This window comes from Roseixanthobacter liquoris (genome assembly GCF_043195135.2).
GTDB lineage: Bacteria > Pseudomonadota > Alphaproteobacteria > Rhizobiales > Xanthobacteraceae > NCEH01.
Genome location: NZ_JBAFWP020000002.1, coordinates 57,672 through 113,592, shown reverse-complemented (window position 1 = coordinate 113,592; position 55,921 = coordinate 57,672). Strand labels below are relative to the sequence as shown.

Genomic DNA, 55,921 nt, shown 5'->3' with positions numbered 1-55,921 from the left:
TCCCCTGATAATCTTCGTAGAGATAGCGGTAGCCGATCGCGGTCGAGATCGAAGACGTCCACATGTAGCCGATCCCAAGGTAGCCATTACTCGACAGCTTCGATCCAACACCAAAGCCGCCAATATCCACGGTGGAGTTCAAGAACCAGCGATCGTCGATCGCCCATTGCAGGACCAGCCCAACGGTGGGATCAATCCACTGCTGCGTCTGGCTGCCTGACCATGCAAGCGGCGAACCGGCGGGCGACAAGGCTACGTCGGCCGAAAGCCGCATGTAGCGCAGGCCGGCGGTGATGCCGAGATCAAAGCTGGATGCGCCGAGCGGCAGCCAGTGGCCAATCGCGCCGGTGGCGATGGTCTGCGACAGCTCCGCGTCGAGGCTGCCGCCCCCGTAGAGGCCGATCTGATCGGCGTGCGATAACCGCGCCAGCACGAGATCTGCCAGGAACAGCCACTGCCCGTTTTCCGCAAGGAACGAGCCCATCATCGCGCCGTCGAGGTTGTCCAGCACCTCGGGCACGGATGCGTTGACCGGTGTCATGGGCCGGTTGCGCACGCCGATCTCGCCGTCGATCGCGGTGAGCCAGCCGTAGAGCGTCACCTGAAAGCGCCAGTCCGATGCCGGCCGTGCCTGCGATGCTGTACCGGGCTGCTGCACGCCGCGATCCGACAGGTCGGCGGCGCGAACTGGACCCGCCGCGACGAACGCCACGAGCGCCAACGCCATGGCGCCCGTCCTGTACTCAATTGTACTCCACTTCCGGAAGCTGCTCGGCATCACTCTTCTCCGCCGGCCAATCCGATTGTCGGCGTCAGCACAGCTCGGCTCACGCACCGTTCGGATCCCAGGCACCTTGTTTCGGCGCGCGAAATTTCAGCAAACCGGCCTGCGATCTTCCGCAGGCCGGCTCTTGGGTCACTTCACCAGAGCGATTTCGCTCGGCCGCCAGCTCTTGTCGAAGAACGACGGCAACGGGCTGTAGAGGCGCAGGATCGTGAACCAGCCCTTCCCGGGGGCGGTCTGGATCCAGTTGCCGCGTGCCACGCCGTTCGGCTGGGTGGGGCCGAAATAGACCGTGGTCGTGCCATCGGCGGCGGCCTGGGCGGCGGGCGAGGGATAGTTCTGGCTGCCGGCGCGCGGATATTTCTGCGGCGTCTGCAGCATGGAGCGCGTCTGGTTGTCGTAGAGCGTGAAGGACCAGAACGCCTTGGCGGGAATGTCCCTGGGCAGCGTCACCTTGTAGGTCTTCGCGCCGTCGAAGGGGGCTCCATCAGGATCGAGGAAGCTCATGAGGTACTGCGAGCCCACGCCCGGGATGCGCATGATCATGCCGGGGGAGTCGAGCGTGTAGCCGTAATAAAAGGCGGTGCGGGAATCGAGCGTGCGCGCGCCGGTCGGTGCCAGCGGCTCGAACATGCCGTCCTTGAACATGGGCGGCGGGGTCTCGAAGAACGCGCCGCCGTCCCACAGCATGCTGCCCCACTGCGAATCCTTGTAATAGGCCCAGTCCGGGTGCTGCATCGCATAGCGCCAGTTGAGCGCCCGGCCGCTCGCCTGGCCGACCAGGGCCGCGTCCGACAGGATCTTCTTCATCCGCTCGTCGGGGGCGAACGTCTTGCCATGCACGATGCCGATCGCCGCGAGCTGCCCCGCGAGTTCGACGTCGTAGCTGGTGGCCGGCTGGCTCTGGACGTTCTCGTTGATCATCTCGAAGAAGCCGTAGCCGCTTGGCGGAATCGTGTTGAACGACCGCCCGCTGGCCTCGATGAACTTCGTCTCGGGGATCTTCGGCTCTCCCGCGATGCGCACCGTGCCCTCGAGCGCCTGAGCAAGGCTCGTTCCGAAGGAGCCCGGCTGGTAGGGATAGATCTTCAGGTTCTTCTTGACGTTCTCGACGGCCGGCCTGGGGTCGTTGTCGACGAGATAGGCGCGCGCGGCATGAAGAGCGAGGTTCGTCTTTGACTGCGCGATGAAGTAGCCGCCCTGGGGGAGCTGGCCCTTGTAGTCGGGCCCGACGATCAAATACTTGCCGCCGAGCCCGCGGTCAGGGCCGGGACCGCCAATGTCGATGATCCACGAGAACCACATGTCGTTGATCGTGCCGACGGCGTCCGATGGCTGCTCGATCACCAGCGGGCCTTTGCTCAGATCGAGCGCGGAGAGATAGTAGACCGTGTCGGCATTCGCCGTCAGGAACAGCGAGCTCGAATCCATGAGGTCGGAGAAGATGGCGACATCGCCGGGCTTGGCGCCGATGCTCTCGAAGCCCTTGACGAGCGCCAGGGCTGACGCGCCGCGGAAGCTGTTGTTGTAGACGTTGAGCGCCTGGGTGAAATCAAGTGCGTCATAGACTTTTCTGGCGGTTTCGGCGGTCGGCGCACCGTCTTGGAACTCCAGCGTGCCGATGCGCGTCTGCGCCGTGTCGGGCGCGCCAAGAGATCGAACGGTCTCTTGCGACACCTGCGCGACGGCAGCACCGGAGGGCAGCGTGAGGGCAGCGACGAGAGCAGCGCCGGCCAAACTCAGGTAGCGTCTCATGATGTTTTCATCCTTTATGTTTTCATCCTCCCAACAGGCTGGGCCATTCGGCTTTCGCAGGCTGATAGGAAAATGCCAGGATCGCGCTAGCCAACCCAGGACTAGGACCCCGGCCTCCCAACTGAGTTGCGTCATCATCTCTCCACCTGTTTTGAACGACCGACAGATGACTATCGTGGACAGACGTCCCAGAAACCCTGAGTCCGATTGGGGGTCGTATAGTACCAGCAGTACCCGGGCTTGGGCGGAGTGCCGGCAAGCGAAACGGCTGCAGCACCGGCAATAAATCCCATGGCCGCTCCGGCCGCGATCGCGCCTCCCGGGCGCCAATACCGGTGAGGATTTACAATCACGACGCCGCGCGGACGGTACGGGGCTCCATAGCCTGGCCTGACCGCGCCCGCTGCGCATCCGCGCGGGCCGCAGCCCGCTGCCGCGCAGCCTCGCGGTCCACAGGCCGCCCCGCCAGACCGATAAGCCTGAGCCGGCGTGCTTGAGAGCATTGGAACGGCGAGCATAGCTGCAAGCCCTGCCGACAGGATCGAGAGCTTGAACACCTTTAGCACTACAACCCCTCTACTACGATTGAGTTTGGCACGACCGAGTTGGACTTACTGGAAAATGTAAGAATATCTATTAGTCGAGTGCGTCATCCAGTGCGGATATGCAGCACAACCCAGGAGAGTAGACTTTAGGCATTTGCTCCGCCGCAGGGCCGCGACAAAGGCTAATGAAGCCGGCGACCCCGCCGTGCGACGATGGCATTCACACGCGCCCGAAACGCCGGTCCGGCCAGCCATTGAAACGCGAGGGCGCAGGCTGAAAGGGAGGAGGCAGCGACCGACCGGGAAGTCGCATGAGGGCCATTGGTTGGCATGGGCAACTTCCTCGCGCTCACGGCCGATAATTTCCTCGGCTATAGTCAAAGCCAAGCCGACGGCTCCAAACGGGTTTCCCCGTATGTCCGGGGACACTTATACTGCGCCACAAAGCAGCAATCGGACTTCAAGACCACTCATTTTGCGCCACCATGGCGGCATCCTCGGAGCATCCCGCGCATGGCTGAGATTCCGGTTATTTCGAACCGCATACTGCACGGCTTGCCGGCCTTCCTGCGTCATGAAATCGGGGAAAGGGCGCTTCTGCAGGCCAACCGCGCCGCGGGCTTTGATCTCGAACTAATCGAGGACCGGAATTGCTTCATTCCGCACGCGGCGGTGGTTGGGTTCGTGAATGCCGCGGCGAGAGCGGCAGGCGAGCCCAACCTCGGGCTCCTATTGGCCCCGGTGATGGACGTTGCCAACTATGGCAGTTTCGGGCGCTATGTCCTCGGAGCCGACACCCTCGGCCAATCTATCGAGCGCGCCATTGCGGCCCTCTGTTATCACAGTACAGATGACAGGATGTCGGTCGCGATCGTCGGCGACGAAGTGCGATTTAGCTACGGCTTTGCCCTGGCCGGCCGCGCCGGCTACGACATTATCGCTAGCGCTGCGGCCGGCGTCCTGCAGAGCGTCCTCAGGGCTTATTTGCCCGTTGACTGGCGGCCACTGCGCATCGAGCTTGATATCGACAAGCCGCGCCAGCCGGGACTGTTCGAAGATTTCTTCCAGTGCCCGGTCCTTTTCAACGCATCCGCTGTGACCGTCGTCATGGAACGCCCTCATCTGTCTGTTGCTCCAAGGCGCGTTTCATGGTCGATGATCACCATCGAGGATGTGGCGCGAGACCGGAGGGGCGGCGCTCCACGAGATCTGCTTGACGTCGTCGTGGAGCAGATCCGCGCCCTGGTTCTCACCGGGAGCGTGTCCATCGATAGTGCCGCGCAATCGATGGACACCAGCATCCGAACGCTGCAACGGGAGCTGAACCGAGCTGGAACCGATTTTCGCAGCTTGGCGAACGCGGCAAGAATTGAGCGAGCCACTGAACTGCTCCGGCACACGAATGGCTCGATCACTCGTGTTTCGGCGGAGATGGGATACTCCTCTCCCGCCAATTTCGCGCGCGCCTTCCGAAAGGCGACCGGCCATGGGCCGCGGGAGTTCCGCTCAAGGATAGACTAGACAGAAGGGCTGTCTGCCCACGGCTTCGGTTTAGGGGGCAGGGGAATGTCGGCGTTCCGTACCCAGGCCAACCAACGACGCCAGGATCGCGGCCTATCTGTTGCGGTCTTGGTCCTGGTTCTGGCCTTCTCCTTCTCTACCTAGTGAGCCCTCTGGCCTGGTTGATCGTCCGCATCCGCCTCTCGGACAGAATTCTCTCGCTCGCTTCGATCCGAACCGACTGCTGCAGCACGCGCAGCGAGGCGCGCATCACCTCGAACGCCTCCCGCTGCGCCGGCGGCACGCGGTTGGCTGCGTCCTTCTCGTTGCGGACAATTGCATTGCGCCCGAACCGCGCATCAAGGGCCCTGCTCACGACGGCAAATTCCTCGCGGATCTTCGGCTCGAGTTCGAGGACCATGGCATTCAGTCCGCGGACGTTTTTGTTTGCCTCGGCGGTCAGCCGCGTCAGGGCGTCCTGCGCCGGTCTTGAGAGGCCAGGAATCGCGATCGCCATCAGGCGGCGCTCTTCCGCAATCGCCTGTCCCTGAGCTTCCAGCGCGCCGGCATAAGCCGAGCCGAGGGCTCGCAGCTCCGCCGCCGCCGCGGGGAGAGCAGCAAGGGCCTCCTTGCGCTCGCGGCCGGTGGCCAGCAGGCGGTCCATCATCCTCCCCGAGCCACGCACCGCGCCGTAGGCATCGGACGCATTGGACATGGCCGCGGCGATGCGGTCCGCCGCAAAGCCCTGCACGATGACGCCCTCGATCTTCGCGACGGCGGCCGCCGGATCGCGCCAGATGCGCGACGCGATCTCCCCGAGCGCAGCCCGTTGCTGCCGATATTGGGCGGTGTCCAAGGCCCGCTGCCGTGCCTCGTCCTGCGCGGACGTGCGGAACTCCGTCACAGCGGCAAGCAAGGGCGAAACTGCGCCTTCGATTTCGCCGCCATAGGGCGCTGGCGCGACGATGCGCGAGCGATCCTGTCGCTCCGCCTGATGCTGCGCGTCAGCGAATCTGCGGACGGACTCGAACACCGCCCTCAGCTCGGTCCGCTTCTGGGCGTCCATCTCCTCCGGCAGGCGATCGGCCATATTACGCTCCGCGATGAGGTCCGCCTTCTCGGTGAAGGCGCTCCAGCCGAAGCGTGCGGTCAACGCCTCGCTGACGGCTTTGATCTCCTGCACGACCGCACGATCCTCCGCAGCCAGGACAAAGGCCGTCTCGTAGGCACCCTCCCCGCCCCGCGCGCGCACGGCCTCGATCTCACCAAGCCGCGCCGTCGCCTTCATCGAGAGCGCGGGCACCGAAAGCGCCATGTGTGCGCGCCGCCGCTCTTCGCGGATCTCGAAGGATGACGCGCTCGTCTTGAAAGCCGCGGCGTGGGCTCGAGCGAGCGGCACCAATTCCTCCGTGACGGCCTTGAGCGCATCGCCGCGTTCGCGACGAGAAGCTTGGCCATCGACGAGATGCTCGCCGCCACGCAGGGCGCCAAGCTGCCTTGGGTCCCGCTCCAGGGCTTCTCCCAGTTCCCGCGCGCCGACCTTTGACGCCGAGGCCAGATCGTGGAGCTTGGCCATCGCCGCGTCCGGATCACGATAGATCCTCTCTAGCGCCGGCCGCAGGGCCCCTTCCCGCTCCTTCACCGCGGGCGAGGAGAGCTGCGCCAGACGTGCATCCTCTTCGGCCGATCGCGGAAAGCGCGTCACCGGCGCTAGCAGGTAGCGGCTCTCGTCGGCGGGTTGCGGAGCTGCCGCTTCGACGCGCTGGTCGCTATAGGCGACACTGCGCTCGCGGGCGATCGCGAAGCCCAGCGCGACGCTCGCCCGCTCCCAGAGCTTCGCCAGCTCGTCCCGCTTTTCGACCAGCCACGCCAGCCGCTGACCCGCCCCCTCCTCCATCCCTGCCGCGACCTCCGCGAGCTGGTCGATCCCCCGTAGCCGCGCGAAGTCGCGGGCGTGCGCCTGGTACGACGGCTCGCTCTCATAATCGAGCGTGGTGGTCTTGGCCCCGGATCGCGACAACCGCTTGATCAGCTCCTTGAAGAGATCCGGGCGGTGGCTTTCCTGGTCAATACGCTCTCTGCGGTCTTCTGCCGTCTCGACCTGCTTCGCGGTCCACACGTTGCGATCGACCTGTCGTTCCTCAAGGCGCCGCTGACCCGTTTCCTCGTCCGTCACCGGGATCTTCACTGTGACCGTCTCGACGCCGTCCTTGCGTAGCGTGACAGTATCTCCAACCGCCACCCCGCCCTTTTCAATCGCGCCGGGAAGGCTGACGCCCCACAGCCGATGGGTCGACCCGTCATCTGCGCGAACATCGGCATAGGGGCTCGGCGCGACGTCCTCGCCCTCGCGGAACTTGGCCTGGCCGATCTCGACGAGCTCGCCGGTGACACCGCCGGCATGATCGATACGGGGCTTGCGCCCCCATTCGCTACGCGGCTCGAAATCCTCCTGCGCGGCATAGAGGTCTGCCCGATCCCGGTGGCGGGACATCGCCACATAGGTCAGATGCTGGTCCATCATGCCGGTGGCGAGCACGAAGGTCCGGTCCACCGTCGCGCCCTGCGCCTTGTGAATGGTGGCCGCATAGCCGTGATCGACATTGCCATAGGTGTCCTCGCCGAAGACGACCTCGCGTCCATTGTCGAGACGAACTGTGAGGAGCGTCCGGCCCCTCGTGTCGGTGGTGGACGTCACCGAGCCGAGCATGCCGTTCTTGACGTGCTGTGGTCCGAGGTGCTTCGCCCGTGGCTCCACGAACCGCGCATTCTCGAGGAAGATGATGCGGTCGCCGGCGGCGAATTCCCGCGTCCCGCGCTCGGTCACGAACGTGCGGCTCTGCGTCAGCGTCCCGTCGTCGATCAGCACCTTCCGCAGGGTATCGTTCAGGCGTTTCACATCGTCATTGGTATGGGCGAGCACGAGCATCTCGTCCCCGCGCCGCGGTCGCCACTCGCCCTCAGCCGACGTCCTGCCTGCGAGCGCGCGCCGGGTCTCGGCCCAGTCGGCGACGATCCGGCCAATGGCATCCTCGCGCGTTGCGGCCTCGACGATATGGCCATGCTGTGCATAGGCATCGAGTGCCGTCTCGACCTCGCCGCGCGCGAACAGCCGAGACGCATTGCGCGCCCATTCGTCCTGCTGGCGCCGCACACCCGCGAGTTCCGCAAAGCCGATCCGCTCGACAATCGCCCTGAAGGCCGCGCCCGCCTGGATCGGCTGGAGCTGCATGGCATCGCCAACCAGGACGACTTTCGCCCCGGCGTCCTCGACGACCTTCAGCACCCGCGCCATCTGCTGTGAGGATACCATCCCCGCCTCGTCGATGACGAGCACGTCGCCCGGTTCGAGCTGCTCACGCCCACTGGCCCAGGCCAGCTCCCAGGACGCCAACGTACGTGACGCAATGCTGGAACTGTCCTCCAAGCCCTCCGCCGCCTTGCCGGCCAGCGCCGCGCCGAGCACACGACGCCCATTGCTTTCCCAGGCGACGCGCGCCGCAGCGAGGAGGGTGGACTTGCCGGCGCCGGCAAGCCCGACAACCGCCGCGATCGCCGCATCCGACGTGACGTGACGGACCGCATCGACCTGCTCGGCATCGAGCTTGAACGGCTTTTCGGGGTTTCGTGTCTCGATGACCTCGATTGCTCCGGCGACGCGCGCTGCGGAAACACCGAAGCCATCGCGCGCCGCCAGATTGAGCGCCGAGCGCGCCATGCCGTGCTCGACTCGGAGCAACTCTCGCGTCGTGAAGATCGCCGGCTCGGCCGCCCTCCCCGTCTCGGGATCAAGTTGCTGCGGGCGCAGCGTGACCAGGTCGGGCGAGCCCATCAGCCGGGTCCGGATCGTGGCGAAGTCGTCCGGATCATCCACATAGCGATGGAGCGCGCGGGCGATGTCGCGTTCGTCGAAGGTGGATCGCTCGTTGCCGAGCTGCTGGAGGAGCAGCCCCGGATCGGCGGCAAGGCGATCGGCCATGCCCTGTCGGCGGGCGAGTTCCGCCGGCGCCAGGAACATCGAACTGCCCTTACGCGCCATCGCCGCCTTCGCCGGCCCGAGATGCCGCTGGGCGATGCCGTCACGGCCCTGTTCGGCATAGGAGCGCCCGTCGAGGCGAATGTCGAAGCCGGCGAGCGCAAGGTGCCGGTTCGCCGTCTCCGCCCAGGCGATCTTCCATGCCTTCATTGTCTCGCGATCGCCCGCCCACAGCCGATAGACGATCTTGCCGTTCGGCCGGTCGGGCGTGACGACCCGGAGCGGCTTCCCGTCCTCTCCGAGCACCGGCACCTTCTTCGGGCCGAAGCCATCTTCTGTAAGAGGCCGGAGCGTCGTCATCAAATGCACGTGCGGATTGCCATCCTTGTCGTGATAGACCCAGTCGGCGACCATCCCCTTTGAGGTGAAGTGGTCCGCCACGAACGCGCGCATCAGCGCGATGTTCTCGGAGCGGCTGAGCTCCTCCGGCAGCGCAATAATCAGCTCGCGAGCGAGCTGCGCATCCTCCCTTTTCTCGAAGGCCTCGACCGCGTTCCACAGGACCTCGCTGGCGGCGGCGACGCTCTTGCCGGCGATCATGGCCGAAAGCCAGGCCGGCGCCTCATCCGGAAGCGCCAGCTCCTCATGCACCAGCTCGGACGCCCCGCCCTCATAGCGGAACGTGGTGCCGGCCTTCTCGTCCATCATCTTGGTGCGGTGGCGATATGCGGCGGCCGAGACGACGCTGCGCCCCGCCCCCCGGCTGATCACCTGCGCCCTGACGAACATGATGGCCACTACGGTCGCCGCTCCCATCAAGCACGTCGCGCTAGCGACGTATATTGCGCCCTCAAACAGATCGGACCGCAGGGCCGATGCCGCTTTAAACGGCCAGCCCTGCAGGGGACCGGCCGCCAGTGAGCCGTTTGGCTCACCAACAATCTAGCCTATTTAACTGATTTATATAAGTCGATATAATCGACCTGTGCCGACCTAATTCCAGGTGAGGTGAGGTCTCTTAATGCGCGTAAAATCGTCACTTTCCGAGATCGATGCCCAGATTGAGAGGCTGCGGGAACGCAGGAAAACTCTGGTCGTTAAAGCGGGCGAGCGTTTCGCCCGGGCCGCCGCGAAGGCCGGCCTGGTGGAGATGGAGATCCCCGACGAGCAGCTCGATGCGATCTGCGAGGAGATCGCCGCCCGATTTCGCAAGACCGCCAAAGGCAAGGCGCCCACCGGACCGTCAGCCCCTTGAGCGGATCGATCAGGAGCTGGCCCGGCTCGAGCGACGACGCAGGGCCATCATGAGCGAGGCACGCAAGCGTGAGGCGCGGCAGAAGTTCCTGCTGGGCGGGCTGGTGGTGCGCGCCGGACTGGCTGAGGCTGACCGGGCATTCCTGCTCGGCGCGCTGATCGAGGCGAGCCGCTTCGTGGCCGGTTCCGATCATCATGAACGGCTGAAGGCGATCGGGTTGGAGGCGTTCAGGCGGCGGCCGATGGAGGACCTGGAGGTGCCGGATCAAGAAGACGGGGAACGGCCATGAAGGGACGACTGCACCCAGTGCTGCTCCTCGTTCTCGTCCCGATGGTCGTCACGGCTGCGGCCGTCTTCATCACCAGCTGGCGATGGCAAGGCCTCGCCATCGGCATGTCGGGCAAGATCGCCTATTGGTTCCTACGCGCGGCGCCGCTCCCTGCCCTGCTGTTCGGCCCCCTCGCCGGGCTCGTGACCGTCTGGGCTCTACCAATGCATCGGCGCCGCCCAATTGCCATGGTCACGCTCCTCTGCTTTCTCGGGGTGGCCGGCTTCTACGCCCTGCGCGAATATGAACGCCTCGCGCCCTTCATCGAGAGCGGGACGGTTACGTGGGACCGTGCCCTTTCGTACCTTGATGCCTTGGCCGTCGCAGGCGCCATTGTCGGATTCCTCATCGTGGCCACGGCGGCACGGATCTCCGTCGTCGTCCCCGCTCCGATCAGGCGCGCGAAGCGGGCGACCTTCGGAGACGCGGACTGGCTGCCCATGTCGGCGGCCGCGCGGCTGTTCCCTGCAGATGGCGAGATCGTGGTCGGTGAGCGCTATCGCGTGGACCGGGAGATCGTCCATGAGTTGCCGTTCGACCCCGCGGACCGCTCGACCTGGGGCCAGGGCGGCCGCGCTCCGCTCCTGACCTACAAGCAGGATTTCGATAGCACCCACATGCTGTTCTTTGCGGGATCGGGCGGCTTCAAGACCACGAGCAACGTCGTCCCAACGGCACTGCGCTATTCCGGTCCGCTGATCTGCCTCGACCCCTCGACCGAGGTCGCGCCGATGGTGCGGGAGCATCGCATGCGCGCGCTCGGTCGCGAGGTGATGGTGCTCGATCCCGCTAATCCGATCGGCGGATTCAACGTGCTCGACGGCATCGAGGCGTCGCAGAAAAAGGAGGAGGACATCGTCGGTATCGCGCACATGCTGCTGTCCGAGAGCGCACGCTTTGAATCCTCGACCGGCGCCTATTTCCAGAACCAGGCGCACAACCTCCTGACCGGGCTGCTGGCGCACGTGATGCTCTCGCCGGAATATGCCGGCCGCCGCACTCTGCGCAGCCTGCGCCAGATCGTTTCCGAACCGGAGCCGTCCGTGCTTGCCATGCTCCGGGACATCCAGGAACATTCCGGCTCGACCTTCATCCGCGAGACGCTCGGCGTCTTCACCAACATGACCGAGCAGACCTTCTCGGGCGTCTATTCCACCGCATCGAAAGACACCCAATGGCTCTCGCTCGACAATTACGCCGCCCTCGTCTGCGGCAATGCCTTTAAGTCGCGCGACATCGTCTCCGGCAAGAAGGACGTCTTCCTGAACATCCCGGCGTCGATCCTTAGGTCCTATCCCGGGATCGGCCGGGTGATCATCGGCTCGCTGATCAACGCCATGGTGCAGGCCGATGGCGCCTTCTCCTCCAGAACCCTCTTCATGCTCGATGAGGTGGACCTGCTGGGCTACATGCGCGTGCTGGAGGAGGCCCGTGACCGCGGTCGCAAGTATGGCATCACGCTGATGATGATGTACCAATCCGTCGGCCAGCTCGAGCAGCATTTCGGCAAGGCCGGCGCGACCTCATGGATCGATGGCTGCGCCTTCGCCTCCTATGCCGCGATCAAGGCGCTCGAGACCGCCCGCAACGTCTCGGCGCAGTGCGGGGAGATGACGGTCGAGGTTCAGGGCCGATCACGCAACGTGGGCTGGAGCAGCTCGAGCAATAGTAGCCGCAACTCGGAAAGCATCAGCTTCCAACGACGGCCGCTCATCATGCCCCACGAGATCACCCAGTCGATGCGCAAGGACGAGCAAATTATCATCGTGCAGGGGCGGAGCCCCATCCGCTGCGGGCGCGCAATCTATTTCCGGCGAAAGGACATGGCCGATCAGGCCAAGGCCAATCGTTTCGTCAAGGTGTGATCCATCGCCTGCGAGCTTTTCTTCTCAGGGGATGCCCCTCGTGCCGACGACGCGGGGCAAGGAAGGATCCGCCCTAGTCGCCAATCGGCCTTGAATGTATCTCAAATGAGAGACATAATGCTTCCAACATAGGAGAGTCGGAAATGGCCGCTCAAACCTCGATGCTCCATATCCGCGTAGACGACAAGCTGAAGGCCGACGCGACCGAGAAGCTGGCCAGCTTCGGCCTGACGGTTTCCGATGCCGTCCGGATTCTGCTCACACGCGTCGTAAAAGAGGGCGCGCTGCCGGCGGGCCTGACCACGGATCCGGAAGCGCATGACGCGTGGTTTCGGGCCAAGGTGCGAGAAGCCTTGGACGACACCCGGCCGTCGGTGCCGCACCAGCAGGTGATGGATGAGACACAGGCGCTGATCGATAGGAAGCGCCGTGCCAAGACTTGAATGGCGAGAGGACGCACGCGCCGATCTTCTGGCGATTATCGATTTCATTTCCGACGACAACCCCGATGCCGCCCAACGGCTGAAGGATGACATAGAGGCGAAGGCGGCAAAGTTGCCTGAGCATCCGAGGCTCTACCGCCCCGGCCGCGTCGACGGCACGCGGGAGATGGTCGTGCGATCAAACTACGTGGTCGTGTACGTGGAGAATGCCCACGCCATCTCCATTTTGCGCGTCCTGCATGCGGCCCAGCAATGGCCGCCAGTGCAGGAGGACCAGGAGATCTGATTGCCGGAGCGCATGTTCGACAAGGACGGCGGACGCCGCCAGGAAAGAACTGCCTCATGGCAACTCCTCCTCGGCGACGCGGCAGGCGAGTTCGGCGCGGGCGGTTTCCAGTTCGACCTCGATCTCGCGGTGCTCGCCGGCATCGACGGCGTTCCGCAGTTCGGCGCGCAGTTCCTCGATGTGCTGTTCCAGGGTCATCGTCATCTCCTCGATGTTTTTGTGAAAGATGACGACGGCGGTCATGGCGGGTGGGCACGGGTCAAAACCCGCGTTGGCGGCCAGCTTGCTGGCGCGCGGAGGAACCGATTTTCCTGCGCCGCGGGAAAATTGGAGGGGCCGCGCGGTTTTGAGGCGTGCCCACCCGCCATGGCAGGCTTGGACATTCTGAGCAGACAGGGTGGGTATTCCGGGTGCGCGGCAGCAGCAGGCACAGCCTGTCCTCTTCCCGCCGGCAGGCGGGCTGTTGCGCAAGGGATCGTCACGCCAAAAGGCGCGAAGACTGCCCGCAGGCTTCGTGGAGCCGGGCATCCGGCGGAATAGAGCCCGGTCCGGCCAGCCGGATGCGCCCGCCAGGCTTCTTGCTACGGCGGACACCATCGTTCTGGAACCCTATCGGGTTTGTGGTCGTCGCGAGCGCGCTTATACTGACTGCTCTGAGGCGATTAAACGAAGGTGCATCGATCGATGCGGCAGTTCAGGATTGGTGAACGGACCTTCGATGAGGGCGCGCCGGAGCTTCAATCCGCGCTCGAGCGGGCCTATGAGCGCAAGCAGCGGCCGCACTGCCTGTGCCGCGAGGCGCCCACCGCGATGTATATCGCGCGGAGCGACGGACAGTTCCTGGTCAAGCGCATGCCGCTGACGGGCCGCGATCACGACCCCTCCTGCCCGTCCTACGAACCGCCCTACGAGCTTTCGGGGCTCGGCCCCCTCATCGGCAATGCGATCCAGATCGACGAGGCGACCGGGACCGCCGTTCTCAAGCTCGATTTCTCGCTGACGAAGCGTGGCAGCCGGTCCGCACCGGCATCCCCATCGGAGACATCCGACACGGTGCGGAACGAGGCCAAGAAGCTCTCGCTGCGCGCCGTTCTGCACTATCTCTGGGATGCCGCCGAGCTGACGGAATGGACATCGCTATGGGCCGGAAAGCGCGGCTGGGGCAAGGTGCGCGCGAGCGTGATGAATGCCGCAAGAGAAATGTCGGTGCGTGGTGGTCCGCTCGGCGACATTCTGTTCGTGCCGGAGATGTTCCACGCCGACGACAAGGCTGCGATCGCGGCGCGGCGATCGCGGGCTCTATCCGGCGCTCAGGCGCCGGACAACGGCCCGCAGAAACTGATGTTGCTGGTCGGCGAGGTGAAGGAATTCCCGGAAGCTCGCAGCGGCCGAAAGGTTGTGATCAAGCACCTGCCGGATTTCCCTCTGATGCTGGAGGAGGCGGCCTGGCGCCGGTTGAACAAGCGCTACGAATCCGAGCTGGAGCTCTGGGACGCGAACGAGGAGACGCACGTCGTCGCGGTCGCGACATTCGGGATTTCAAGCGCCGGCGTTCCAGCCATCAATGAGATCGCCCTGATGGTGGTGACGGAGAACTGGATTCCCTTCGAGAGCGCCCACGAGCTGCAGTTGCTCTCGCGCCTGGCAGGCATGCGGCGCAAGAGTGTGAAGGGATTGCGCTTCAACCTCAGCCGGGATCAGCCGGTCGTGTGCGTGACGCTCCCTGAGGGGCGCCCGTCGCCTGTCGCAATGTACATCGTCCCTGCCGGCGCCGACGAAGACTATGATCGCATGCTGGCGGAGATGATCGACGCTCGGCCCGAGATGACACCCTGGGTCTGGCGCACGGCTGACGGCGACATGCCACCCATGCCTTGAGGCGGTCATCACGGGAATGAATCGGTCCCGCCGGATCGATTCATGGAAGTCGTTGGACGCGCCTTCCCTGGGACGCGAGACTCGCCCCATGGAAAGTACGGCACCAGGCCCGCTGCACCTCCGCCGCATCGATCCCGCGCGGAACATGCGGCGGTTCTACACGCTCTCGCTCCAGCCGACCCTGTTCGGCGGCACCTCGGTCGTCCGCAGCTGGGGCCGGATCGGCGCCGGCGGCCAGTCCATGATCGAGACCTTCGATGAGCCCGATGCCGCGTGCACAGCGCTGTCGCGGCTTGAGCGCTCGAAGCGGCGCAGGGGCTATCGCGAGCCAGATGTCACCGGAGGAGATTGACCGCGGCGAAGACCCCTGGCGCCGCGCTCTGCTCGCGGCCGAAGGAAGAAGGGCTCCGCCTGCCGGCGGAGCCCTGTCGGTTCGCGGTCAGTCCCGGTTCGGCCGGGACCAGATGAGCTGCAGACCTTCCTCGCCCTCCACCTCGATCAGGGTGGCGTAGATCGGGGCCGGAAACGACGGGTCATCCAGCTTGACCGAGAGGTAGTCCCGCTCCGTGTCCCGGGCCGTCTTCTGCCAGGCTGCGCCCAGCTCGACATTCGCGCCGGCGAAGATGCGGAAGTGGGGGCCCTTGTCGGACGGGTTCTCGATGCGGACCAGCTTGGCCTTGACGTTGAGGGTCAGAGTGCGGATCGAGCCGGTGAAGCCGTTGGGGGTGGAGGTGAAGGTGCCGATGGTCGCCATTGTCTTGATCCCTTGGTGTCTCGGGTCGCGCCCATCGCGACCTCGATGGCGGTCGATGGATCGGAGGCGATCGGCCCGCACCCCTTGGGGCTGGAACGCAGTGGAAGACGGCAGGCGGCGGCTTTTTTGTCTCGCGATGCAAAGCCGAAGGCGGCGGAAAAAAGCCGGCGACGGACGTTGCGGGAATAAGATCGAGAGTGAGCGAAGCGAGATCGCCCTTCGGTCAGACCAGCTCCTTCGAGGTGCGTTGGGCGCGCCCTGCTGAAGACACAGGAGATGAAGGACGAGGCCGCTGCCATGGCTCATTCTTCCGGGAGCAACGGCCCCTGTTCGCGCTCGCTTGACGTGGCCCGGCCGGGACCGAGCACGCAGGGAGCCGACACGCCGCGCGGCGCACGGACATCTTCTCCGGTCGGGGCCGAGCACAGGCCCGCGAGGGAGATCGGGACGACGGCGGCGACACTGCGTGGATGGCGCCCCTTATACACGGCCCTGTCCGATGCTCTGCGGCGAAGGAGGCTGCCACCTCGAGCCCGGCTTAGGGAGATGCGACAGTCGGAGTCAGCGCGTCCGGCCGGATGGAGGACAGCTCATCGCCATCCCCCAGGAGCCTGGAGGACCGCGTGTCAGGCAGCCTCACAGTCCGTCTGGGACCGTGGTTGCAGGCCGTGCAGATAGGCGACGGCGCGCTGTGCGTGTGCGGCCGCCTGGAAGATCGCCCTCTTGTCGTCGGCGAGGATCTTCAACCAGCTCGCCAGGTAGGCGGCGTGGTCGGGTCGCGGTTCCAGCTCGGGGACAATTCCGAGATCGGCGCAGAGGAGCGCCGAGCCAATTCGGATTGAAACTGCGAACGCCGATTCCCGCAGTTTCCACTCCATAGCTTCCTCCGGACGCCACGAGCGTCTGGAGGAGCCTTGGCTTCGACCCCTTGATACGAATTTCGTCCGTTCCGACCTCCACCCGCTGCACAAGCGCCTGGAGGTGATGGCGTCGGAAGCCACCGTCCTTCGACCTGATCTGTGCCCGCGCGTCAGCGGCGAATCGCCGGAGCAAGTCGGGCGTGATCTGATGGTCCGTTCCCTCACCACGGTTTTCGGCCCGATCCGCATCGGCGCGCGCCGAATCGCGAATCCGCTTCAATTCCGTGATTCGTCCCTTGAGGTTGGCATCGTCCAGCTCCGCGAGACCCTCCTCGATAGCGCGATACAGCCTGGTCAGCTTCGCCTCCGCGTCAGCCGCCTGCTTTCTCAACTCGACGATTCGGCCCTTCAGCTTTTCAGCGTGCGCCTCGCGACGCCTCAAGAGCCCCGCGAGCAGCTCTTCCAGATGGTCCGGGTCGAGGAGTCGCTCCTCAAGGTGTGACACAACGGCGGTATCCAGCTCGTCCATTGCCATCGTCCGCCCCTTGCAGCCCGTCTTGCCCTGACGGGCCGTCGTGCAGCAGGTGTAGTAGCGATACTGATTTCCCTTGCCCGAGGTGCGCAGCGTCATCGCGCCGCCGCAGTCCGCGCAGAAGGATACGCCACCCAAGAGCGTACCGGCCGCGACGAAACGCGGTGCCCGAAGCTGCGGGCTGCGCGAACGCATCACCGCCTGGACTTCGGCAAACTCGTCCTCCTCGATGATCGGCTCAACCGCCACGTCGACGATCTCATCCTCGGACTTCTGCTCGCCCTTGCGCTTGCCAGAGACGTTGAACCGATGACGGCCGATATAGGTCTCGCGGGTCAGAATCTGATGCACCGCACCAACGCCCCAGCGTCCTCCTGTCTGGGTCCGAATGCCACGCTCATTCAGGTAGTCGGCAATCTGCCGAGACCCCATCGGACCATCGTCAATGCCTGTGCGGGCCAGCCTGAACATCAGGCGTACCGTGTCCACCTGTGCCGGATCAGGCTCAATCTTCTTTTTTGTACGCATGCCGCGCAGCTCGGCCGCTACGATGCGATAGCCGAAGGGCGGACGCGATCCGTTCCAGTATCCCTGCCGGGCATTCTCGCGCATGGCGCGAAGCGTATGCTTGGCGTTTTCCTTCGACTGATACTCATCGAACAGCGCCATGATCTGGCGCATCATCACGCTCATCGGATCATCGCCGAGATCCTGCGTGATGGACGTCAGGCGGATGCCATTCTTCGCCAGCCGCCGCACATAAAATTCGAGCTGAAACTGATCTCGAAAGAAGCGCGAGAAGGAATGGACGATGATGAAATCGAACGGCGGCGGCTTTTGCGCGCCTGCGTCCATCATCTTCTGGAACCCAGGGCGACGATCATCCGTCGCCGTTGCCCCCGGCTCGAGGAACTCGGCGACGACTTCGATCCCCTTTGCCTGGCAGTAAGCCTGAAGCTGGCGCCGCTGGTCGGGAATGGACAGGTCATTCTCGGCCTGCCGGCCCGTGGAGACCCTGAGATAGAGCGCGGCACGCCCTGGCGACGCCAAGGCGGGGGTCGCTTTGGCGTTCATGCGATACCTCCGTTCAAACGCTTAGTTCTTTGAGCCCAACAGCTCGTCGAGGAGCGGCCCGAAGTGGGCCTCAAACACATCCAATTCAGCCTCGGTGACAGGAATTCGCTCCGGCCAATCGTCCGTGATCTTGAGCTGCCGAGGGCTGGTGAGACGACGCTTCGCACGCCGCCGAGGCTCAGGCGCCGGCGCGTAGTCGAAGAAATCGATGATGTCCGCAGATGCGGAGACATTTGGCTTGACAGACATGCGCCAAGAATTGCACGAAAAGTCGAATATTTCACTGATTTCAGTTCCTTATTCGACATTCCTGCATCGTCAAATCGGCGGCGTCCGGCGCCTGTCGGCGAGAATGGCGCGTCATGGCGGATCATAGAGAAGCGCAAATTCGCGCAATCGGCGGGATCGCTCCCCCGCATGACAACAGCAATTGAATTTTCCGTTTTCATGAGTTATATGTAACAGAACAAATGAACCTTTCCAAGGGAATCCTTGCTCATGGCCGCCCCGATCTCTGTTGGAAGTCAGCGCCGCCGCAGCCGCGCCAGCCATTTTGCGGAAACACCTGCCGCACCCGTTCCGGCACGTTCACGGCGGGGCGAGCCGGGGCCGAGCGATGATCTCGTTGCGGCTTTCGTTCTCCGAACCGGCCGGGCGCTCGCCCGTATCGCCGAGCGCATGCCGCGAGAACGGCTTCTTGATGCCGTCGGCGCTTCCACCGATACCGATGTCCTCTTCCGTTCGCTGCGCGACGCGGTCGCCATCGGCGCGGAGATCACGCCCGACGAGCCCGATCCCCTGACCGAAGCCCTGCTGCGGGGCTCGGAGATGAAGCGCGACATGCTGAAGGCCGAAGGCGGCGCGCTTTCCGCGCAACAGCTCGCCGAGCATCTTGGCATCACGCCTCAAGGCCTTGGCCGGAAGCGGGAGCGCAATCACGTCTTCTGGCTCGATGTCGGCGACGGGTATGTCTATCCCGCCTTCCAGATCGGCAAGAACGGCCTGTTGCGTGGCATCAGAGAGGTGCTGGACGCCTTCCAGATCGATGAGCCGTGGATGCGCGTCAATTTCATGCTAACAGGTGATCTGCGGCTGGATGGACGCCGACCGATCGACCTCCTTCGCGAAGGCAAGATCGACGAGGTTATCGAGGCGGCAGCGGCTTACGGCGAACATGGCGCGGCCTAAATCCGTCCCGCTGCCCCCCGCCGATTTTAGCAGCCGCGATCTACCCCTTGAGACCATAGCGTCCGGTTCACGGCTCGTTCGGATTCACCGGAGCGAGCTCGACCCGATCTACTTCGGAGCGAGCGCGCGGAATCGCTTTGACGATCCGGCAAAGACCTACGGCGTCGGCTACTTTTCGATGAGCGAGGAAGGCGCTTTCGCCGAAACCTGCCTTCGTGCGGTCGGGACACGCTTCGTTCAACTATCCTTCCTAGAGGCGCGTTCGTTCAGCGACATCGAGATCAGAAAACCGATCCAGCTCGTGAGCCTGCATGGTCCGGGCCTCGCACAGCTTGGCGCGACCGGCGCCGTCAGCAGCGGGCTGCATCCACCAGCACGCCAATGGTCCAAAGCGATCCACGATCATCCCGCGAAGCCTGACGGCATCGCCTATCGCTCCAATCACGACAATGGCGAGCTGTGCATCGCCCTGTTCGAGCAAAGCCGCCGAAGCCTACACGCCCATCCGTCACAGCCGATCATGGCCGATCGCAGTAGGCTGGCGAGCCTCCTCGCGCGCTACAAAATGGGGTTGGGCTGACCGATCCGTACCTCAGCCGAGCATCTATGGCGGAGGGCTGAGCCATACCCACGCCACCCCTACCACGCGCCGCCCAGCTCGATGCCTCCCACCAGCCTTAGATTCACATGACAATTCGCCTCTGCTAGACATTCTTCCATATATCGACTAGTCTCGACATATGGAATCAGAACAAGCCATTCTCGCTTTCGCGGCGCTCGCTCAGTCGACCCGGCTCGACGTCTTTCGGCTGCTTATCGCCCATGAACCGGAAGGGCTGCCGGCCGGGGACATCGCGCGGCACATGGCCGTGCCCCATAACACCATGTCGACACATCTCGCGGTCTTGACGCGCGCCGGGCTGATCGAAGCCGAAAGGCAAAGCCGGTCGATCATCTACCGGGCGAAGCTCGACGCCGTGCGGGAACTTGCCGGCTACCTCGTCAAGGATTGCTGCGGTGGCCGGCCCGAGATCTGCGCGCCGCTGATCGCCGACCTCACGCCCAGCTGCATACCCCAAAATGGAGCCGTCAAGGAGGCCGCCCATGACTGATCGCATCTATAATGTCCTCTTCCTCTGCACCGGGAATTCGGCACGCTCGATCCTCGCGGAGAGCATTCTCAACCAGGATGGCGGCGGTCGCTTCCGCGCCTTCTCCGCCGGCAGCCAGCCGAAGGGGACCGTCAATCCATTCGCGCTGAAGGTGTTGGAGAGCTTCGACTATCCGGCTGAGGGCTTTCGCTCGAAGGGCTGGGAGGAGTTTGCAGCCGCCGATGCACCCGTGATGGATTTCGTGTTCACCGTTTGCGACAACGCCGCCGGCGAAGCATGCCCGGTATGGCCCGGCCAGCCGATGACCGCCCATTGGGGGATCGAGGACCCCGCCGCGGTCGAAGGCACGGATATCCAGAAGGAAGCCGCGTTCGTCGCTGCGCTCCGCTATCTCAGGAATCGGATTTCGGTCTTCGCGGCTTTGCCGGTCGCAAGCCTCGACAAGGCGTCGCTCAGGGCAAAGCTCATTGAGATCGGACAATCCGAAGAGGCCACGTCGCCCCGCCACAGTGCGGCGTGAGATCGACCATGGATGTCATCGTCTATCACAACCCTGACTGCGGAACCTCCCGCAACACGCTGGCGCTGATCCGCAATGCCGGCGTCGAGCCGCACGTCATCGAATATCTCAAGACACCGCCGTCGCGCACGATGCTGGTCCAGCTCATCGCGCGGATGGGGATTTCCGCGCGCGAACTGCTACGGGAAAAGGGAACGCCCTATGCCAAACTCGGCCTTGGCGATCCGAGCCTGACCGACGATGAGCTTCTCGACGCCATGCTCACGCATCCAGCCCTGATCAATCGCCCGATCGTCGTTAGCCCCAAGGGTGTGAAGCTCTGCCGGCCGTCCGAAGAGGTTCTCGATCTGCTGCCGCCTCAATTGGGCGAGTTCATCAAGGAAGACGGCGAGCGCGTCATCGACGAGCACGGCCGCCGCGTCGCGACGGCTTGAGGAATATTCATGTCAACCTTTGAACGCTATCTGACCCTTTGGGTTGCCTTGTGCATCGTTGCTGGCATCGCGCTCGGGCACATCATGCCTGGCGCATTTCAAGCGATCGGCGCGGCCGAGATTTCCAAGGTAAATCTACCGGTCGCCGTGCTGATTTGGCTGATGGTTATCCCGATGCTGCTGAAGATCGATTTCGCCGCACTCGGCGAAGTCGGCCGTCATTGGCGCGGCATCGGCGTCACTCTGTTCATCAATTGGGCGATCAAGCCGTTTTCGATGGCGCTGCTAGGCTGGCTCTTCATCGGCTACCTGTTCCGGCCATACCTTCCGGCAAGCCAGATCGACAGCTATATCGCCGGCCTGATCATTCTCGCCGCCGCGCCCTGCACGGCCATGGTGTTCGTGTGGTCGAACCTGACCAAGGGCGAGCCGCATTTTACACTGAGCCAGGTAGCACTCAACGATGCCATCATGGTCGTGGCCTTCGCGCCAATCGTCGGCCTGTTGCTTGGTCTATCGGCGATCACCGTGCCGTGGGGCACGCTGGTCCTCTCGGTAGTGCTCTATATCGTCATTCCGGTGATCATCGCGCAGTTTCTCCGGCGAAGATTGCTGGCGACGGGCGGACAAGTCGCGCTCGACCGGCTACTGGCCAAGCTTGGACCGGTTTCGCTCATCGCGCTGCTGGCGACGTTGGTGCTGCTGTTCGGTTTTCAGGGCGAGCAGATCATCGCGCAGCCACTGGTGATCGCGCTTCTCGCTGTTCCGATCTTGATCCAGGTCTATTTCAACGCCGGACTGGCCTATATCCTCAACCGGATTGCGGGTGAGCAGCATTGTGTGGCCGGACCGTCGGCGCTGATCGGCGCGTCTAACTTCTTCGAACTGGCGGTAGCCGCCGCGATCAGCCTGTTCGGCTTCCACTCAGGGGCTGCGCTCGCGACCGTCGTCGGCGTCCTGATCGAAGTTCCGGTGATGCTTACAGTCGTGTGGCTCGTGAATCGCTCGAAGGGCTGGTACGAGCGTGGCGACAAGGTCGCGGCGATTGCTGAGGCCCACCGTTGATGCCGAACGACCTCACCAATGTCGTTTTCGATAGCCTCGACGTGCCGACAATCGACCGGCTGCGCGCACCCCCCTCGACGCATCCGCCGCGTATCCTTTTGCTCTATGGATCGCTGCGCGAACGCTCCTACAGCCGGTTCCTGACGCTGGAGGCCGAACGTCTGCTCAAGCACTTCGGCGCGGAAACCCGCATCTTCGATCCGCACGGCCTGCCGCTACCGGACGGCGCCGCGATCGACCATCCGAAGGTGCGAGAATTGCGCGAGTTGTCAGCCTGGTCCGAGGGTCAAGTCTGGACCAGCCCGGAGCGGCATGGCGCCATGAGCGGCGTGATGAAGGCGCAGATCGACTGGATACCACTCTCGGTCGGCGCGATACGGCCGACGCAGGGGCGGACACTAGCTGTCATGCAGGTCTCCGGTGGCTCGCAGAGCTTTAACGCCGTCAATCAGCTTCGCGTGCTTGGCCGCTGGATGCGCATGGTGACAATCCCCAACCAGTCGTCCGTCGCGAAGGCTTACGAGGAGTTCGACGAGGCGGGACGGATGAAGCCGTCCTCCTATTACGATCGCGTGGTCGATGTGATGGAGGAACTGGTCAAGTTCACGCTGCTAACCCGCGACGTCTCCCCTTATCTCACCGACCGCTATAGCGAGCGCAAGGAAGCAGCCGAGAAGCTGTCCGAGCGCGTGAGGCTCTCTGCGATCTGACGCAACGACTATTTCAACGATCATCGAAATAGCCGTTGACCATTAGCCTGTCGGGCGATACCTTATTTCCATGAACATCGAACAAGCAGCAAAACAGCTTGAATCGCTCGGCAATCCGACACGGCTTCAGGTCTATCGAATGCTTGTGCGGGCCGGCGATGGCGGACTGCCGGTCGGCAGTTTGCAGGAGAAGCTCGGGATTGCTGCCTCGACGCTTTCGCATCACCTGCACCGATTGATCCTGACCGGCCTGGTCACGCAAGAGCGTCAGGCGACCACACTGATCTGCCGCGCCAACTATCCGGCCATGGACAGCCTTGTCGGCTTCCTCGCGGACGAATGCTGTGTCGATGCGCCCTGTGCCGCGAGCGAGGGAGAGGCTGCCGCCTAATCTCTTTTTTGCCCCGTATTTCGATAATCCCGGAAGGATGGAATATGACAAAGCAAGCTCTGGAATGCCTCCCGATAGCCGTGATAGGTGGCGGACCCGTCGGTCTGGCTGCCGCAGCGCATCTCGTCACGCGGGGCCTGCCCGTCAAAGTCTATGAAGCCGGGGATGCCGTCGGCGCCAATATGCGCGACTGGCGCCATGTCAGGGTTTTCACACCCTGGCGATACTGTGTCGACCCCGCAGCGACCAAGTTTCTTGAACACCAGGGCTGGCACCTGCCGGAACCCGATGCCTTCCCAACCGGCGGCGAGATCGTCACCAAGTACCTTGAACCGCTGGCCGCAACGCCTGAGCTTGCCGGCGTGATCGAGAGCGGCGCTCGCGTCGCCGCGATTTCCCGGCTCGGTCTCGACAAGGTGGTCAGCCGCGAACGCGAGGAAAAGCCCTTCGTCCTGTCAATCAAGACGGCGGCGGGATCTCGTCGCGATCTCGCCCGCGCCGTCATCGACGCCTCCGGCACATGGACGAACCCCAACCCGCTCGGCGCCAGCGGATTGCCGGCCGATGGAGAGGCTGAGTTCGGCGACCGGATCGCCTACGGCATTCCCGACGTCCTCGGGCGACATCGGGACATCTATGCGGGAGCCACGACGCTGGTGGTCGGTGCCGGCCACTCCGCCGCCAACGCCCTGCTCGATCTCACGCACCTGGCGGAGACGGACTCTGCGACGACAGCCATATGGGTAACCCGCAGCACCAACCTCATCCGCATCTATGGCGGCGGTGATGCCGATCAGTTGCCGGCTCGCGGCGAGCTTGGCGCCGAAACAAGGGAACTGGTCGAAAGCGGTCGCGTGCCGCTCGTTTCAGGTTTCGCGATCCTTGGCCTGCGCGAGGAAGGTGGTCGGATCATCATCGAAGGCGAGACGGCCGAAGGGCGGAAGACGATTGGTCCCGTCGACCGGATCATTGCGGCAACCGGCCAGCGGCCGGACCTATCCATGACCCGCGAACTCCGTCTTGATCTCGATCCTTGGCTTGAAAGCACCAAAGCACTCGGGCCGCTGATCGATCCGAATGAGCACTCCTGCGGCTCGGTGCCACCGCATGGCCATCGAGAACTCGCACATCTGGAGCCGGGCTTCTACACCGTCGGCATCAAGAGCTATGGCCGCGCCCCGACCTTCCTCCTGTTGACCGGATATGAGCAGGTCCGCTCGATCGCCGCCGCCCTCGCAGGCGATATGGTGGCAGCGGACAATGTTCAACTCGTGCTTCCGGAGACTGGTGTCTGCACCACGACATTCTCCGTCGAAGGCCGCGAGGCGGCAGGCTGCTGCGGCGGCGCAGCACCAATCGGAGTCGACGCCTGTTGCTTCGCTGATGCTCTCGCCAAGGATGAAGAGAAATCAGGATGCGGCTGCGGGGTCGCGGCGTGAGCGCTTCGGCCACTAAAGCACTTCCATTGAATGACGGGGCGCCTGCTCTGCGTACCATCATCCCGATCCTCGGCGTGACGCAGATCCTCGCCTGGGGCTCATCCTATTATCTGCTTGCGGTGCTGGCCAAGCCGATCGCCGGCGATACGGGCTGGCCTCTGGCATGGGTCGTGGGTGGGCTATCGCTTGGGCTGCTCGTCGCCGGCATCATCTCGCCGCGCGTTGGGGACAGCATCCAACGCCTCGGCGGTCGTCTTGTCCTGGCGACAAGCGCCGTCTTCCTCGCCCTTGGACTGATCGGTCTAGCGCTTTCGCCGAATCTGCCGATCTACATCGCCTCATGGCTTGTGCTCGGCGTCGGGATGGGCGCCGGCCTCTACGATGCGGCATTCGCCACGCTTGGCCGACTCTATGGCCAGCGTGCCCGCACGGCCATCACGACGCTGACCTTGTTCGGCGGTTTCGCCAGCACGGTTTGCTGGCCGCTCTCCGCATACTTCGTTTCCGAGTTCGGCTGGCGGGCTACCTGCCTGATCTATGCTGCTATCCATCTGGCGGTCCTGCTGCCGCTCTATGTCTTCGCGCTTCCGAGGGAGCCGCGACAGAACATAGCACCTGTGAAAGACGAGGATCGCGACACCGACATCCACCGGCCGGTGCCCCGAGAATCGAAGTTGCTGTTCGCCTTGATCGCGCTCGTCATCATGATCAGTTCGATGATCTCCGCGCTGCTCTCCGTCCACCTGCTGACCATCCTGCAGGCGCGTGACATCGCACTTGCCGCGGCGGTGGCGCTCGGCGCGATCGTCGGGCCGGCGCAAGTCGGCGCACGAACGATCGAGATGATGATCAGCCGGTTTCACCATCCGATATGGACCAAGTTCGCCTCAACGGTCTTCGTCGCGATCGGCGTTGGGCTGCTCTGGCTGGGACTGCCGATCGTGGCGGCGGCGCTCATTTTCTATGGCGCCGGCATCGGCATCGAGTCGATCGCGCGCGGCACGCTGCCGCTCGCGGTGTTCGGGGAACGGCATTATCCTGCGATCATGGGCCGCATCGCGATGCCGAGCCTTATTGGGCAGGCCGTTTCGCCATCCGTCGGAGCCATGTTGATCGATGGGCTAGGCGCGAACCACGCGCTGGCCGTGCTCTTTACGGTCGCCATCGCCAACGTACTGCTCGTCTCGGCGCTCTCCATACTGTTAAAGCGTCACCGCCACCCACAAGCGAATCCGGCAACGGATCATGCGACTAGCAGCTAGGCTTCGACGAGTCCGAACGCTCACGCTGTCCCCGTTTGCAGTATTCCACCTACCAGTCTGACTGTAGATTTATGATCTGGATCAGGCTGTCAACGGCGGCGCAAAAGTCGACCACGGCGGCGGAGCAAAACCAGGCCAGTTGGTGAGGATGTGCGCCATGGCGCGCGCGCTTCCCACATAGCTGGCGCGTGCCATGGCGCGCTGGCCCGTCAGGGCCAGTAGTTGTAAGATGCCTGGATCTTGATCAGCGCCGCTTGCGGGCAGTGCTGTTGGCGAGGCGGTAACTTTCGCCGTTCATCTCGAGGATGCTGACGTGGTGGGTCAATCGGTCGAGCAGTGCGCCGGTCAGGCGCTCCGAGCCGAATGTCTCGGTCCATTCATCGAAGGGCAGATTGCTTGTGATGAGGGTCGATCCGCGCTCATAGCGCTGCGAGATCAGTTCGAACAGCAACTCGGCACCCGTTTTCGACAGGGGCACGAAGCCGAGCTCGTCGATGATGAGAAGCTTGTAACCGGCCATCTGCTTCTGGAAGCGCAGCAGGCGGCGCTCATCGCGGGCCTCCATCATCTCGCTGACCAGCGCTGCGGCGGTGGTGAAGCCAACCGAGAGGCCCTTCTGACAAGCGGCCCGCCCGATGCCGAGGGCGACATGGGTCTTGCCGGTGCCGGACGGGCCGAGGGCAATGACATTCTCGCGCCGTTCGATCCATTCGCACCGGGCCAGTTCCAGCACCTGCATCTTGTTCAGCTTCGGAATGGCCGCAAAGTCGAAGCTGTCCAGGCTTTTGACGGCCGGGAACTTCGCGGCCTTGATGCGCCGCTCGACCATTCGCCTTTCCCGGTCGATCAGTTCGAGTTCGACAAGCCGTGCCAGGTATCGGACATGGTCCAGCCCTTCCGCCGCGCATTGGCGGGCCAGCTTTTGATGTTCGCGCAGGAAGGTCGGCAGCTTCAGCGCTTTGAGGTGATGGGCGAGCAGGATTTCCGGGGCATCACTCATGCCGCATCATCCGACAGCAGCCGCATGTAAGACCCGGCCTTGGTCTTCTCGACCATCGCCTTCGGCAGGTAGGGATAGCAGTCGAGGTCCAGTCGCGGCGGACGACGCTCCACCCGGCACAGGAGAAGATGCTTCACCGCATCGAAGCTGAGCGCCCCCATCCGAAGAGCCTGGAGCACTGCCGCCCGCACGTCCGCCAGATCGAAGGCCTCCAACAGCCGCAGGACCTGAACATATTCGCGCCGACCCTGTCGGTTCATCCGCACCTCCATCAGGCGGCGCAAGGTGGCGAACTCCTCCGGCAGGTCCCAGCCCTGTAACGGGGCGGCTTGATCCAACGCATTGATCTTCTGCTCGATCAGCGGGAGGTAATGGATCGGGTTGAAGACCAGTTCGTCGCGATCCCAGCATCGGGGATGGCGGGCGATCACCTCGCCCCGGCAGCCAATCACCACCTCATGGATATAGCCCCGGATCCAGACATCCTGGTGGCCGTATGCAACCGGCACCGAGTAGTCGTTGGTCTTGTAGCGCACCAGAGATTGCGACGAGACCCGGCCGTTGTCCTGATCGCAGGCATCGAACGGCGCCGCCGGGAGGGCGCGCATCGCAGCAAGGTCACGCTGCAATCTCTCACCGATCGTCTCGCTTTCGCCGCGCAGGACTGCGCGCTGACGCTTGCGGCACTGCTCCTCCAGCCACAGATTGAACGCGTCCCAAGTGGCGAACTCCGGTAGCGGCACCATGAAGTTGCGCCGAGAGTAGCCCACCAGGCCTTCGACATTCCCCTTGTCGTTGCCCTTGCCCGGCCGGCCATAGCGATCCCGGATCAGGTAGTGCGACAGGAACCCGCTGAACAGCGAGGCACGCTTTCTGGTTCCATCCGGCAGGATCTTCGCCACCAGGCACCGGTCGTTGTCGTAGAGCACAGACTGGGGAACCGCACCGAAGAACGCGAAGGCATGGATATGGCCATCCACCCAGGCCTCGGCCACCGCTGCAGGATAACCCCGGACGTAACAGCCATCGCTGTGCGGGAGGTCCAGCACGAAGAAGTGTGCCTTCTGCTCGACCCCGCCGATCCGGACCAGGGCTTCGCCGAAGTCGGCCTGAGCGTGGCCCGGCGGATGCGACAGCGGCACGAACACCTCCTGGCCACGTCGCTCACGTTCCCGGATGTAATCCTTGATGATCGTATAGCCGCCGGTGAAGCCACACTCATCGCGAAGCCGGTCGAACACCCGCTTCGCCGTATGCCGCTGCTTGCGTGGCATGATCCGGTCAGCCTCCAACCACCCCTCGATGATCGGGATAAACGGATCGAGCTTCGGGCGGCGGACTTCGACCGTTCGACGGTAGCCGGGCGGAACCGAAAACGACATCATCTTCCGAACCGTGTCCCGCGACACATTAAACACCCGTGCCGCTTCCCGCTGGCTCATGCCCTCCGCACAAGCCTGACGAACTCTCAGATATAGCTCCACGCTGTAAATCCCCACGCCCTCCCTGCTGCCGCAGAAAGGGAAAACTGGACGACTTTTAAGCCGCCCGCAGCCGCATCATGCCGCCGCTACCGTGGACGAATTTCGCACCGCCGTTCTCAATTCGGATAGATGCCAGTATCGTGAACGCTCAGTGGGAGCGGCGAAAGGACAATCGAACGATTTGGCTAACTGGGCTCGCTTGCCTCGCCAACGTTTGTGAACCACTCGGCATAGACCGTCGTCCTGGCCATCTTGCGATTCAGGTCGGGCGCACCGTCGGTCCACCAAACAGGTCCCCGTTCGCCTAGACTGCGTTTGGCCTCGTCGACGGCCGCGCCTGCCCTCGCCAGGGCCTCCGGATCGCCCGCCCGGCGGGCGAACCCGACCGCTCGGCGGGCCGCCATCAGGTCTCGCACCAACTCCTGCCGACGGCCGTTCGGCAACCCTGGGTCCGCCATGCGCCAGAGCCGGCCACGCACGACGAAATAGCGCCCGTCCGGGGTGACCGGGTATCTCATCGGCGGCATGCGGAAGGGTCGCTCGGAACGCGTACCGCACCTCGCAATAGGGGATCGCAGCGTCGCGCCAGGACAGAAGCTGATCGAGCCACTTGCGTTTCCTTGAACGCTTGTAGCGCAGGTGGCGCATACCGCTCTAGTGGTTAGAATGTGACGCTTGGTACCCTGTGCGAATGGCAGTACACGACCCAACTCGGAAATCCAGCAGGTCCGCTCTCCGGCATCCTGATCCGGGTGACCGTCCTGGTCGGAAGCTGCGTGTCCGCTTTGGTGACGGTGCCACCAAACGGCGGCCCAACACACGCCTTCGGAAGGCCGGCTTGCCGGCAGACTGATCAGCCCAGACCACTGCGTCTGGCCGGCTCAGGCACTCCCCAGGCCCACAGCGACTGAGATGGCGCTAGGGGGGTGCAAGGAGGGAGGCTGCAGAAGGGCTACGTCGACTGCCTCATGCTGGGTTCCTGATTGCATCCAGCTTCCTCGACGCCGATCGCGAGCAGACGGTTGCGGCGCCAGACCTCGCGGATAATGCCGCTATGATCCAGGTCTCCATCCCCGTGCGAGACCATGTCGCCGAACAAGCGGTCCACTAGCGAGAGTACCGGGAGCGAGAGGCCAAGGGTTGCGGCATGTGCTAGCGCAGTAGAGGTGTCCTTGACCTGGTACTTTGCTGGTCCGCCGGGTTCGAAGTCGCGGGTCGCCATCCGCAGCGCATGCTGCTTGAGGATGGTCGAATCGGCAAAACCTCCCAACAACGCCTCTCGAACCTTCGCCGGTTCGGCTCCCCCACGCTCGGCCAGGGTCAACGCTTCTGCCATGGCGACTATGGTAGTGGCGACAATCGACTGGTTCACGAGCTTTGCGAGCTGCCCAGTGCCGACCGGCCCCACGCGCGTGGGTCGACCCATGGCAGAGAGTACGGGCCTGGAAGCTTCGAATGCCTCCTCGCTGCCACCGACCATGATAGCAAGTGACCCCGCGATGGCGCCCTTCTCGCCGCCCGAGACTGGCGCATCGAGGTATTGGATTCCGCGTTCGGCAGCTGTGATGGCTTGGCGTTGAGCAGTCTCGACAGGGATCGAACTCATGACCACGAGCGTGCTGCCCGGCTCCATCGCGGCGAGCACGCCGTTGGGACCCATCAGAACCGCGTCACAGACCGGCCCCGAGCTCAACGCACAAATGACCGCTGCTGCTCTGAAGCTTGCCTCCGCCGGTTCATTCACGACTGTCACGTCTTCGACGGCGAGAGCATCAGCTTTCGCGCGTGAGCGGTTCCAGGCACGGACCAAGTATCCGGCCCTGCCGAGGTTCCGGGCCATAGGCGCGCCCATGATACCGGTGCCGACGAAGCCGATGGTAGCTCCCGGCGAGATCACTGCACGGTCTCCGAGCCGCAGAGACGGGCGAGGAAGCGGACCGGCCGCTCCTTGGCGACAATGGCGGGCATGCCCTCGCGGAACCGCGCCAGATGAGGGGTTCTGAGGTGAGCGTCGAACGCCTGCTGGTCGTCGTAAACTTCATAAAACACCACAGTCTCGGGGTCGTCCTGCGCCACGGACACATCGAACAGCTGGCATCCCGGCTCGTGCTGGACAGACGATTTCGCATCGTCAGCAGCAAGCGCGAGAAAGGCGTCCAACTTGCCGGGCTTGACCTTGAATTCCGCGATCACGACGAAAGACTGGGAGCGCTTGAGATCTGACATATCTGCACCGATCGAGGCCGGCCCGTCCGGCCCGACGATTGACGTCCGAGTAGAGCGAAGCGCCGACCGGACGGGCCGGGCGGCGCACGCGAGCTATGCTGGGCTTCGAGATACGGTTAGGCAGCCTTCCTGGCGTGAGCAGGACGCGCCGCGTCCTCCATCTGGCGCCGGAGCGCCACGACATCGAGATCGTTCTCGATCTCCACGTCATCGAAGCTGACGATCTGATCCTTCGCGACCGGACGCTTCAGCTTGACGTTGTGAGCGAGCCCTATCGGCAGGGCCCCGAGAGAGAGGCTTCTCGTGGCCGGGATAGCGTTAGCCCAAACAGCGTAGCCGCCTTCGCCGTCCAGCATCTCTCCTGCTTCTAGATCCCGCTTCGCGGTGGCAACGGCATCTCCGCGGAACTCCTTGGATGAGCCGGTTGGCTCATGACGCAACACGGCGGAGAGCACGCTGATGCTGGTCTCAAGCCCGATCATGTGGAAGGGGCGCCACATGGAGCCGTACCAACCCGAAGGGTCCGTCAGAAGGCCGTACTGTCTGAAGCAGTCGCGCGTGTACTCGCTGGTCGCCTTAAAGGTGACAAATACGCCGTAGCGGATGTTGTTGAACACCTCCCGTCCGTCCGGCTCCTGGCTTGCTGCGATGTCGACGAGACCGCTCCTGGGCAGGCGCCCGCCGTCTGAGACGGGCCTGAACACGCGGGCAAGATCGTTGAGCCCAGTCGGTGGGAACGCCAGGCCGTCGTCCGGGCAGTCGAGCCCCGTGCCGTTCGCGACCGCCGCCATCTCGATCGCCGCCTTTGTTCCGTCTGTGAAGGAGTTGTACATCTTAGGATTGAAGTCGCCCTTTGCGACCTCCTCCTCGGACCACCCGAAAAAGTCCCAGACGGTGTCGGGGGTGGAGTAGCGGTAGCGAGGCTCGAAATTCATACCCTTGCCCGCCGAGGTCAGCTCGAAGCCGCAGGACCGGGCCCAGTCGACCAACTCACAGATGATTGCGGGCTGATCGCCGTAGGCCATCGAGTACACGACACCCTTCTGCCGCGCCTTCTCGGCAAGCAACGGGCCGCACAGCACGTCCGCCTCGACGTTGACCATCACCACGTGCTTGCCGGCCTCTATGGCCGTGAGGCCGTGACGAATTCCGGCAATCGGGTGCCCAGTCGCCTCTATGATGCACTCGACCTCCGGGAAGGCGGCGAGGGCATTGGCGTCATCTAGCACACAGGTCCGTCCGGTCTTGACGGCGTCACCGAGCGAAGGCGCCGAGTATCGCTCCTCCGGCCAGCCGACGCGCGAGAGGGAGGCCTTCGCACGCCCGACATTCGAGTCCGCTACGCCGACGACGTGCATGCCCTCGATACGTTGCGCCTGGGCAAGCACCATGGAACCAAACTTGCCGGCACCGATCAACCCGACCCGTACCGGCTGTCCGCGTGACGCGCGCTGCGCGAGCAACATGTGAAGATTCATCAGTTTTCTCCGAGAGCGGCAGACTCCCGAGGCGGGGCCCGGCCAAGTGGGACGCCACCCGAGACCCACCGGAAAAGCGGAACCAAGGTCACTACCCTACGGAGGCTAGGATTGAGGTTCGTGAAGCACAATCCAGATTTACGTTTTCACAATTAAGTGCAGCTAAAGCTTCCCGCCGTTCCGTCCCGCTCGGCGAGCCAGCTGTCCCGTTCCGCGCGAAGCCAGTTCAGGAACGCTTTCACCTTTCCGTGTCTCAGATATTCGTGAGGACACGTCACCCAGTGGGTAGCCAGCGTAACGGCCGGCGGTTCGGCCACAGGGCAGACGAGCCGGCCTTGCTTAAGCTCCCGCCACATCATGAGGTCGCTCTCTAGGGCGATTCCGAGACCGCCCGCCGCGGCGTCGATTGCCATGTGCGTGCGGTCAAACAGGACCCGTCGCCATCGCTCCTCCGGCGGCACTCCGGCGAGCGCGAACCAATGCTGCCACTGTATCTGTGACTTTACCGAATGAATGAGGCGATGACGGACCAGGTCGGCCGCGTCGAGGCTCCCCGATGGTGCGAGCGACGGTGCGCAGACCGGAAAGAAGCGTTCCGTTGCTATGGGTTCAACAAACAAACCGGGCCACTGACCGGCCCCGTGTCGGATTTCAACGTCAACACTCTCTTTTCGGAAGTCGGTAGGCTCATTCGTGCCGTCCAGCCTCAACTCTATCTCGGGGTAAGCCTGGACGAAGGACGCCAATCTCGGGAGCAGCCATTTAGCCAACAGGCTGGGCGTACCGCGCACGATCAGGGTTGTGACCGACCGGAAACCCTGGATGCGCTGGGTGGCCTCCGTGATGCGCTCGATCTCTCCGCCTATCATGTCGAAGTAGCGGTTTCCCGCTTCGGTCAGCACGACGTTGCGCCCCGACCTGGCCACGAGCGCGGTCCCGAGGCAGACCTCCAGGGATTGAACCTGCTGGCTCACTGCGGATGGCGTAACACCCAGTTGCTCCGCGGCACGAGTGATGCTGCCAAGGCGGGCTACGGAGTGGAAGACGCTGATGGCTCTGAAGGGCACGTGCATCGCGAGAGTTTAGCTGGGCTATACAAAAGCGCAAACAATCTGAATTGTGCTTCACGAACCGGCTTTCTAGTCTCGTTCGCAATCAAGTGGGCTCGGCGGAAAGCCGGGCCCGGAAGGGGGGAAGGAGCCGGCGCAGCCGTCCGAAGCCGGCGGGCTTAGTCTGGCACCTGACTGCACCACGCGTCACGGACCCGCGCAACGGCGTGGGCGCACACCAAGCAATCACGACAGCGACGCCCCGTCGATCCGGCGAAGGGCGCGACGGAGGAAGCACGATGAGCGACGACACGCATTCTGGAGCTAATGGCCGGCCTTCGCGCCGGACCCTTCTCGCCGGCGCCGCAGCCGGCATCTCGCTCGCGGCGATCAGCACCAAGCCTGCTATGGCAGCCGAGTTCAGCTTCAAGGTCGCGACGGGGCAATCACTGACCCAGCCGATCAATGCGCGCCTGGAGCAGGCATGCAAGCGGATTGAGCAGGGCTCGAATGGTCGCATCGAACTGAAATTCTTCCCGGCAAGCCAGCTTGGCACCGACACGGACCTCATCACCCAAGTACGATCCGGCGGAATCGAATTCCTAAACATCGCTGGTTCGGTCATCTCCACTGTGGCGGCCGGAGCCGCCATAACGAATGTTGGCTTCGCCTTCTCCGATTACGACCAGGCTTGGCGCGGAGTCGACGGCCCTGTTGGTGTCTACGTTCGCGCACAGATCGAGAAGGCAGGCCTTATTGTCGCTGCCAAGGCCTCCGATAACAGCTTTCGCCAGATCACGTCGGCATCGAAGCCGATCAAAACACCCGACGATCTAAAGGGATATCGGATCCGGGTACCAGTCTCGCCAATCTTCACCTCTCTCTTCTCGTCACTTGGCGGGAATCCGACATCGATCAATTTCAGCGAGCTTTACACGGCGCTTCAGACGCACCTCGTCGACGGCCAGGAGAACGGGCTAGTCGCGATTGAGGCTGGGAAGCTTTACGAAGTCCAGAAATACGTCTCGGAGACGAACCACATCTGGGATCCCTTCTGGCTCGTAGCAAACCGGCGCGCCTTTAGTCGGCTGCCGAGCGATCTCCAGGCGATCGTTCGACGAGAGTTCGACCAAGCCTCGATGGAACAGCGAGACGACGTTGCGAAGCTGAACGGAACTCTCAAGGCGCAACTCACGGCGAAGGGCCTGACCTTTGAAAGTGCCGATAAGGACGCTTTCCGAAAGGCCTTGACGCAGGCCGGCTTCTACAAGGAGTGGAAAGGCAAGTTCGGCCCCGAAGCGTGGAAGGCGCTGGAAGAAGTGACGGGTCCCCTAGCATGAACGCCGTGGATGGCACCCACGAGGCAGCCCGCTCGGAGTTGGCTCACCATTCGGTTTGGGTTCGCGTCGGCGAACATTGGCTACGCCGTCTGGTGGAGGTGCCCGCCGCCCTACTTGTGATCGCGGAAGTCGTAATCCTGTTTGCCGGGATTTGCGCTCGATCCCTCGGACATCCGATCATCTGGTCGGACGAGCTCGCGTCCCTGCTCTTTCTGTGGCTTGCAATGCTCGGGTCTGTAGTGGCAATCCAGCGCGGGGAGCACATGCGCCTAACCTTCGTGGTTGGGTCCATGTCCCCGCGCGCGCAAGCCTGGTGCGAGACGCTCGCGGTCGGTGCGGTTTTCGTCTTCGTCATCCTGATGCTTCATCCGGCTTACGACTACACGGATGACCAATCCTTCGTAGAGACGCCCGCTCTGGGCTGGTCGGGAACGGTAAGGGCCCTGGCAGTTCCGGTTGGATTCGGACTGGCGCTCCTTAGCTGCACGCTCCGGCTGGCGCGACATAGTCTCGCTGATCTCGCGAGTGTCGCAGGCGTCCTCGGAGTGTTGGCCGTCGCGCTCTCGATAGCTTCTCCCCTGCTCGCCGGCTTGGGCAATTGGGCACTTCTCGTCTTTTTTGTTGGTCTGCTGGGGGTTGCAGTAACCGCGGGCGTTCCGATCGCCTTTTCGTTCGCTCTCGCCACCTCTGCATACCTTCTGACCGTCACATCAACTCCGCTTACAATCGTCGTCGGCCGTATCGACGAGGGCATGAGCAGCCTCATGTTGCTTGCTATCCCGCTCTTCGTCCTTCTTGGTCAACTCGTTGACGTGACCGGCATGGCTCGCGTGATGGTGGAGTTCCTGGCGTCCCTGCTAGGCCATGTGAGGGCTGGGATGTCGTACGTGCTGCTGGGCGCGATGCTTCTGGTGTCTGGCATCTCTGGCTCGAAGACCGCGGACATGGCCGCGGTCGCCCCGGTGCTTTTTCCCGAGATGCGTCGCCGCGGCATGCAAGACGGCGAGTTGCTGTCCCTCCTCGCGGCCTCTGGCGCGATGAGCGAGACGATCCCGCCCTCGATCGTGCTGATTGCGATCGCATCGGTGACGGGCGTCTCCATTGCGGCTCTGTTCACGGCAGGGATCCTGCCCGCGATCGTGTTGGCGCTCGTACTCGCGCTGGTAGCGCGTTATCGCGCCGGCAAGGATGATGACCGTGTCAAGGTAACCCGTGCCCCTTTGTCTGTGGTGATGAAGAGCCTCGTCGTGGCCCTCCCGGCCTTGCTGCTTCCGTTTCTCATCCGTACCGCCGTCGTCGAGGGCTTCGCCACCGCAACGGAGGTTTCCACCATCGGGATCGCGTATTCGCTTCTTCTCGGCCTCGCGGTGTACCGCGGCGGCCTTAGCTGGCGCGCAGCAATACCAATGTTGGCCCGTACGGCTTCGCTCTCGGGCGCCATCCTGTTCATCGTGGGCGCTGCAAGCGCCATGGCTTGGGCCCTCACCCAATCCGGGTTCTCGCACAGCCTCGCACACGCGATGGCAGCAGTTCCGGGCGGCCAAGCCGGCTTCCTGCTCGTCTCGCTCATCGCCTTCGCAGTGCTAGGCAGCCTCCTCGAAGGCATCCCGGCCATCGTTCTGTTCGGGCCCCTTCTTTTCCCGATCGCAAAGCAGTTCGGCATCCACGAAGTGCACTACAGCATGATCGTGATCCTCGCGATGGGTATTGGCATCTTCGCGCCACCATTTGGCCTCTGCTACTATGCGGCCTGCATCATCGGGCAGGTTTCGCCCGAGTCGGGTATGCGGCGGATCTGGATCTATCTCGGCGCGCTCTTCGTGGGGCTGCTAGTTCTCACCTTCGTACCCTGGTTCTCGATCGGCTTCATCTAAGGCGGCCTCTAGCCGAAGCACCGGCTGCATCGCGGCATGCTGGGGCTCGTCGGCACCATCAGAGATCCGGCATCGTCTCGTCAACGTCGAAGAACCCTGGCTGCCCGTGCAAGCTCCAGCCTCCGAACTGCCGAGCCCGATTGAATCACGCTCGGCTCGAACACGCGAGGTTTTTGGAGGTGTGCAGCTGGCAGGCCCGGCGTGCCCTGCGCCCATTTGACAGCCAAACAACTCCGCTCATATCATCCAGACATGGACACATCGTCCATATTATGGACAGGAGGCGGCGCATGAGCGACACACAGCTAAAAGCGGACCCGGCAGAAGGATTGGATGCTGCCACGCTCAAGCGCATGCCCTACCAGTTCGCCCAACCTCGGGAATGCTTGCCCGACCTGGTGGTCGCCCCGGCGGTTCCGGTCGACGAGCGCATCTGGGTGCCGCAGGCCGAGAACGTGTGGTTTCGGCCTCTCTGCCTGAACGTGTCGTCAGGCTACTGGATGAACCTTCTGAAAGTGCGGAAGTCGGGCATTCTCAGCCGACATCGCCACCCGGCCCCTGTCCACGCCTTCGTGCTCAAGGGAAGCTGGCGCTATCTGGAGCATGACTGGATCGCGACCGAGGGCTCCTATGCCTTCGAGCCCCCGGGTGAAACCCACACGCTGGTCGTGGACGAGGGCGTGGAGGAGATGATCACGCATTTCCAGGTCAACGGATGCATGTACTACGTTGACCCGTGGGGACGTCACACCGGATACGAGGACGTCTTCACGAAGATCGACATGTGCCGCAAGCATTTCGGTGAGATCGGCCTCGGCGCAGATTACGTCGACCAGTTCATCCGCTGATGGCCGAGTCAGCTCGCTTCGATCTCGCGGGTCGTGTTGCCGTCGTGACGGGTGGCGCACGCGGGATCGGCGCCGCCATCGCCAAGGCGCTTGGCCGTTGCGGGGCAGTTCCAGTGATTTGGGACCGCGACCCGCTGGCGGACGGCGGAAACGGCATCGCGGTTGATGTCACCAATGCGGACTCCGTCTCGTCGGCCCTCACCAGCACCCTGCGCCAACATGGTCGGGTCGACATCCTCGTGAACAACGCCGGTTATGCGGGGCTCACGACCCCAGTCCTCCAGTACCCCCTCGACGAGTGGCGCCGCATCCTGGACGTGAACCTGACGGGCACTTTCCTGGTGTCCCAAACCGTGGCGCCGATCCTGGTCGAGCGGGGCTGGGGCCGCATCGTCAACCTCGCTTCCCTGGCGGGCAAAGAGGGCACGCCGAACGCAAGCGCTTACAGCGCGGCGAAGGCCGGGGTGCTCGCATTGACCAAATCGCTCGGGAAGGAACTCGCGAGAACCGGCGTCCTGGTCAACGCTATCGCACCGGCTGCCGTACGCACCGCCCTGCTTGAGCAGATGAGCCCGGCGCATGTGCAGACGATGGTCGACAAGAGCCCCATGGGCCGCCTCGGAGAACCGGATGAGGTGGCCGAGCTCGTGCTGTTCCTCTGTTCCGAGAGCTGCACCTTCAATACCGGATCCGTGTTCGATCTATCCGGCGGGCGCGCCACTTATTGACCCCATCAAGCAAACACTAGTCACAAGGGAGGAACGAGCATGCAGACCGGCAAAACGGCGCGGCTCCGCAGCATTCAATGGATCGCAGTGGCCTTTCTGACCGCCGCCGGTATTATCAACTATGTTGATCGGTCTGCGCTGTCCATCGCCAACACGGCAATCCGAGACGAGATGAGCCTCACGCCTGCCCAGATGGGCTGGCTTCTGTCGGCGTTTTCGCTGGCGTACGCCTTCTCACAGCTTCCAATCGGGGCCCTGTTGGACAGGCTGGGCTCGCGCATCATGCTCGGCGCCGGAATGTTCTTCTGGTCGCTCGCTCAATTGGTCTCTGGCTTCGTCGGTTCCTTCCAGCAGTTCCTTGTGGTGCGTGCGGTGCTTGGCTTGGGCGAGGCGCCCCAATTCCCGGCTGGCGCTAAGACGGTGAGCGAGTGGTTCAACGTCCGCGAGCGGGGCACGCCAACCGGCATCTTCGTGGCGTCGTCCTGCATTGGTCCATGTATCGCTCCACCCTTGCTGACCGCGCTGATGCTGCTCTTCGGCTGGCGCTGGATGTTCATGCTGACGGGGGTGGCGGGCATTATTGTCGCTGTCGGTTGGTACCTCCTCTACCGCAACCGCAACGAGGTCGCTCTGCTGCCCGAGGAGATCGCCCATCTCGACGAGGGTGGCACAGCGGAGCCGGTGGCGCGGAGCATGACCCTGGCCGAGTGGCGCGGCTTGTTCGCCCACGGCACCACCTGGGGCATGATCCTTGGGTTCATGGGCGTCATCTACATGGTCTGGCTCTACTTGACTTGGTTGCCGTCCTACCTTGAGCACGAGCGCGGCTTGAGCGTGGCGCGGACCGGCTGGGTCGTGGCTGTTCCCTACATCTTCGGCACCTTGGGCATGCTTTCGGCCGGGCAGGTCGCCGATCGGCTGCTCGCTCGCGGCCTGAGCATCGTCAACAGCCGTAAATGGCCGGTCTGCATCGGCCTACTCGGCGGCGCCGCCTTCACGGTCCCGGCGGCTTACACCCCGAGCGTCACGCTGGCGGTGGTCTACATCTGCCTTGCGATGTTCTTCATCAATCTTGCCAGTGCGGCGGCATGGACGCTGGTGAGCGTGATCGTGCCGAAGCGGCAGGTTGCATCCCTGGGCAGCATTCAGAATTTTGGCGGCTACTTCGCCGGCTCCTTCGCGCCTGTGATCACCGGTTACATCGTCGAGGGCACGGGCTCTTACGTAAACGCCCTGCTCGCCTCCGCGGTGGTCGCAGTCGCGGCCGCGGCCGCTTACTTGCTCCTCGTGCGCAAGCCCCTGGAATCGCCCAACACCCTTTCCCTGACGGAGCGCCTGGCATGACTTTTCAACCGAACCTCCTCGCTGGGAAGACAGCCCTGGTAACCGGAGGAACGACGGGGATTGGCGCCGGCATCGCCGAGGTGTTGGGCGGGTTGGGTGCCAGGGTTCTGGCTGCCGGGCTGGGCGCAGCAGCCTACCGAGCGCCAGCCGGAATAGACATCATGGCCCGGGAACTGGACGTGACGAATGAGGCCGGAGTTCGGGACTTGGTCGAGGCTTGCGAGCGGATCGACATCGTCGTGAACTGCGCCGGTATCATTCGGCGCGCCGATGAGCACCAGCTTGACGTCTTCGAGCAGGTGCTCGCCGTCAATCTGACCGGCACGATGCGCGTTTCCACGGCTGCCCGCGCGAAGCTTGCGTCAAGCGGAGGGTGCATCGTCAATCTGGCGTCGATGCTGTCCTTCTTCGGCGGTAGCCTGGTCCCGGCCTATAGCGCGAGCAAGGGCGGCATCGCTCAGTTAACCAAGTCTCTGGCGCTCGCCTACGCACCGGACGGTATTCGGGTCAATGCCGTCGCTCCGGGCTGGATTGCGACGCCGTTGACCCAAGCTCTTCAGGACGACCCGCTGCGTGCGCAGCCGATCCTGTCCCGGACTCCGCTTGGCCGCTGGGGCACGCCGCACGACGTGGCTCAGGCGGTTGGCTTCCTCGTCAGTCCAGCGGCGAGCTTCATGACGGGGGTGATCCTGCCCGTTGATGGTGGGTATCTTATTGCCTAGGAGCCCTGGATGCTGTCCCAAAAACCGGACCAGAACGGCTCTCGACCCGACGTACCGGGAACAGCGGCCTTCGCGAAGTTCATGCGGGTGCTCCAAGCGGTGGCTGACCGGCCGGGCGAAATGACGGTCGGTCGCCTCTGCCAGATCACGGAGTTGCCACGACCGACGGTGCACCGTATCGCGGCCGCACTCGTGACGGAGGGCATGTTGTCCGAAGGGGACGACGGCCGTCTGTGCCTCGGTCCGCGCCTGCTCACGCTGGCCTTTCAGTCCTGGGACGGGTCGCTTTTGCGCCAGGCCGCGCAGGAGCACCTCGTGCGTCTCCGGGACAGCCTCGACGAGACCGTGCACCTAGCGGTGCACGACCGAGGAGAGATGGTCTACATCGACAAGCTGGAGAGCCGACGCACCGTCCGAATGGCCTCTCGCATCGGCACTCGCGTGTCACTGCATTCGACCTCGGTCGGCAAGGCGTGGCTGGCCACCCTCCCGGACGAGGAGGTTGGTCTGCTTTTGGATCGCGCCGCGCTGATCGCGCGGACCCCTCACAGCATCATCGCTGTAGACCGTTTGCGGGACGATATCGGGGCAACCCGGGCGCGCGGCTACTCACTCGACCTGCAGGAAAACGAACTCGATATCTGCTGCTATGGCATGTCCCTTCACGGACGAGGCGGCCAGGCGCTCGGCTGCATCAGCGTGAGCCTGCCACGCTATCGGTTCGAAACCATGCCGGAAGCCACGACACTCGAAGCGATGCAGGCGTGCCTGGACGGGATCGGGCGAGCCGTAGGGGGTCGATCGTAAGGGCCGCGAGGTTGCACTGGAATGCAGTTCGAGCGCCAGCGCGGGCCGGCCCCGCAACAGTGCTGAACGCCAAAATAAGCTGGAAGGAGTGTCATGGATCTGAACTTGTCGGGCAGGAACGCCGTCGTATGTGCGTCGAGCCAGGGGCTAGGACGCGCCTGCGCCGTTGAGCTGGCCCGGGCAGGGTGCCGGGTTGTGATCAACGGACGTGATCGCACATCTCTGGAAGCTGCCGCCGCCGAGATGCGAGCCCAAACAGGCGCCGAGATCATCCCAGTCGCGGCCGATCTTGACACCGCTGAGGGGCAGCGGGCGCTCATCCAAGCCGTTCCGCAGGTGGACATCCTCATCAACAACAACGGGGGGCCGCCCTTTCGCGACTTCCATGACGTCGATCAGGCGGCGATGTTGGCTGGGCTGACCGCCAACATGGTGACGCCGATCGCCCTGTTTCAGTGCGTGATCGACGGGATGGTCGAGCGTCGTTTCGGGCGCATCGTCAACATCACATCGAGTTCGGTGAAGATGCCTCTGCCTGGGCTGGACCTGTCTAGTGGGGCACGAGCCGGTCTCACTGGCTTCCTCGCCGGCGTGGCACGCTCAGTGGCGCACGCCAACGTCACCATCAACTTCCTTCTGCCCGGCGCCTTTGACACGCGGCGGCTCAAGGCCGGACAAGAAGCCGCTGCCCGTCAGCAGGGGCTGGACGTCAGCGTCGTGCGCGATCAGCGGCGTGAGGCAATCCCAGCAAAACGGTTCGGTGAACCGTCCGAGTTCGGGGCCGCTTGTGCATTCCTATGCTCGACGCAAGCCGGCTACATCACGGGACAGAGCTTGCTCATAGACGGCGGAGCATATCCGGGAATCCTCTGAGCGTGGCGAGAGCCCGGCGGCAGGCTGCCCTGCTTCAGGCGTGCCCATCCCGGGGGGGGGCGCGCGTGCTTGCCGCTCTGGCCTCCTGCACGGCGATGCCGCGCGGCCGCCCCGGGCTTCACGCCTGGGACGAGCCGACGCGCTCCGCCCTGGAACGTGGTCGGGGGTGTAGACGCGGAGCGCCCGGTCGGATCGTTGACGCGGCGGTTTCCAGAATCGCCCCGATGATAAGCGACAAATAAGGGATGCGCGTTCCATTCGGCGAAATGCGTTCGTCGGCGAGTGGTAAGGTAGGGCCATGCTCGACAGCAAACCTGAACCTGCCCGAGCCCCGGCCCACTCACGGCAGACTCGATCCGTGCTACTGGGCGCGGATGCGCTATGAGCGATGTTGCACTGACGTCCGCGTGCCACCGTCGTGAGATGTTGACGCTCAATCCATAGTGTCCACTTCGGAGCAGGTTCGCATCCTCGCGGGATGTCCATGGGCCCGAGGCCGAATGGCCGCTTCCGGGCCGGCAGCCAACTTCGGCTCACCACCCAAAGCGGCTGTAGGCCTCGGGTACCAAGGGTCTAACTCTCACCACTAGCTCCACTTCGGCTCCTGCGCCCTGCGTGCCTGGCAGCGGAGCGAACTCGTCCCTCATCAATGGCGAGGGAGCCGGGCTCGTGTCATAAGATCGTCTATGAGGAACTCGCCCATGCGCGGGATATCAGGCGGCCGCCCGCCCGCCGCTCTCCGCCATAACGCCGTCGTACGCGGCGCCGGCCGGGCAATGGTCTTCGCCCACGGCTTCGGTTGCGACCAGAACATGTGGCGGTTCGTGGCTCCCGCCTTCGAGCACGATCATCGCGTCGTTCTCTTCGACCACGTCGGCGCGGGCGGGTCCGACCTCTCCGCGTATGATCCGGCCAAGTACGACAGCCTTGAAGGGTATGCGGACGACGTTGTCGAACTCTGCCGGGCCCTCGACGTAAAGGGGGGCGTGTACGTCGGCCATTCCGTCAGCGCGATGGTCGGGGTCCTCGCGTCCAAGAAGGCGCCGGATCTCTTCGATGAGTTGATCCTGATCGGCCCGTCCCCGCGCTACGTCGACGAAGGCGACTACGTGGGCGGCTTCAGCGAGGGCCAGATCGCGGAGTTGCTGGAGTTCCTCGACAGCAATCACATGGGCTGGTCCCAAGCCATGGCGCCCGTCATCGTGGGCAACCCCGACCGGCCGGAACTCGGCGAGGAACTCACCAATAGCTTCTGCCGCACGGACCCGGAGATCGCGAAGCGGTTCGCCCGGACCACGTTCCTCGCCGACAACCGCGCAGACCTCGCGGACGTGACCGCGCGCTGCCTCGTCCTGCAATGCGCCGAAGACGTGATCGCCCCGCAAGCGGTCGGCGAGTACGTGCACGCCCGGCTTCCGCACAGCGAACTGGTCCAGATGAAGGCGACCGGGCACTGCCCCAACCTGAGTGCGCCCGAGGAGACCGTCTCCGAAATGCAGGCCTTCCTCGGGCGGGAGCGGCGGGCGACCTGAGACGTGAGCCAGCCCGTCGACGACTTCGAGGACCTCTTCGATCACGCGCCCTGCGGCTACCTCTCCGCCGACGCCGGCGGGCGCATCACGAGGGCCAACGCGACCTTCGTGGCCTGGACGGGCCACCCGGTGGCCCGGCTCGTCGGGCGCAAGTTCCCCGAAATCCTGAATATCGCGGGCCGCATCTACTTCGAGACGCATTTCGCCCCGTTGCTGCGCATGCAGGGCTTCTTCAACGAAGTCGCTCTTGAGGTCGTGAAAGCCGATGGTTCTACACTCCCGGTGCTCGTCAACGCCGTAGAGCGACGCGACGAAACGGGCGCGGTGTCGTTCGTTCGCATCACCGTCTTCAACGCCACCGACCGGCGTCGCTACGAACGCGAGATGTTGGAAGCCCGCCGGGTGGCAGAATCGGCCACCGCTCAACTTGGTGAGTTGAACGCGACACTAGAGGCCCGAGTGGAGGAGCGTACCCGCGAGCGCGACCGGGCGTGGCGCCTGTCGCAGGATCTCCTCGTCGTCGCCGGCACGGACGGTAGGCTCGGCGCCGTGAACACCGCCTGGACGATGCTGCTGGGCTGGCCCGAGAAGGAGCTCGTGGGCTCTACCTTCATGGAGTTCACTCACCCCGACGATTTGACCGCAACGCTGGAGGCGTTCGCCGGCATCGTCGAGGCGCCCCTCGCGGTCCCGTACGAGTACCGGCTCCGGCACGCGGACGGCAGTTATCGGTGGTTCGCCTGGACGGCCGCCTTCGAGGACGGGTGCGTCTACGCGAACGGACGGCACGTAACTGCTGAGCGGGAGCAGCGCGATTCGCTGGCCCGGGCCGAGGAGGCGCTCCGCCAAGCGCAGAAAATGGAGGCAATCGGCCAACTGACGGGCGGCATCGCTCACGACTTCAACAACCTGCTCGCCGGCATCAGCGGATCGCTCGAACTCATGCAGAACCGCATGGGCCAGGGGCGCTTCGGCGACCTCGACCGCTACATGAGCGTGGCGCAGGGCGCTGCCAAGCGCGCTGCCGCCCTCACCCACCGCTTGCTGGCCTTCTCCCGCCGCCAGACGCTCGATCCGAAGCCGACCAACGTGAACCGGCTGATCGCCGGCGTAGAGGAGTTGATCCGGCGCACCATCGGACCACAGGTCACCCTCGACGTAGTCGGCGCCGCGGGTGCGTGGCCGGCGCTGATCGACCCGGGGCAGTTGGAGAACGCGCTTCTCAACCTGTGCATCAATGCGTGTCAACGGCGGCGCAAAAGTCGACCACGGCGGCGGAGCAAAACCAGGCCAGTTGGTGAGGATGTGCGCCATGGCGCGCGCGCTTCCCACATAGCTGGCGCGTGCCATGGCGCGCTGGCCCGTCAGGGCCAGTAGTTGTAAGATGCCTGGATCTTGATCAGCGCCGCTTGCGGGCAGTGCTGTTGGCGAGGCGGTAACTTTCGCCGTTCATCTCGAGGATGCTGACGTGGTGGGTCAATCGGTCGAGCAGTGCGCCGGTCAGGCGCTCCGAGCCGAATGTCTCGGTCCATTCATCGAAGGGCAGATTGCTTGTGATGAGGGTCGATCCGCGCTCATAGCGCTGCGAGATCAGTTCGAACAGCAACTCGGCACCCGTTTTCGACAGGGGCACGAAGCCGAGCTCGTCGATGATGAGAAGCTTGTAACCGGCCATCTGCTTCTGGAAGCGCAGCAGGCGGCGCTCATCGCGGGCCTCCATCATCTCGCTGACCAGCGCTGCGGCGGTGGTGAAGCCAACCGAGAGGCCCTTCTGACAAGCGGCCCGCCCGATGCCGAGGGCGACATGGGTCTTGCCGGTGCCGGACGGGCCGAGGGCAATGACATTCTCGCGCCGTTCGATCCATTCGCACCGGGCCAGTTCCAGCACCTGCATCTTGTTCAGCTTCGGAATGGCCGCAAAGTCGAAGCTGTCCAGGCTTTTGACGGCCGGGAACTTCGCGGCCTTGATGCGCCGCTCGACCATTCGCCTTTCCCGGTCGATCAGTTCGAGTTCGACAAGCCGTGCCAGGTATCGGACATGGTCCAGCCCTTCCGCCGCGCATTGGCGGGCCAGCTTTTGATGTTCGCGCAGGAAGGTCGGCAGCTTCAGCGCTTTGAGGTGATGGGCGAGCAGGATTTCCGGGGCATCACTCATGCCGCATCATCCGACAGCAGCCGCATGTAAGACCCGGCCTTGGTCTTCTCGACCATCGCCTTCGGCAGGTAGGGATAGCAGTCGAGGTCCAGTCGCGGCGGACGACGCTCCACCCGGCACAGGAGAAGATGCTTCACCGCATCGAAGCTGAGCGCCCCCATCCGAAGAGCCTGGAGCACTGCCGCCCGCACGTCCGCCAGATCGAAGGCCTCCAACAGCCGCAGGACCTGAACATATTCGCGCCGACCCTGTCGGTTCATCCGCACCTCCATCAGGCGGCGCAAGGTGGCGAACTCCTCCGGCAGGTCCCAGCCCTGTAACGGGGCGGCTTGATCCAACGCATTGATCTTCTGCTCGATCAGCGGGAGGTAATGGATCGGGTTGAAGACCAGTTCGTCGCGATCCCAGCATCGGGGATGGCGGGCGATCACCTCGCCCCGGCAGCCAATCACCACCTCATGGATATAGCCCCGGATCCAGACATCCTGGTGGCCGTATGCAACCGGCACCGAGTAGTCGTTGGTCTTGTAGCGCACCAGAGATTGCGACGAGACCCGGCCGTTGTCCTGATCGCAGGCATCGAACGGCGCCGCCGGGAGGGCGCGCATCGCAGCAAGGTCACGCTGCAATCTCTCACCGATCGTCTCGCTTTCGCCGCGCAGGACTGCGCGCTGACGCTTGCGGCACTGCTCCTCCAGCCACAGATTGAACGCGTCCCAAGTGGCGAACTCCGGTAGCGGCACCATGAAGTTGCGCCGAGAGTAGCCCACCAGGCCTTCGACATTCCCCTTGTCGTTGCCCTTGCCCGGCCGGCCATAGCGATCCCGGATCAGGTAGTGCGACAGGAACCCGCTGAACAGCGAGGCACGCTTTCTGGTTCCATCCGGCAGGATCTTCGCCACCAGGCACCGGTCGTTGTCGTAGAGCACAGACTGGGGAACCGCACCGAAGAACGCGAAGGCATGGATATGGCCATCCACCCAGGCCTCGGCCACCGCTGCAGGATAACCCCGGACGTAACAGCCATCGCTGTGCGGGAGGTCCAGCACGAAGAAGTGTGCCTTCTGCTCGACCCCGCCGATCCGGACCAGGGCTTCGCCGAAGTCGGCCTGAGCGTGGCCCGGCGGATGCGACAGCGGCACGAACACCTCCTGGCCACGTCGCTCACGTTCCCGGATGTAATCCTTGATGATCGTATAGCCGCCGGTGAAGCCACACTCATCGCGAAGCCGGTCGAACACCCGCTTCGCCGTATGCCGCTGCTTGCGTGGCATGATCCGGTCAGCCTCCAACCACCCCTCGATGATCGGGATAAACGGATCGAGCTTCGGGCGGCGGACTTCGACCGTTCGACGGTAGCCGGGCGGAACCGAAAACGACATCATCTTCCGAACCGTGTCCCGCGACACATTAAACACCCGTGCCGCTTCCCGCTGGCTCATGCCCTCCGCACAAGCCTGACGAACTCTCAGATATAGCTCCACGCTGTAAATCCCCACGCCCTCCCTGCTGCCGCAGAAAGGGAAAACTGGACGACTTTTAAGCCGCCCGCAGCCGCATCATGCCGCCGCTACCGTGGACGAATTTCGCACCGCCGTTCTCAATCTCGATGGCCAGCTTCTCCGACGACTTGCCGTAGCGGTCCCGCCGCAGCGTGGCGAGTTGGACCTTTAGCTTCTCGATCTCGAAGGTCGCGTTGCGCAACTCGGCATCGCGCTCGGCCAGCACCGCGTCGCGTTCCGCCAGCAGCGCGCGGAGCGCTGCGATCTCGGCGTCAGGCGTGTCGAACGACGCAGCGTGCACATCATGATTCTACGCAACGCGATGGCCGCTGCAATGGCGGATTGGCTACACCGTGGCCTGCGGCCGCGCAGTCCAGGCGGGCATGCGCCAGTCGATCCCCTCGAACAGCATCGAGAGCTGCGCCGCGGTCAGCGAGACGACGCCAGCCTGCGTCTGCGGCCAGACGAACCTGCCCTTCTCCAGCCTCTTGGCGATGAGGATCAGGCCCTGTCCGTCCCAGACCAGAATCTTGAGCAGGTCGCCGCGGCGGCCGCGAAAGCAGAACATCGCGCCGCCGTAGGGATCCTGCGCCAGCACCGTCTGCACCTGCGCGGCCAGACCGTCAAAGCCCTTGCGCATATCCGTCGTGCCGCAGGCAAGGAACACTCGCGTACCCGGCGGCGGGCCCAGCATCAGCGCCCACCCATCCCGGCCAGCACGACGCGCAGCGTCGCGGCGTCGGCGCATCCGGTGATGCGAATGCTGGCGCCGGAGGGCAGCGTGATCTCGATCATGCCAGACGGCACGCAGCTGTCAGGCGACATGACCGGGCCGGGCGGCGGGAGCTGCGGCGCCTCCGGGACCACCTCCACCGGCACAAAGCCCGCCATCGCCGTGGCCAGCATCTGCTTGCGCCAGGTGTAGAGCTGGCCGGTGCTGACGCCGTGCCGGTCCGCCACCGCCTGGACGATCACGCCGGGCTCCAGCGTCTCCCGGACAATCCGCAGCCGCTCCTCCGTCGACCAGTTCCGGCGCCGGACCTCCCGCACACGAACCTCGACGCCGCGGCCCGCGCGGGCACCGGAGCCGCTCATACTACCGTCGTAAGAGGGGTTAGCGAGTGATGCCGTCGTCGTGCTGTCCGTCATGACAGCCACTTCGGCGAACCACCACCATCAACTCAAGGCCGGGATCGGCTGACGCATACTTTACAGGGGCTAGGGCGAGCATTGCAGATAGTTGGCAGAGGACATTATCCTCAGCCAACTGACGAGTTCTGGCTAGCGGCAGCCTCGCAGTGACAGTCCGAAGGCAATATGGTCCAAGCATGACCAACGATTTCAATCCTGCCGAACTCCCAAAGTCCGGTGCGGCGACCGAACTCCAGGCCGGCAAGCTGACGTTGCGCACTCGGACCGATGTCCCCTTCATCGCGGCGATCGGCGCGATGGTGATCGGCATCCTGCTTGCCGTCGCCGCCATCATTGGCGCTGCGCGGTCTCGTCGCTGACCCGCGATGTGCAATCTCTACAGCGCAACGACGAACCAGGAAGCGATCCGGCGCCTCTTCCGGGTCGACACCGATCTGACTGGCAATCTGCCACCGATGCCGGGCATCTACCCGGATTACGCCGCGCCTATCGTACGCACGGGCGAGAACGGGACACGCGCGCTCGGCATGGCGCGCTGGGGCATGCCGAGCAGCAAGCAAGCACTGTTCGAGGCTGCGAAGGCGAGGGCCGACAAGCTGCGGGCCAAGGGCAAGGACGTCGATTTCGACGAGCTCCTGCGCATGGAGCCGGATGGCGGGACGACGAACGTTCGCAACACGTCGAGCCGGCACTGGAAGCCTTGGCTCGAACCGGCTCATCGCTGCCTCGTGCCGCTCAACAGCTTCAGCGAGTTCAACAAAGGCGCGGGCGGGAACGTCTGGTTCGCCTTCGATGAGAGCCGGCCGCTGACCTGCTTCGCCGGGATCTGGCTGCCGCAGTGGACTGGCGTGCGGAAGATCAAGGCGGGTCAGGAGACTGCGGACCTATATGCATTCCTAACGACCGACCCGAACCGGGAGGTCCGGGCCGTCCATCCGAAGGCTATGCCGGTGATCCTGACGACCGACCAGGAGCGCGAGGCGTGGCTTCGAGCACCTTGGTCTGAGGCGGCTTCGCTGCAGCGACCGCTCGCGGACGGCTCGCTGCAGATTGTGGCGACCGGACCTCGGACGGACAGCGTGCCGGAGCTCGCACCGGCGTGAACTGCGCTCGCAAATTAGCTGATGCGGCCAGGGCGCCATGACTCGCTGCACGGCGCTTGGCCGCTTGGTTCGATGCTCGGTCACCGAATGACGGGAGCTCGCTCTACGATGATGCGGGCGCCCTCGACGATGTGGCTGATGGCGACCTTGACGCGGCGGACTGGGTGGCCGTCCTTGCCCGTGACCAGCGTTACCCTCCCAACCTAAAGCTGGCGCTCGCGGCGGTCGTGGCGGGGGGGCGCGCCAGAAGGGCTGATGCAGCGGGTTGAGCGCAGTGACCGAGCGACAGAATACCCATCGAGGCACAGCGCCGTTGGCCAGGTGCTACGACGCGGACCAGCGGGCCTGCTGCCTGCCAAGGGCAGCATGCTGTTCGGAGGTGAACGCGAGCTCTGAGAGCAAGCTGTCCACGAGTGCCACTGGCTCGTCGTAGGGATCAAAGCCTCGCTTGTTGAGCCAAAGCAGTTGTCCTGCCGGCGCCTTGGCCTGGACGGCCTTCTCGAACGTTGGCAGCAAGGCGTGAAGCTCTCGCTCGACAGGAACGATTGTCGCGCGGCAATAGCGGCGGGCGAAGTGGCTTCTCAGATCCTTTGCAACTTTGGCATCCGCACCGTTGTCCCTCTTGTTCCGCCACATGCGACCCGTGTTGTAGGCATGAGAGAACTTGTGGCTGCGGCCCTCTGAGCCTGTGACGTGTCGATTGTTGATCCGACCATGGAAACCGTGCGGGTCGACAGGTGTGATGCCGATGTAGCGCATGTCTCCAGCATGATCGTAGAGGGCGTAAATACCGTGCGTTCGGGGTAGCTCTGGAAGACGAAGGCGATCTTGCGTGACCAGAGCGTCGTAGACCGCAGCCGGATCGAGAACCATGTTGCTCCTTGAGACAGCGGTGCCGCCGCACGTTTATCTTTGCAGTATCGACGGGATCGAACGGAATGTGGTCGACCAACTGATCGCCTAGACGCGTTTTGCCACCCAATCACCTAACCCGCATTTCTCACTACGGGCAGGTGCATCGGGGCTCTGAGTGAGGCAAAGTTGTTGTGCTGCAACGACTTATGCTGAGCCAGAGGAGCTCCCCGATGCCGACACAGTGTAGCCCGGATCGGTTCGGCTTTGCACCTGTGGCGGGGCGGTCGGTGGTGGCCGGGTTCGATGGCGGCAAGATCACGTCGGATGCGGGCGCGCTGCTGCTGGGCGCGACGGATCGGGTCATCCGGCTGGTGGACCGGTTCGCGCAATGCTTCCGGGACGAACGCGCTCCCACCCGCATCGAGCATGGCGTGGCGACACTGGTCGGCCAGCGGGTCTTCGGGATCGCGCTCGGCTACGAGGACCTCGTCGACCACGACGAGTTGCGCCATGACCCTGCTTTGGCGGTGCTCGCCGGCAAGCTCGCGGCGCGACGCTCGGATTGCGCGCCGCTCGCCGGCAAGTCGACGCTGAACCGGCTCGAGCTCTCGGGGCCGGAGCCGACGCGGTATCACCGGGTCGGCTGCGACGGCGCGGCGGTCGAGCACCTGTTCGTGAGCTTGTTCCTGGAGGCGCATCGCACGGCGCCCAAACAGATCGTGCTCGATCTCGACGCAACGGACGACCCCATCCACGGCCAGCAGGAGGGCCGCTTCTTCCACGGCTACTACGACGGCTATTGCTACCTGCCGCTGTACATCTTCTGCGGGCGGCATCTGCTGGCCGCCAAGCTGAGGCGCTCCAACATCGACGCTTCGGCCGGTGCGATCGAGGAGGTCGAGCGGATCGTCGGCCAGATCCGGGCGCGCTGGCCGCGGGTGCGCATCCTGCTGCGGGCCGATTCCGGCTTCGCCCGCGACGCCCTGATGGCCTGGTGCGAAGGAAACCGGGTCGACTTCGTGTTCGGCCTGGCGCGCAACGAGCGGCTCGTTGCCGAGATCGCGGTCGCCCTGATCCAGGCCGAGGAGGAGGCCCGGCGAACCGGCAAGCCGGCCCGGCGCTTCAGGGACTTCAACTGGTCGACGCTCGATTCGTGGTCGCGCCGGCGGCGCGTGATCGCCAAGGCCGAGTGGACCGGCGGCGAGGCCAATCCGCGCTTCATCGTGACCTCGTTGAAGCCGGCCGAGGTCGCGGCTCGCCACCTCTACGAAGAGGTCTATTGCGCCAGAGGCGACATGGAGAACCGCCTCAAGGAGGCGCAGGGCGACCTCTTCGCCGACCGCACATCGGCCGCCACCATGCGCGCCAACCAGTTGCGGCTCTGGTTCGCCTCGATGGCCTACGTGCTGCTCTGCGCCCTGCGCCGCATCGGCCTTGCCCACACCCAGTTCGCCCAGGCGACCTGCGGCACCATCCGCCTCAAGCTTCTCAAGATCGGCGCCCTCGTCACGGTCTCGGTGCGGCGCATCAGGTTCGCCATGGCGTCCGGCTGCCCAAACCAGCCCGAATGGGCGCTGGTCCATGCGCGATTACGAAACGCCACCGCCTGACGGCCGCATCCACCCCGCCCCTTCAACCAACACGATCATCGTCGAGCCGGCACTCCGCAACGAGCGGTCGCACAAACGCGCGCCCTCGCCAGGCGCGCCACGCTAAACCCTATCCAACCTGCGCAGCCTCACACTGGTGAGAAATGCGGGCTAGCACAGGGCAGGCATTCCTGTCGTGTTCCCTGCGCCGGGGGCGCGTCCACCCAGCAATTCACCTGCTTGATCACGCCGGTGAGAGGCCGGTCGCGCCCTGGCTCGACCTGATCGTGGTCACACAACATCGGTGGAAGCGGAGCTACGAACCGACCGCTGACGGGCTTGCAATTTGATCTCCGTTCTGGCTTGGCGATCTACCGAAGCCGGTGGGGAACCACGATGCCACATGTCGATACGCTTCTGACCTACGTCGCCGTGGTTCTCGGTCTTTTCCTCATTCCAGGGCCAGCCGTACTTCTCGTGCTCGCTCGCGCGTCAGTCGGAGGACGGCGCGTTGGTATCGCCACCGGCTTCGGGATTGCAGCCGGTGACTTGCTGCACACGGTGATGGCCACGCTTGGCCTCTCCGCGGTCCTGATGACCTCGGCGCTGGCCTTCAGCGTGGTGAAATATGCGGGCGCCGCCTACCTCATCTATCTCGGTATCCGCGCGTTGCTGGAACATGGTGAGGACTTTCACCTAAGCTCTGCCCGGCTGGTAGATGCGCCGCTCGCGTTTCGGCAGGCGGTGCTGGCCGAGGTGCTGAACCCGAAAACGGCGCTCTTCTTTCTCGCGTTCCTGCCGCAGTTCGTGCACCCCGAGCAGGGCTCAGTTGTGGGACAGCTGGCTACACTCGGCCTTGTCTTCGTAGCCATGAGTGCCGTCTACACAGCCCTGATCGCGCTCGCCGCCGGGCATGTCGCTGGCTGGCTCGCACGTCATCGCGGCATCGGTCGTTGGCAAGGTCGCGTGATCGGCGTGATCTATCTGGGGCTCGGCATCCGATTGGCCCTGCAGGAAAGATGACCGGATAGCGGCCTCGCCATGTTGAGCTTTTCTGACCTCATCATCGACGAGCCGGCAAGGCTGGCAACCTCCTGGCGGATTGTCGATCTCGCTCCGTAGCGTGCGTGGAGGCAGGATTCTCGACTCCGGAAGTAGCGCGTAGCGGGTAGCGCTACCCTGCGACCACGACGGAATCCGCACGTTCCGCCATCGTGCTCGCCCGACTAGATGCACTTCAGCCGGAGATGTTGCGACCGTTCGTGGAGCGGCGATGGCGCGCGGTGGCTCCCAAGCGGTTGGTCGCCAGCGCCGCGCGCGAAAGCCTCGTCCATGCCGGACAGCCGGAATGACGTGATGAATGCCATGTCGCCGGCTACCCGACAGCTTGGGAGCCTAGATCCTGGACGCCGCTGGCGGCGGCATGAGATCCCTGACGCGGGACGCGAGCACTTCTATGGCGAACGGCTTCGTGAGCACCTGCATGCCGGGGTCGAGGTGGCCATGGCCGAACAGGCTGTTCTCGGCGAACCCCGTGATAAACAGCACCTTCAATCCCGGCCGGCCCGCCCGGCCGGCTTCCGCCATCTGACGGCCGTTCATGCCTCCCGGCAGCCCCACGTCCGTGATCAAGAGGTCGAGGCGCACGTCTGATCTCAGCACCTTCAGGCCGGCTACGCTGTCTGCCGCCTCCACGGCCGTGTAACCTAGATCCTCAAGCACCTCCGTCACCAGCATCCTGACGGACGGCTCGTCGTCGACGATTAGCACGGTCTCGCCCGACGCCGCCCGACCGACCGTGGCTAGCTGTCCGGAGATGTCGTCCTCGTCGGATGGTCCGTGGTGCCGGGGAAGGTAGAGGCACACTGTCGTCCCCTGACCCACCTCCGAGTAGATGCGCACCTGCCCGCCCGACTGACGCGCGAAGCCGTAGACCATGGAAAGCCCCAGCCCCGTACCTTCGCCGACCGGCTTGGTCGTGAAGAAGGGCTCGAAGACCTTGGCGATGATCTCCGGGGGCATGCCGGTCCCGGTGTCAGTAACGCTAACGCTGAGGTACTGGCCCGGGGGCATGTCGTGCCGCCGCGCGCCGGCCTCGTCGAGCCACTTGTTCGCGGTCTCGACCGTGATGCGCCCGCCCTCAGGCATGGCATCACGCGCATTGATGCACAGGTTGAGAAGCGCGTTCTCCAACTGCCCCGGGTCGATCAGCGCCGGCCACGCACCCGCGGCGCCGACTACGTCGAGGGTGACCTGTGGTCCGATGGTGCGCCGGATCAACTCCTCTACGCCGGCGATCAGCCGGTTCACGTTGGTCGGCTTCGGATCGAGCGTCTGGCGGCGGGAGAAGGCCAGCAAGCGGTGGGTGAGGGCGGCAGCGCGCTTGGCAGCGCCCTGCGCCACGCTCATGTAGCGGTCGAGGTCGCCGAAGCGCCCCTGGCCCATGCGGTTCTGCATGAGTTCGAGCGATCCGCTGATGCCGGCGAGCAGGTTGTTGAAGTCGTGAGCGATGCCGCCCGTCAGTTGGCCGATTGCCTCCATTTTCTGCGCTTGGCGGAGCGCCTCCTCGGCCCGGGCCAGCGAATCGCGCTGCTCCCGCTCAGCAGTTACGTGCCGTCCGTTCGCGTAGACGCACCCGTCCTCGAAGGCGGCCGTCCAGGCGAACCACCGATAACTGCCGTCCGCGTGCCGGAGCCGGTACTCGTACGGGACCGCGAGGGGCGCCTCGACGATGCCGGCGAACGCCTCCAGCGTTGCGGTCAAATCGTCGGGGTGAGTGAACTCCATGAAGGTAGAGCCCACGAGCTCCTTCTCGGGCCAGCCCAGCAGCATCGTCCAGGCGGTGTTCACGGCGCCGAGCCTACCGTCCGTGCCGGCGACGACGAGGAGATCCTGCGACAGGCGCCACGCCCGGTCGCGCTCGCGGGTACGCTCCTCCACTCGGGCCTCTAGTGTCGCGTTCAACTCACCAAGTTGAGCGGTGGCCGATTCTGCCACCCGGCGGGCTTCCAACATCTCGCGTTCGTAGCGACGCCGGTCGGTGGCGTTGAAGACGGTGATGCGAACGAACGACACCGCGCCCGTTTCGTCGCGTCGCTCTACGGCGTTGACGAGCACCGGGAGTGTAGAACCATCGGCTTTCACGACCTCAAGAGCGACTTCGTTGAAGAAGCCCTGCATGCGCAGCAACGGGGCGAAATGCGTCTCGAAGTAGATGCGGCCCGCGATATTCAGGATTTCGGGGAACTTGCGCCCGACGAGCCGGGCCACCGGGTGGCCCGTCCAGGCCACGAAGGTCGCGTTGGCCCTCGTGATGCGCCCGCCGGCGTCGGCGGAGAGGTAGCCGCAGGGCGCGTGATCGAAGAGGTCCTCGAAGTCGTCGACGGGCTGGCTCACGTCTCAGGTCGCCCGCCGCTCCCGCCCGAGGAAGGCCTGCATTTCGGAGACGGTCTCCTCGGGCGCACTCAGGTTGGGGCAGTGCCCGGTCGCCTTCATCTGGACCAGTTCGCTGTGCGGAAGCCGGGCGTGCACGTACTCGCCGACCGCTTGCGGGGCGATCACGTCTTCGGCGCATTGCAGGACGAGGCAGCGCGCGGTCACGTCCGCGAGGTCTGCGCGGTTGTCGGCGAGGAACGTGGTCCGGGCGAACCGCTTCGCGATCTCCGGGTCCGTGCGGCAGAAGCTATTGGTGAGTTCCTCGCCGAGTTCCGGCCGGTCGGGGTTGCCCACGATGACGGGCGCCATGGCTTGGGACCAGCCCATGTGATTGCTGTCGAGGAACTCCAGCAACTCCGCGATCTGGCCCTCGCTGAAGCCGCCCACGTAGTCGCCTTCGTCGACGTAGCGCGGGGACGGGCCGATCAGGATCAACTCATCGAAGAGATCCGGCGCCTTCTTGGACGCGAGGACCCCGACCATCGCGCTGACGGAATGGCCGACGTACACGCCCCCCTTTACGTCGAGGGCCCGGCAGAGTTCGACAACGTCGTCCGCATACCCTTCAAGGCTGTCGTACTTGGCCGGATCATACGCGGAGAGGTCGGACCCGCCCGCGCCGACGTGGTCGAAGAGAACGACGCGATGATCGTGCTCGAAGGCGGGAGCCACGAACCGCCACATGTTCTGGTCGCAACCGAAGCCGTGGGCGAAGACCATTGCCCGGCCGGCGCCGCGTACGACGGCGTTATGGCGGAGAGCGGCGGGCGGGCGGCCGCCTGATATCCCGCGCATGGGCGAGTTCCTCATAGACGATCTTATGACACGAGCCCGGCTCCCTCGCCATTGATGAGGGACGAGTTCGCTCC

At 64.2% G+C, this 55,921-nt stretch carries 53 protein-coding genes and 2 pseudogenes (1 of these 55 running past the window's edge); 32 read left to right on the top strand and 23 right to left on the bottom strand.

Annotation, left to right across the window (positions count from 1 at the left end; translation table 11 throughout):
* From V5F84_RS22355 to V5F84_RS22345, 3 genes are all read right to left on the bottom strand, one after another.
* Window positions 1-727: the 5' portion of a hypothetical protein gene (locus V5F84_RS22355; protein WP_394044479.1), read on the bottom strand. The gene continues 77 nt to the left of window position 1, outside the view; the window shows 727 of its 804 coding nt (coding positions 1-727); its start codon is at window positions 725-727; its stop codon lies off the left edge, out of view.
* 189 nt (window positions 728-916) lie between these two features.
* Entirely contained in the window at window positions 917-2,539 is a 1,623-nt protein-coding gene (locus V5F84_RS22350) for a DUF1254 domain-containing protein (protein ID WP_394044481.1), read from the bottom strand.
* A gap of 170 nt (window positions 2,540-2,709) precedes the next feature.
* Window positions 2,710-3,057 carry a hypothetical protein gene (locus tag V5F84_RS22345; protein ID WP_394044541.1) on the bottom strand — a complete coding sequence of 116 codons (348 nt, stop codon included), beginning with the start codon at window positions 3,055-3,057 and terminating at the stop codon, window positions 2,710-2,712.
* 540 nt (window positions 3,058-3,597) lie between these two features.
* Here V5F84_RS22345 and V5F84_RS22340 point away from each other — a divergent pair.
* The gene (locus V5F84_RS22340) at window positions 3,598-4,605 is read left to right on the top strand and encodes an AraC family transcriptional regulator (protein ID WP_394044483.1); all 1,008 of its coding nucleotides are present in this window, start codon (window positions 3,598-3,600) and stop codon (window positions 4,603-4,605) included.
* Between the two features lie 136 nt (window positions 4,606-4,741).
* Here the strand turns inward: V5F84_RS22340 and traA are convergent, their stop codons facing one another.
* Entirely contained in the window at window positions 4,742-9,358 is a 4,617-nt protein-coding gene (gene traA / locus V5F84_RS22335; protein WP_394044485.1) for a Ti-type conjugative transfer relaxase TraA, read from the bottom strand.
* A gap of 223 nt (window positions 9,359-9,581) precedes the next feature.
* Between traA and V5F84_RS22330 the strand changes: the two genes are divergently transcribed.
* From V5F84_RS22330 to V5F84_RS22310, 5 genes are all read left to right on the top strand, one after another.
* On the top strand, window positions 9,582-9,815 hold the full coding sequence (locus tag V5F84_RS22330) for a TraC family protein (RefSeq protein ID WP_394044487.1): 234 nt from the start codon (window positions 9,582-9,584) through the stop codon (window positions 9,813-9,815).
* A gap of 49 nt (window positions 9,816-9,864) precedes the next feature.
* The gene (locus tag V5F84_RS22325; RefSeq protein WP_394044489.1) at window positions 9,865-10,104 is read left to right on the top strand and encodes a conjugal transfer protein TraD; all 240 of its coding nucleotides are present in this window, start codon (window positions 9,865-9,867) and stop codon (window positions 10,102-10,104) included.
* Complete coding sequence (gene traG, locus V5F84_RS22320; protein ID WP_394044491.1) at window positions 10,101-12,008, top strand: Ti-type conjugative transfer system protein TraG; 1,908 nt, start codon at window positions 10,101-10,103, stop codon at window positions 12,006-12,008. Before V5F84_RS22325 ends, traG begins: the two co-directional genes overlap by 4 nt.
* A gap of 143 nt (window positions 12,009-12,151) precedes the next feature.
* The gene (gene relB / locus V5F84_RS22315) at window positions 12,152-12,451 is read left to right on the top strand and encodes a type II toxin-antitoxin system RelB family antitoxin (RefSeq protein WP_394044493.1); all 300 of its coding nucleotides are present in this window, start codon (window positions 12,152-12,154) and stop codon (window positions 12,449-12,451) included.
* Entirely contained in the window at window positions 12,438-12,737 is a 300-nt protein-coding gene (locus V5F84_RS22310; RefSeq protein ID WP_394044495.1) for a type II toxin-antitoxin system RelE/ParE family toxin, read from the top strand. The genes relB and V5F84_RS22310 overlap by 14 nt, the downstream gene beginning before the upstream one ends.
* Before the next feature lie 54 nt (window positions 12,738-12,791).
* On the opposite strand, the gene V5F84_RS22305 is transcribed toward V5F84_RS22310, so the two are convergent.
* Window positions 12,792-12,980: a hypothetical protein gene (locus V5F84_RS22305; RefSeq protein WP_394044497.1), complete on the bottom strand. Its 189-nt coding sequence runs from the start codon at window positions 12,978-12,980 to the stop codon at window positions 12,792-12,794.
* A 441-nt stretch (window positions 12,981-13,421) separates the two neighbouring features.
* Here V5F84_RS22305 and V5F84_RS22300 point away from each other — a divergent pair, with 441 nt between their 5' ends.
* Together V5F84_RS22300 and V5F84_RS22295 are read left to right on the top strand one after the other, a co-directional pair.
* On the top strand, window positions 13,422-14,615 hold the full coding sequence (locus tag V5F84_RS22300) for a DUF1173 domain-containing protein (protein WP_394044499.1): 1,194 nt from the start codon (window positions 13,422-13,424) through the stop codon (window positions 14,613-14,615).
* Window positions 14,616-14,703: 88 nt separating this feature from the next.
* Window positions 14,704-14,967 carry a WGR domain-containing protein gene (locus V5F84_RS22295; protein ID WP_394044501.1) on the top strand — a complete coding sequence of 88 codons (264 nt, stop codon included), beginning with the start codon at window positions 14,704-14,706 and terminating at the stop codon, window positions 14,965-14,967.
* An 87-nt stretch (window positions 14,968-15,054) separates the two neighbouring features.
* Here the strand turns inward: V5F84_RS22295 and V5F84_RS22290 are convergent, their stop codons facing one another.
* From V5F84_RS22290 to V5F84_RS22280, 3 genes and pseudogenes are all read right to left on the bottom strand, one after another.
* Window positions 15,055-15,369, bottom strand: coding sequence for a DUF736 domain-containing protein (locus tag V5F84_RS22290; RefSeq protein ID WP_394044503.1), 315 nt, complete (start codon window positions 15,367-15,369; stop codon window positions 15,055-15,057).
* Window positions 15,370-15,995: 626 nt separating this feature from the next.
* Window positions 15,996-16,202: pseudogene (locus V5F84_RS22285) on the bottom strand (zincin-like metallopeptidase domain-containing protein); the annotation flags it as partial.
* Window positions 16,198-17,835, bottom strand: a pseudogene (locus tag V5F84_RS22280) (recombinase family protein); the annotation flags it as partial. The pseudogenes V5F84_RS22280 and V5F84_RS22285, both read right to left, overlap by 5 nt.
* Window positions 17,836-18,333: 498 nt before the next feature.
* Between V5F84_RS22280 and V5F84_RS22275 the strand changes: the two are divergent.
* The 10 genes from V5F84_RS22275 to V5F84_RS22230 all read left to right on the top strand — a co-directional run bounded on the left by V5F84_RS22275 (window position 18,334) and on the right by V5F84_RS22230 (window position 25,956).
* Complete coding sequence (locus tag V5F84_RS22275) at window positions 18,334-19,023, top strand: hypothetical protein (RefSeq protein WP_394044505.1); 690 nt, start codon at window positions 18,334-18,336, stop codon at window positions 19,021-19,023.
* Window positions 19,010-19,603 carry an RES family NAD+ phosphorylase gene (locus tag V5F84_RS22270; protein WP_394044507.1) on the top strand — a complete coding sequence of 198 codons (594 nt, stop codon included), beginning with the start codon at window positions 19,010-19,012 and terminating at the stop codon, window positions 19,601-19,603. The genes V5F84_RS22275 and V5F84_RS22270 overlap by 14 nt, the downstream gene beginning before the upstream one ends.
* Window positions 19,604-19,763: 160 nt before the next feature.
* On the top strand, window positions 19,764-20,135 hold the full coding sequence (locus V5F84_RS22265) for an ArsR/SmtB family transcription factor (protein ID WP_394044509.1): 372 nt from the start codon (window positions 19,764-19,766) through the stop codon (window positions 20,133-20,135).
* A complete protein-coding gene (locus V5F84_RS22260) occupies window positions 20,128-20,655 on the top strand; it encodes an arsenate reductase ArsC (protein ID WP_394044511.1) in 528 nt (175 codons plus the stop codon). Before V5F84_RS22265 ends, V5F84_RS22260 begins: the two co-directional genes overlap by 8 nt.
* Window positions 20,656-20,663: 8 nt before the next feature.
* Window positions 20,664-21,089 (top strand): arsenate reductase (glutaredoxin), encoded by a 426-nt coding sequence (arsC, locus tag V5F84_RS22255; protein ID WP_394044513.1) that lies wholly within the window; start codon window positions 20,664-20,666, stop codon window positions 21,087-21,089.
* A gap of 9 nt (window positions 21,090-21,098) precedes the next feature.
* Complete coding sequence (arsB, locus tag V5F84_RS22250) at window positions 21,099-22,154, top strand: ACR3 family arsenite efflux transporter (protein WP_394044515.1); 1,056 nt, start codon at window positions 21,099-21,101, stop codon at window positions 22,152-22,154.
* Window positions 22,154-22,864 carry an arsenical resistance protein ArsH gene (gene arsH, locus V5F84_RS22245; protein WP_394044517.1) on the top strand — a complete coding sequence of 237 codons (711 nt, stop codon included), beginning with the start codon at window positions 22,154-22,156 and terminating at the stop codon, window positions 22,862-22,864. Before arsB ends, arsH begins: the two co-directional genes overlap by 1 nt.
* A gap of 70 nt (window positions 22,865-22,934) precedes the next feature.
* Window positions 22,935-23,255: an ArsR/SmtB family transcription factor gene (locus V5F84_RS22240; protein WP_394044519.1), complete on the top strand. Its 321-nt coding sequence runs from the start codon at window positions 22,935-22,937 to the stop codon at window positions 23,253-23,255.
* Window positions 23,256-23,299: 44 nt separating this feature from the next.
* The gene (locus tag V5F84_RS22235) at window positions 23,300-24,694 is read left to right on the top strand and encodes an FAD-dependent oxidoreductase (RefSeq protein ID WP_394044521.1); all 1,395 of its coding nucleotides are present in this window, start codon (window positions 23,300-23,302) and stop codon (window positions 24,692-24,694) included.
* The gene (locus V5F84_RS22230) at window positions 24,691-25,956 is read left to right on the top strand and encodes an MFS transporter (protein WP_394044523.1); all 1,266 of its coding nucleotides are present in this window, start codon (window positions 24,691-24,693) and stop codon (window positions 25,954-25,956) included. Before V5F84_RS22235 ends, V5F84_RS22230 begins: the two co-directional genes overlap by 4 nt.
* A gap of 244 nt (window positions 25,957-26,200) precedes the next feature.
* On the opposite strand, the gene istB (V5F84_RS22225) is transcribed toward V5F84_RS22230, so the two are convergent.
* The 7 genes from istB (V5F84_RS22225) to V5F84_RS22195 all read right to left on the bottom strand — a co-directional run bounded on the left by istB (V5F84_RS22225) (window position 26,201) and on the right by V5F84_RS22195 (window position 33,217).
* Complete coding sequence (gene istB, locus V5F84_RS22225) at window positions 26,201-26,956, bottom strand: IS21-like element ISPve1 family helper ATPase IstB (RefSeq protein WP_394016433.1); 756 nt, start codon at window positions 26,954-26,956, stop codon at window positions 26,201-26,203.
* Window positions 26,953-28,440 carry an IS21 family transposase gene (gene istA / locus V5F84_RS22220; protein WP_394046890.1) on the bottom strand — a complete coding sequence of 496 codons (1,488 nt, stop codon included), beginning with the start codon at window positions 28,438-28,440 and terminating at the stop codon, window positions 26,953-26,955. Before istA (V5F84_RS22220) ends, istB (V5F84_RS22225) begins: the two co-directional genes overlap by 4 nt.
* Window positions 28,441-28,625: 185 nt before the next feature.
* Window positions 28,626-28,958: a hypothetical protein gene (locus V5F84_RS22215; protein ID WP_394016416.1), complete on the bottom strand. Its 333-nt coding sequence runs from the start codon at window positions 28,956-28,958 to the stop codon at window positions 28,626-28,628.
* A 434-nt stretch (window positions 28,959-29,392) separates the two neighbouring features.
* Window positions 29,393-30,334, bottom strand: a complete 942-nt coding sequence (locus V5F84_RS22210; protein WP_394016415.1) for an NAD(P)-dependent oxidoreductase — start codon at window positions 30,332-30,334, stop codon at window positions 29,393-29,395.
* Window positions 30,334-30,666, bottom strand: a complete 333-nt coding sequence (locus V5F84_RS22205) for a putative quinol monooxygenase (protein ID WP_394016414.1) — start codon at window positions 30,664-30,666, stop codon at window positions 30,334-30,336. The genes V5F84_RS22210 and V5F84_RS22205 overlap by 1 nt, the downstream gene beginning before the upstream one ends.
* A 116-nt stretch (window positions 30,667-30,782) precedes the next feature.
* Complete coding sequence (locus V5F84_RS22200; protein ID WP_394016413.1) at window positions 30,783-32,144, bottom strand: NAD(P)H-dependent oxidoreductase; 1,362 nt, start codon at window positions 32,142-32,144, stop codon at window positions 30,783-30,785.
* A 152-nt stretch (window positions 32,145-32,296) separates the two neighbouring features.
* Complete coding sequence (locus V5F84_RS22195) at window positions 32,297-33,217, bottom strand: LysR substrate-binding domain-containing protein (protein WP_394016412.1); 921 nt, start codon at window positions 33,215-33,217, stop codon at window positions 32,297-32,299.
* Between the two features lie 275 nt (window positions 33,218-33,492).
* On the opposite strand from V5F84_RS22195, the gene V5F84_RS22190 reads away from it, so the two are divergent.
* The 10 genes from V5F84_RS22190 to V5F84_RS22145 all read left to right on the top strand — a co-directional run bounded on the left by V5F84_RS22190 (window position 33,493) and on the right by V5F84_RS22145 (window position 44,638).
* Window positions 33,493-34,533 carry a DctP family TRAP transporter solute-binding subunit gene (locus V5F84_RS22190; RefSeq protein ID WP_509276853.1) on the top strand — a complete coding sequence of 347 codons (1,041 nt, stop codon included), beginning with the start codon at window positions 33,493-33,495 and terminating at the stop codon, window positions 34,531-34,533.
* Window positions 34,530-36,407 carry a TRAP transporter large permease gene (locus V5F84_RS22185; protein WP_394016390.1) on the top strand — a complete coding sequence of 626 codons (1,878 nt, stop codon included), beginning with the start codon at window positions 34,530-34,532 and terminating at the stop codon, window positions 36,405-36,407. Before V5F84_RS22190 ends, V5F84_RS22185 begins: the two co-directional genes overlap by 4 nt.
* A 290-nt stretch (window positions 36,408-36,697) precedes the next feature.
* The gene (locus tag V5F84_RS22180; RefSeq protein ID WP_394016389.1) at window positions 36,698-37,255 is read left to right on the top strand and encodes a 2,4'-dihydroxyacetophenone dioxygenase family protein; all 558 of its coding nucleotides are present in this window, start codon (window positions 36,698-36,700) and stop codon (window positions 37,253-37,255) included.
* Window positions 37,255-37,983, top strand: a complete 729-nt coding sequence (locus tag V5F84_RS22175; protein WP_394016388.1) for an SDR family NAD(P)-dependent oxidoreductase — start codon at window positions 37,255-37,257, stop codon at window positions 37,981-37,983. The genes V5F84_RS22180 and V5F84_RS22175 overlap by 1 nt, the downstream gene beginning before the upstream one ends.
* A 39-nt stretch (window positions 37,984-38,022) precedes the next feature.
* Window positions 38,023-39,327 (top strand): MFS transporter, encoded by a 1,305-nt coding sequence (locus V5F84_RS22170; RefSeq protein WP_394016387.1) that lies wholly within the window; start codon window positions 38,023-38,025, stop codon window positions 39,325-39,327.
* Window positions 39,324-40,049: an SDR family NAD(P)-dependent oxidoreductase gene (locus V5F84_RS22165; protein WP_394016386.1), complete on the top strand. Its 726-nt coding sequence runs from the start codon at window positions 39,324-39,326 to the stop codon at window positions 40,047-40,049. The genes V5F84_RS22170 and V5F84_RS22165 overlap by 4 nt, the downstream gene beginning before the upstream one ends.
* Before the next feature lie 9 nt (window positions 40,050-40,058).
* A complete protein-coding gene (locus V5F84_RS22160) occupies window positions 40,059-40,856 on the top strand; it encodes an IclR family transcriptional regulator (protein ID WP_394016385.1) in 798 nt (265 codons plus the stop codon).
* Window positions 40,857-40,949: 93 nt separating this feature from the next.
* Window positions 40,950-41,729 carry an SDR family oxidoreductase gene (locus V5F84_RS22155; protein WP_394016384.1) on the top strand — a complete coding sequence of 260 codons (780 nt, stop codon included), beginning with the start codon at window positions 40,950-40,952 and terminating at the stop codon, window positions 41,727-41,729.
* A 701-nt stretch (window positions 41,730-42,430) separates the two neighbouring features.
* Window positions 42,431-43,261, top strand: coding sequence for an alpha/beta fold hydrolase (locus tag V5F84_RS22150; protein WP_394016383.1), 831 nt, complete (start codon window positions 42,431-42,433; stop codon window positions 43,259-43,261).
* Between the two features lie 3 nt (window positions 43,262-43,264).
* Window positions 43,265-44,638: a PAS domain S-box protein gene (locus tag V5F84_RS22145; RefSeq protein ID WP_509277232.1), complete on the top strand. Its 1,374-nt coding sequence runs from the start codon at window positions 43,265-43,267 to the stop codon at window positions 44,636-44,638.
* A 22-nt stretch (window positions 44,639-44,660) separates the two neighbouring features.
* Here the strand turns inward: V5F84_RS22145 and istB (V5F84_RS22140) are convergent, their stop codons facing one another.
* Genes istB (V5F84_RS22140) through tnpA form a run of 5 tightly spaced genes read right to left on the bottom strand, consistent with a single transcriptional unit; the run spans window position 44,661 to window position 48,013 of the window.
* Window positions 44,661-45,416, bottom strand: coding sequence for an IS21-like element ISPve1 family helper ATPase IstB (gene istB / locus V5F84_RS22140; RefSeq protein WP_394016433.1), 756 nt, complete (start codon window positions 45,414-45,416; stop codon window positions 44,661-44,663).
* Entirely contained in the window at window positions 45,413-46,900 is a 1,488-nt protein-coding gene (istA, locus tag V5F84_RS22135) for an IS21 family transposase (protein WP_394046890.1), read from the bottom strand. Before istA (V5F84_RS22135) ends, istB (V5F84_RS22140) begins: the two co-directional genes overlap by 4 nt.
* A gap of 55 nt (window positions 46,901-46,955) precedes the next feature.
* Window positions 46,956-47,219 (bottom strand): hypothetical protein, encoded by a 264-nt coding sequence (locus V5F84_RS22130; protein ID WP_509274732.1) that lies wholly within the window; start codon window positions 47,217-47,219, stop codon window positions 46,956-46,958.
* A gap of 45 nt (window positions 47,220-47,264) precedes the next feature.
* On the bottom strand, window positions 47,265-47,612 hold the full coding sequence (gene tnpB / locus V5F84_RS22125; RefSeq protein WP_394016410.1) for an IS66 family insertion sequence element accessory protein TnpB: 348 nt from the start codon (window positions 47,610-47,612) through the stop codon (window positions 47,265-47,267).
* Window positions 47,612-48,013: an IS66-like element accessory protein TnpA gene (gene tnpA / locus V5F84_RS22120; protein ID WP_394016409.1), complete on the bottom strand. Its 402-nt coding sequence runs from the start codon at window positions 48,011-48,013 to the stop codon at window positions 47,612-47,614. Before tnpA ends, tnpB begins: the two co-directional genes overlap by 1 nt.
* 233 nt (window positions 48,014-48,246) lie before the next feature.
* Here tnpA and V5F84_RS22115 point away from each other — a divergent pair, with 233 nt between their 5' ends.
* Window positions 48,247-48,429, top strand: coding sequence for a hypothetical protein (locus tag V5F84_RS22115; protein ID WP_394016408.1), 183 nt, complete (start codon window positions 48,247-48,249; stop codon window positions 48,427-48,429).
* Window positions 48,430-48,435: 6 nt separating this feature from the next.
* Entirely contained in the window at window positions 48,436-49,173 is a 738-nt protein-coding gene (locus tag V5F84_RS22110) for an SOS response-associated peptidase (RefSeq protein ID WP_394016407.1), read from the top strand.
* 324 nt (window positions 49,174-49,497) lie between these two features.
* Here the strand turns inward: V5F84_RS22110 and V5F84_RS22105 are convergent, their stop codons facing one another.
* Window positions 49,498-50,046 (bottom strand): hypothetical protein, encoded by a 549-nt coding sequence (locus V5F84_RS22105; protein WP_394016406.1) that lies wholly within the window; start codon window positions 50,044-50,046, stop codon window positions 49,498-49,500.
* Window positions 50,047-50,258: 212 nt separating this feature from the next.
* Between V5F84_RS22105 and V5F84_RS22100 the strand changes: the two genes are divergently transcribed.
* Window positions 50,259-51,638 (top strand): IS1380 family transposase, encoded by a 1,380-nt coding sequence (locus V5F84_RS22100; protein WP_394016405.1) that lies wholly within the window; start codon window positions 50,259-50,261, stop codon window positions 51,636-51,638.
* 375 nt (window positions 51,639-52,013) lie between these two features.
* A complete protein-coding gene (locus tag V5F84_RS22095; protein ID WP_394016404.1) occupies window positions 52,014-52,640 on the top strand; it encodes a LysE family translocator in 627 nt (208 codons plus the stop codon).
* A 372-nt stretch (window positions 52,641-53,012) separates the two neighbouring features.
* Here the strand turns inward: V5F84_RS22095 and V5F84_RS22090 are convergent, their stop codons facing one another.
* Window positions 53,013-55,013: an ATP-binding protein gene (locus V5F84_RS22090; protein WP_509274728.1), complete on the bottom strand. Its 2,001-nt coding sequence runs from the start codon at window positions 55,011-55,013 to the stop codon at window positions 53,013-53,015.
* Window positions 55,014-55,016: 3 nt separating this feature from the next.
* Window positions 55,017-55,847 carry an alpha/beta fold hydrolase gene (locus V5F84_RS22085; RefSeq protein WP_394016383.1) on the bottom strand — a complete coding sequence of 277 codons (831 nt, stop codon included), beginning with the start codon at window positions 55,845-55,847 and terminating at the stop codon, window positions 55,017-55,019.
* Window positions 55,848-55,921: the final 74 nt, after the last annotated feature.

What these genes read in the sequence shown, in the direction of transcription:
- V5F84_RS22350 (WP_394044481.1), bottom strand. Translation starts at nt 2,539, where the DNA reads ATGAGACGCTACCTGAGTTTGGCCGGCGCTGCTCTCGTCGCTGCCCTC.
- V5F84_RS22345 (WP_394044541.1), bottom strand. Translation starts at nt 3,057, where the DNA reads ATGCTCGCCGTTCCAATGCTCTCAAGCACGCCGGCTCAGGCTTATCGG.
- V5F84_RS22340 (WP_394044483.1), top strand. Translation starts at nt 3,598, where the DNA reads ATGGCTGAGATTCCGGTTATTTCGAACCGCATACTGCACGGCTTGCCG.
- V5F84_RS22330 (WP_394044487.1), top strand. Translation starts at nt 9,582, where the DNA reads ATGCGCGTAAAATCGTCACTTTCCGAGATCGATGCCCAGATTGAGAGG.
- V5F84_RS22325 (WP_394044489.1), top strand. Translation starts at nt 9,865, where the DNA reads ATGAGCGAGGCACGCAAGCGTGAGGCGCGGCAGAAGTTCCTGCTGGGC.
- traG (WP_394044491.1), top strand. Translation starts at nt 10,101, where the DNA reads ATGAAGGGACGACTGCACCCAGTGCTGCTCCTCGTTCTCGTCCCGATG.
- relB (WP_394044493.1), top strand. Translation starts at nt 12,152, where the DNA reads ATGGCCGCTCAAACCTCGATGCTCCATATCCGCGTAGACGACAAGCTG.
- V5F84_RS22305 (WP_394044497.1), bottom strand. Translation starts at nt 12,980, where the DNA reads ATGACCGCCGTCGTCATCTTTCACAAAAACATCGAGGAGATGACGATG.
- V5F84_RS22300 (WP_394044499.1), top strand. Translation starts at nt 13,422, where the DNA reads ATGCGGCAGTTCAGGATTGGTGAACGGACCTTCGATGAGGGCGCGCCG.
- V5F84_RS22295 (WP_394044501.1), top strand. Translation starts at nt 14,704, where the DNA reads ATGGAAAGTACGGCACCAGGCCCGCTGCACCTCCGCCGCATCGATCCC.
- V5F84_RS22290 (WP_394044503.1), bottom strand. Translation starts at nt 15,369, where the DNA reads ATGGCGACCATCGGCACCTTCACCTCCACCCCCAACGGCTTCACCGGC.
- V5F84_RS22275 (WP_394044505.1), top strand. Translation starts at nt 18,334, where the DNA reads ATGGCCGCCCCGATCTCTGTTGGAAGTCAGCGCCGCCGCAGCCGCGCC.
- V5F84_RS22270 (WP_394044507.1), top strand. Translation starts at nt 19,010, where the DNA reads ATGGCGCGGCCTAAATCCGTCCCGCTGCCCCCCGCCGATTTTAGCAGC.
- V5F84_RS22265 (WP_394044509.1), top strand. Translation starts at nt 19,764, where the DNA reads ATGGAATCAGAACAAGCCATTCTCGCTTTCGCGGCGCTCGCTCAGTCG.
- V5F84_RS22260 (WP_394044511.1), top strand. Translation starts at nt 20,128, where the DNA reads ATGACTGATCGCATCTATAATGTCCTCTTCCTCTGCACCGGGAATTCG.
- arsC (WP_394044513.1), top strand. Translation starts at nt 20,664, where the DNA reads ATGGATGTCATCGTCTATCACAACCCTGACTGCGGAACCTCCCGCAAC.
- arsB (WP_394044515.1), top strand. Translation starts at nt 21,099, where the DNA reads ATGTCAACCTTTGAACGCTATCTGACCCTTTGGGTTGCCTTGTGCATC.
- arsH (WP_394044517.1), top strand. Translation starts at nt 22,154, where the DNA reads ATGCCGAACGACCTCACCAATGTCGTTTTCGATAGCCTCGACGTGCCG.
- V5F84_RS22240 (WP_394044519.1), top strand. Translation starts at nt 22,935, where the DNA reads ATGAACATCGAACAAGCAGCAAAACAGCTTGAATCGCTCGGCAATCCG.
- V5F84_RS22235 (WP_394044521.1), top strand. Translation starts at nt 23,300, where the DNA reads ATGACAAAGCAAGCTCTGGAATGCCTCCCGATAGCCGTGATAGGTGGC.
- istB (WP_394016433.1), bottom strand. Translation starts at nt 26,956, where the DNA reads ATGAGTGATGCCCCGGAAATCCTGCTCGCCCATCACCTCAAAGCGCTG.
- V5F84_RS22215 (WP_394016416.1), bottom strand. Translation starts at nt 28,958, where the DNA reads ATGAGATACCCGGTCACCCCGGACGGGCGCTATTTCGTCGTGCGTGGC.
- V5F84_RS22205 (WP_394016414.1), bottom strand. Translation starts at nt 30,666, where the DNA reads ATGTCAGATCTCAAGCGCTCCCAGTCTTTCGTCGTGATCGCGGAATTC.
- V5F84_RS22200 (WP_394016413.1), bottom strand. Translation starts at nt 32,144, where the DNA reads ATGAATCTTCACATGTTGCTCGCGCAGCGCGCGTCACGCGGACAGCCG.
- V5F84_RS22195 (WP_394016412.1), bottom strand. Translation starts at nt 33,217, where the DNA reads ATGCACGTGCCCTTCAGAGCCATCAGCGTCTTCCACTCCGTAGCCCGC.
- V5F84_RS22190 (WP_509276853.1), top strand. Translation starts at nt 33,493, where the DNA reads ATGAGCGACGACACGCATTCTGGAGCTAATGGCCGGCCTTCGCGCCGG.
- V5F84_RS22185 (WP_394016390.1), top strand. Translation starts at nt 34,530, where the DNA reads ATGAACGCCGTGGATGGCACCCACGAGGCAGCCCGCTCGGAGTTGGCT.
- V5F84_RS22180 (WP_394016389.1), top strand. Translation starts at nt 36,698, where the DNA reads ATGAGCGACACACAGCTAAAAGCGGACCCGGCAGAAGGATTGGATGCT.
- V5F84_RS22175 (WP_394016388.1), top strand. Translation starts at nt 37,255, where the DNA reads ATGGCCGAGTCAGCTCGCTTCGATCTCGCGGGTCGTGTTGCCGTCGTG.
- V5F84_RS22170 (WP_394016387.1), top strand. Translation starts at nt 38,023, where the DNA reads ATGCAGACCGGCAAAACGGCGCGGCTCCGCAGCATTCAATGGATCGCA.
- V5F84_RS22165 (WP_394016386.1), top strand. Translation starts at nt 39,324, where the DNA reads ATGACTTTTCAACCGAACCTCCTCGCTGGGAAGACAGCCCTGGTAACC.
- V5F84_RS22160 (WP_394016385.1), top strand. Translation starts at nt 40,059, where the DNA reads ATGCTGTCCCAAAAACCGGACCAGAACGGCTCTCGACCCGACGTACCG.
- V5F84_RS22155 (WP_394016384.1), top strand. Translation starts at nt 40,950, where the DNA reads ATGGATCTGAACTTGTCGGGCAGGAACGCCGTCGTATGTGCGTCGAGC.
- V5F84_RS22150 (WP_394016383.1), top strand. Translation starts at nt 42,431, where the DNA reads ATGCGCGGGATATCAGGCGGCCGCCCGCCCGCCGCTCTCCGCCATAAC.
- istB (WP_394016433.1), bottom strand. Translation starts at nt 45,416, where the DNA reads ATGAGTGATGCCCCGGAAATCCTGCTCGCCCATCACCTCAAAGCGCTG.
- tnpB (WP_394016410.1), bottom strand. Translation starts at nt 47,612, where the DNA reads ATGCTGGGCCCGCCGCCGGGTACGCGAGTGTTCCTTGCCTGCGGCACG.
- tnpA (WP_394016409.1), bottom strand. Translation starts at nt 48,013, where the DNA reads ATGAGCGGCTCCGGTGCCCGCGCGGGCCGCGGCGTCGAGGTTCGTGTG.
- V5F84_RS22115 (WP_394016408.1), top strand. Translation starts at nt 48,247, where the DNA reads ATGACCAACGATTTCAATCCTGCCGAACTCCCAAAGTCCGGTGCGGCG.
- V5F84_RS22110 (WP_394016407.1), top strand. Translation starts at nt 48,436, where the DNA reads ATGTGCAATCTCTACAGCGCAACGACGAACCAGGAAGCGATCCGGCGC.
- V5F84_RS22105 (WP_394016406.1), bottom strand. Translation starts at nt 50,046, where the DNA reads ATGGTTCTCGATCCGGCTGCGGTCTACGACGCTCTGGTCACGCAAGAT.
- V5F84_RS22100 (WP_394016405.1), top strand. Translation starts at nt 50,259, where the DNA reads ATGCCGACACAGTGTAGCCCGGATCGGTTCGGCTTTGCACCTGTGGCG.
- V5F84_RS22095 (WP_394016404.1), top strand. Translation starts at nt 52,014, where the DNA reads ATGCCACATGTCGATACGCTTCTGACCTACGTCGCCGTGGTTCTCGGT.
- V5F84_RS22085 (WP_394016383.1), bottom strand. Translation starts at nt 55,847, where the DNA reads ATGCGCGGGATATCAGGCGGCCGCCCGCCCGCCGCTCTCCGCCATAAC.